The organism is Gilliamella sp. Pas-s95 (assembly GCF_009795795.1).
GTDB lineage: Bacteria > Pseudomonadota > Gammaproteobacteria > Enterobacterales > Orbaceae > Gilliamella > Gilliamella bombicola.
In genome coordinates this window covers 1-57,671 of sequence record NZ_WTFC01000003.1, presented here as the reverse complement: position 1 = coordinate 57,671, position 57,671 = coordinate 1, and the positions used below count along the sequence as shown (strand labels likewise).

The window sequence follows — 57,671 nt, the reverse complement described above, 5'->3', positions numbered from 1 at the left end:
TAGGATTCAAACCAGCAACAACTTTCCAAGAAGCAGGCCGTCACGGTAATGCTGTTACTTCAGAATTTATCTTAAGTGTTAATCCAGAATGGTTATTTGTTTTAGATAGAGATAATGCAATTGGTAATAAAGAGGCACAATCAGCACAGCAAGTATTGAATAATGAGTTAATTAAAAAAACCTCAGCATGGCAGCACAATCATATTGTTTATTTAGATTCAACATCGATCTATATTTCTGGCGGTATTCAAACTTATAGTCATTTAATGGATCAAATAGATGTCGCTTTGCAAACTGAACCAGCCCATTAATGTAAAGCATGATTAAATCTTTTTATTTTATTGCAGGTATTTTCATTTTATTGATCATGACTGCAATAAGTTTGTTTATCGGTGCTGGGAATGTGACGCTATTGGACTTATGGTCTGATAGCAACATGCGCGAAATTTTCTTTGTTAGCCGTGTACCTAGAACGGTTGCTTTATTATTAGCAGGTAGTGCCATGAGTGTTGCTGGGTTAATAATGCAACTGTTAACCCAAAATCGATTTGTTGAACCCTCTTTAGTTGGCACAACACAATCAGCAAGTCTTGGCTTATTAATTATGATGGTGTTAGCTCCTAGCGCAAGTGTCATGACTAAAATGACCGTTGCCAGCTTATTTGCTATGGTCGGTACGATGGTTTTTATGATGATTTCTCGTAAAATCATTTTTAAATCAGCACTTATGGTGCCTCTTGTTGGTATTATGTTTGGAGCCGTTATTAGCGCAGTTACTACATTTTTTGCTATGTATTTTGATTTGCTACAATCACTAGGTGGGTGGGAATCCGGTGATTTTTCTGGTATTTTGCAAGGTCGTTATGAATTATTATGGCTAGTTGGCGGATTAACGATAGTTGCTTGTTGGAGTGCAGATCAATTTACCGTTGTTGGCTTAGGTCGAGATTTTTCGATCAATGTTGGGCTTAATTATCGTCGAGTCATGTTGACTGGGCTTATTGTTATTGCATTAATCGGTGGTATTGTCGTTGTTGTTGTCGGTGTTTTACCCTTTCTTGGACTAATTGTACCAAATATTATTAGCTTATTATTTGGTGACAATGTTCGTAAAACCATTCCATGGATCTGTTTATTTGGTAGTGGGCTGGTTTTAATTTGCGATATCATTGGACGGATAATTCGCTATCCTTTTGAAATCCCTGTGAGTGTTATTCTTGGCGTAGTCGGCGCTATTATTTTTTTAATATTATTGAGTCGAAAACGCCATGTTAATTAATCAAAAACGTTATCTTTCAAGTCAAAAAAGAGTCTTTGGGTTATTTATTATTGCGTTAATTTGTATTACTTGTTTTATGACGATAGGACTTAAAGGTAATATTGGCTACATTTTGATGCATCGAACTTGGATTATGCTGACAATGATTTTAGTAGCTTTTTCGGCAGCAACATCAACATTACTTTTTCAAACTGTCACCAACAACCGAATATTAACTCCCTCTATTATGGGATTCGAATCGCTATTTGTATTAATACAAACTATTGTGATCTTTTTTATTGATACACAAGGTATTCCTTATATTGGTATGATTGGTAGATTCATTTTTGAATCACTTTTATTAGTTTTATTTTCACTATTTTTGTACCGAGGATTATTTACTAAGCTCAAGCAAAATTTACATCTGGTATTATTAATCGGTATCATTTTAGGAACATTATTCCGCAGTTTATCTAATCTATTACAGCGTTTAATGACACCGTCCGAGTTTGCGATATTGCAAAGCCGCATTTTTGCAACCTTTACTCGTGCTGAGCCGATATTAATCGTCTTTTCATTAGTGCTTGTTGTTATCATCGGTTTGTTTTTATGGCGAATGCGATATCAGTTTGATGTTTTGGCTTTAGGGCGTGATAATGCGGTAAATTTAGGTATTGATTACCAAAAAAGTATTACGATTATTTTATTGTTAGTCTCTGTTTTAGTTTCAATATCGACGGCATTAGTTGGGCCTTTTACTTTCTTAGGGCTTTTAATTGCTAATTTAGCTTATAGTGTTAGTGGATCAAGCCAACATCGTTTTTTACTTCCTACTGCTTTTTTATTAGGTGTTATTTTTCTTGTTGGTGGGCAGATGTTTTTAGAGCGGATATTAAATATGGTTGGTGCATTGTCTATTGTGATTGAATTTATTGGCGGTTCATTGTTTATCTTCTTATTATTAAAAAAGGTGCCGATGTGATAGAAATTGATAATATTAGTAAAAACTATCAAACAATACCTGTATTAAAAAACGTCAACGCGACAATCTCAAAAGGCGGTATTACTGCCATCATTGGTCCAAATGGAGCAGGTAAATCGACATTATTATCGATCATAAGTCGACTTTTACTTGCTGATGAAGGACAAGTTAAAATTCAAAATATGGATGTTGTGAACACGCCAAGCGATAAGTTGGCCACCTATTTATCCGTATTAAGGCAAGAAAATCGTTTTACCAGCAGATTGACTGTTTTTGAATTAGTTGGATTTGGGCGTTATCCTTATAGCAAAGGGCACTTAACTGCTGATGATTATGAATATATCCACCGAGCTCTTGAGTTTTTAGAACTTACGCAATATAAAGATCGCTTTTTAGATGAGCTTTCTGGCGGGCAAAGGCAACGTGCTTATGTTGCCATGGTGCTATGCCAAGATACGGAATATGTATTACTTGACGAACCACTTAATAACCTCGATATGAAACATGCTGTCGCAATGATGAAGCAATTGCGCCGTGCTGCCGATGAACTAGGTAAAACAATTGTGATCGTTATTCATGATATCAACTTTGCATCTGTCTATTCAGACCACATTTTAGCCATGAAAAATGGCGAACTGGTATATCAAGGTAACCCACAACAGATTATGGATGCTGCTATTTTACAAGATATATTTGATACACCGGTCAAAATTGAAAATATTTATGATCAAAATATTGCTATTTATTACTAATGATTAATATGTTTATCATTATGGATAAAATTTAGATATTAACTAAATTTAATTTTTTGAGATTAATCATTTTTATCTTTAGGCTTTGTTATAAAACATGAAGTCAAGCTAACTTATTGAGTAAAATTATAATTATTATTTACAAATTATTTTGATTCAGGTTAAATAACTAACTATATTTTAGTTGGGATAGCGCTATGAAATTAGAACAAATCGCACTTTTAGCTGGTGTTTCAAGGACAACTGCAAGTTATGTTGTTAATGGAAAAGCCAAAAAGTACCGCGTTAGTGACAAGACAATCGAAAAAGTGATGGCAGTGGTCAAACAGTATAATTACCGACCTAATGCAGTTGCAGCAGGGCTTAGAGCTGGTAAAACACGAACTATCGGCATCATTATTCCCGATTTAGAAAACAACAGTTACACTCGCATCGCCAATTATTTAGAACAATTAGCCAGAAAAGAGGGATATCAATTATTATTGGCATGTTCAAAAGATAACCCACAAATCGAAAAAGAATGTGTCAAGCATCTTCAACAACGTCGTGTCGACGCATTACTGATTTCATCGTCATTCGTTTCTAATCAAGATTGTCTTTTTTATGATGACTGGCAAAACGAAAAAATCCCTTTATTTGCGCTAGATAGGATATTGTCTACATCGAAATTTAGAAACATTGTTGGTGCAGACAAACAAGACTCAAAATCGCTAGCTCAAGCATTTAATAACTTTGTACAAGATTCTGTCGTATATATCGGGGCATTACCCAATTTATCTGTTAGTCAACTTCGTCTAGATGGTTTTAACGATATTAAACTTAATCATTGCAATAAAGTTGATTTTTTATATGCAAATAATTATAGTCGTCACGATGCTGATTTTGCCTTTAGTCAATGGCTAGAAAGCCATGCAATGCCTAATGGTATTTTTACGACTTCTTTTTCTTTATTACAAGGAACCATTGATGCAATTTTAAGAAAATTTGGACGTTTGCCCGAAACTTTAACAATTGCTACTTTTGGTGATAATGAATTGTTAGATTTTTTGCCATGTAAAGTAATATCACTTTCACAAGATCATAAAGAAGTTGCTAGTGTCACAATAAAACTATTTTTAAATTATTTGCATAATCAAAACTATCAATCTGGTACCACAATAATCCCAAGACGCTTAATTTATCGGGGTAGTTTGGGTCGTGAATAAATTGATAAATAACAATTTTATTATTTATTTTAAAATAGTTTAAATAAAAACAAGATCCAGATCACAAATAAATTATTAATAGATATAATTTATTGGATAATTAATGTTAATCAATTCATTATTGCTGAAACGATTCAATAAGGTTAATTAAAGGATTTGCTTTTGTGTGAATTTTTAAATCGGCCTACATTTAACCCTGAGGTATTTATGATATGTTTCATTTAGTTAAAGAGAATATTCATTTAAATGAACAAGCCACTAATAAAACTGAAGCGATAAAAAAAATTGCTGCAACCTTAACTAGTGCAGGATTTGTTGAACAAGGTTATGTCGACGGAATGCTTGAACGAGAATCGCAAGCTGCTACCTATCTGGGTATAGGCATTGCTATTCCTCATGGCACAACCAAAACTCGCCATTTAGTCAAAAAAACAGGGGTGCAAGTTTTTTGCTTCCCGAATGGTGTTGAATGGGGAGATGAAGGGGAAAAAGCCTATCTTGCAATCGGTATTGCTGCCAGTTCTGATGAACATTTAGAATTGCTTCGACAATTAACCCACATACTTAGTGCAGATGGTGTTGAAGAACGAATTAAAAAGATCAAAACTACCGATGAAGCCATTGCTATTTTAACTGGCAAAGCAAGTGCTCAAGACAGCCAATTTACTATTGACTCGTCAACATTACTACTTGATATCCCCGCGGATAGTTTAGCTATGCTGCAGGCATTGAATGCCTCGCGTTTAAAACAACAAAATGCGGTAAATGCAACTTTTATTGCTGACGTGTTAGACAGCAAGCCAAATTACCTTGGAAGCGGTGTTTGGTTAAATGATAGCAAAAATGGCAATATAAAAAATGCCATTGCCATTAGCCGTACAACTAGCAATCTAAACGAAATTGGAAATCCGGTTAAATTACTTATCACAATGTCTGTTGTTGATGATGCTGTTTCTGACGTTGTCAGTAATATTGCCTCTTTAGTTTACAATCAAAAACTAGACCAACTAGTATCAGCCAATGCTGATAAAATCATTAATTTGTTGCTTTCTGAGCAGCAGGTATCAGCCTCAAATTCTGCACCACAGACAAGCTCAAATAACGACGGGCTCACTTGTGAATTTATTGTTCCTAACGAAAATGGCTTACATACTCGGCCATCGTCGGTTTTAGTTAAACTCGTTAAAGAATTTAACTGCAAAGTGACTGTTGCTAATTTAGACGGTAAAGGTGAACCAGTAAGTGCAACGAGCTTAATGAAAATTGTTGCACTAGGTGCCAAAAAAGGCAGTCGATTACAATTTACCGCCGTTGGCGACGATGCCGAACAAGCGCTTGAAGCAATTGGAAAAGCGATTGAAAGCGGTTTAGGTGAGGGTGTTTAAATGACTTATCGTATTGCAACAATCACATTAAATCCTGCTTATGACCTTTTAGGTTTTTGCCCAAAAGTGGAGCTTGGTGATGTTAATTTAGTTCAAACTAATGCGTTACTTGCTGCTGGTAAAGGCATCAATGTTGCTAAAGTTTTGTCGGATTTAGATGTTCAATTAACCGTTGGTGGTTTTTTAGGTAAAGAAAACCGTGATGGATTTAATTTATTATTTAAATCATTAAATGTGGTTGATAAATTTGAAACAATTGAAGGTCGTACACGTATCAATGTCAAATTGACCGAAGAAAATAGTGAAGTAACAGATCTGAACTTTTCGGGCTTTACTATTAGTGAGCAAAATTGGCAAAACTTTGTAAAAAACTCTCTTGAATGGTTAAAAAACATTGATATGGTTGCTATCAGCGGTAGCTTACCTGCTGGAGTATCACTTGATAAATTTACAAATTGGATGGAACAAGTTAAAGCGATTTGTCCAAAAGTTGTATTCGATAGTAGCCGAGATGCATTGGTCGCAGGATTAAAAGCAAAACCATGGTTAATCAAACCAAATGATAAAGAGCTTGAAATGTGGATTGGTCGCAAATTATCTACATTGGATGAAGTAAAAAAAGCTGCTATGGAATTAGTTAATGGTGGCGTTGACAATGTCATTATTTCGCTTGGAAGTAAAGGTGCATTATGGGTCACTAAAAATGAAGCATGGTTAGCAAAACCGCCTAAATGCCAAGTAGTTAGCACTGTGGGTGCCGGTGATTCAATGGTTGCTGGTTTAATATATGGTTTAATCACAGAGCAATCAATTAAAGACACTTTAGTATTTGCATCTAGTGTTGCGGCTTTATCGGTTGGACAGGCTGGTGTGGGTATCGCTGAACGCCAAGCTATAAATAATATGCTAGAAAAAATTGAAATAATTGCTGCATAAGGAGTATTCATGAATATATATATTATTGAAGGTAGTCATGCAGGTCCAGTTAATGGACGTTTAGCTAAAGCTGAATTAGCTCTAGCGGCAAATGCATTAAATTTAAACGTAGTTGATAGTGCTGGATCAGCAGATGTTATTGTTGCTGTTGGTTCGGGAACCATTAGTGATAAATCAGTGGTAGGTAAAAAAGTTTATGTTGTTGAAGACTTAAATCAGCTTTTTGCTAATCCAAAACAGATTTTAACTGATGCACAAAGTAAAGCTAGTGTTTATGAACAATCTGCTAAGGTAGCACCAACATCAACGCCAAATAATGGTATAAAAAGAATTGTTGCTGTTACTGCTTGTCCAACAGGAGTTGCACATACCTTTATGGCGGCAGAAGCAATTGAAGAAGAAGCTAAAAAACGGGGGTGGTGGTGTAAAGTTGAAACTCGTGGTTCAGTCGGTGTTGGCAATGAATTAACACCAGAAGAAATCGCTTCTGCCGATGTAGTTATCGCAGCTTGCGATATCGATGTCGACTTAAGCAAATTTACAGGTAAAAAACTTTATCGTACCAAAACAGGACCAGCCCTGAAAAAAACAGCACAAGAATTTGATAAAGCATTTGAAGAAGCAACAGTGTATCAAACAAGTGTTAATGCTTCGGTAGCTAAGTCTAATAAAGAAAAAAAAGGGTTTTATCAACACCTTTTAACGGGTATTTCGTACATGTTACCAATGGTTGTAGCTGGCGGTTTGATTATTGCTCTATCATTTGCATTGGGTGAATTTAAAGATGTATTAAAAACGGTGAAAGTCTTAGAAAATGGCGTAGAAGTAGTAAAAGAAGTATTAGTAAACGAACTTGTTGGAGAGCCGCACTTAAAACAAATTGGCGATATAGCTTTTAGTCTTATGATTCCACTATTAGCTGGGTATATTTCTTCTTCTATTGCTGATAGACCTGGACTTGTTCCTGGACTTGTTGGAGGAATGATAGCTGAGTCAACCAAGGCTGGGTTTTTAGGTGGTATTTTTATTGGTTATTTTGCCGGATATTTGGTTTTGCTCATGACGAGATATCTACGGTTACCAAAAAGTATGGAAGCGTTAAAACCGATTTTGGTTATTCCTTTATTAGCAACCCTAATAGCAGGTCTTACGATGGAATATACAGGGATCCCTATTGCGTGGTTAATGAATGCGTTAAATGTTTGGCTAAAATCTATGAATACTGCTAATGCCGTAATTTTAGGTGTGATTTTAGGTGGTATGATGTGTGCTGATATGGGGGGACCAATTAACAAAGCTGCGTACGTCTTTGGTACCTCATTAATTCCAACCCATGTTTATGAACCAATGGCAGCTATTATGGCGGGCGGAATGGTTCCACCTTTAGCAATGGGGATTGCAACACTTATTGCACGCAAAAAATTTGCTAAAACTGAACAAGAAAGTGGTAAAGCTTCATTGGTTTTAGGTTTATGCTTTATATCCGAAGGGGCAATTCCATTTGCCGCTCGTGATCCATTGCGCGTTATTCCATGTTGTATTATTGGTGGTGCTATCACTGGAGGTATGGCGTTAGCCTTTGGTTCTCAGCTCATGACTCCACATGGAGGATTATTTGCCTTAGCGATACCAGGCGTGGTTAAACCAGTAGTCGGCTACCTGTTATCTATTGTTGCTGGTTCTGTTATTGCAGGTGTGGCATATTCATTTATTAAAAAACCAGAATCAGAATCTACAACCGTAGCTTAATATTGATAATATAAATAAAAAACGCCATCAAATGATGGCGTTTTTTATCATCAATGTATTATTTTTTTACCCAACGCTGTAAGTCTTTAGGAATAAAGTGATCTATTTGTTGTAATATCAATTGAGGATCTTCCGAAACGATTAATGTTTTATAAAAACTATCTCGAACAAACCCTTCGTTCACAGCATGTTGTAAAAAATTGAGCATAGGCTGCCAAAATTCAGCCGGATTAAATAAAGCTACCGGCTTTTCGTGATAACCAATTTGCATTCCCGTCCAGACTTCAAAAACTTCTTCTAGCGTACCTGTTCCGCCTGGCATAGCAATAAAACCATCAGCAAGCTCAGAGAGTCTTGCTTTGCGCTGATGCATATTATCCACCACTTCTAAACGAGTGATTCCGTGGTGAGCTGTTTCGGCTTTAACTAAGCGTTCCGGGATAATGCCAATTACTTCGCCTCCATGAGCCAAGACTGCATTAGCAATAATCCCCATTAAGCCTTTATTACCACCACCATAGATTAGACTCCTGTGTTGCTCAGCTAACATTTTACCTAATTGTTCAGCATGAGTACGATATTCTGGACGATTTCCTTCACCAGCACCACAAAAAACACAAATATTTTTTTTCATCAATTTTATTCTACCTTTTGTATTACTTACCTATTATTTTAACACAGTAATCACAGAATTTGCTTACAAGCTGAGCAGTTGATTCTGTTTGGTGTTTTAGAGATTGACATTGTTGTTATAGATAGTTAATATTCTGCCTGTTGAGTGTTCCTCCATAGTTCAGTCGGTAGAACGGCGGACTGTTAATCCGTATGTCACAGGTTCAAGTCCTGTTGGAGGAGCCAATTTTCGAATAATTAGAAACCTGCTTATAAGCAGGTTTTTTTACGTCAATAATATACGTATTGATTCCTTTCATTGCTGCAGTAAATACGCTTAAAACCACATTTTATCAGTTATATATAATTTATATATCATTATTATAAAAATATATTTGGAGAATATCTAAGTTTAGCGGTAGCTTTTTAATATTTTCACATAAAATCAGATTCAAAATATGTGATAAACTCCTAAGGCTCAGATGGTAATTACGCATATTCCGTCAATACAAAAAAACTATGGTGCCAAAATCAAAATTATGGTTGATCTATAACATCTTAAAATTACTGATTGTGATCAGACTCTGTTAACCAACTATTTGATTAATTTATCATTAATACTATAACCGAAAATCTACCTTTTATCGAAATTAAACCAGCGAAGGTAATTTGAAGTTGTGTTAAGCAATAACTTTCCCTATTGAATCCATTAATAAGTGTGAGTTTATTTCTCTGCGGAAAAGGTGTTTTTTCTAAAAGACATTCAATAACATGTTGATTTTATTTGTTTTATTGTTTTTTTACAAAAAAAACAAACGTCTCCAAATCAAAATTTCTACTTTTCCCTAGAAAAATCTCCTATGAAATTTTTATTATTAGCAACTTCTTTAATAAACAGCGATTTTTTTATTTTTAAAATTTTTTCATAAAAAAAACGTGATCTGCCTCAATTTTTGAGTATACTATGCGTCTCATAAAACCCTAGTTTTTTTGAGGATGTTAGTTTGAGTACCGATAAACTTGTAGATTCCTATTCTCCCGCACAAATGACCCAAATTGCCGAAGATATTGGTAATTACAAAGTAAACAAACACCCATGTAGTACAATTTTATCCGCAATGCTTGCGGGTGTTTTTATCTCTATCGCTTTTGTATTTTATATTACCGTAACAACTGGAACCACAACCGTTGCTTTTGGTTTAGCAAAATTAGTCGGCGGTATCTGTTTTTCATTAGGACTTATGCTAGTTGTTTGTTGTGGTTCTGACTTATTTACTTCAACCGTATTAACCATTTTACCTAAAATGACTCACAAAGTGAGTTGGGCGAAAATGATCCGTAATTGGATTTTGGTCTATATCGGTAACTTTATTGGTGCTATACTGTTTGTCACAGTTATTTGGTTTTCTGGTCAGTATATGGTTGCTAATGGTTTGTGGGGATTGAATGTTCTACAAACTGCTGATCATAAATTACATCATACCTTTATTGAAGCTGTGTGTCTTGGTTTTCTCGCTAATTTAATGGTTTGTTTGGCTGCTTGGATGAGTTATGCTGGACGTAGTTTACTCGATAAAATGCTCATTATGGTATTACCTGTCGCTATGTTTGTCGCTAGCGGTTTTGAGCATAGCATTGCAAATATGTTTATGATCCCAATGGGCATTGTCATTAACAATTTTGCTTCTCCTGAATTTTGGCAAGCAGTTGGTGTGTCACCTGATGCATTTAAAGAGCTAACAGTAACACATTTTGTATTTAACAATTTAATCCCAGTGACAATAGGGAATATTTTAGGTGGTTTAGCTGTGGCGCTACCTTATTGGGCTTTATATTTACGTAAGCCGCATTGATTTTATAATATTTACCCTCATATATAAGAGGGTAAATAGATATTTTTGTAAACCTGAGGTGAAAAACTATGAGTAATTTAAACGAAGTACAAGCAGTTGCTTGGAAAGGCTTTAAAGATGGTGATTGGCAAAATAATGTTAATGTCCGCGATTTTATTCAAAAAAACTACACGCCATATGAGGGCGATGAGTCTTTCTTAGCTGGCGCAACTGAAGCGACAACTAAGTTATGGGATAAAGTAATGGAAGGCATTAAAATTGAAAATGCTACCCATGCCCCTGTGGATTTTGATACTAGTGTTATTTCGACAATTACTGCTCATGATGCAGGTTATATTGAAAAAGATTTAGAAAAAATTGTTGGTTTACAAACTGAAAAACCACTAAAACGTGCAATTATTCCGTTTGGTGGTATCAAAATGATCGAGAATTCTTGTAAAGCTTATAACAGAACCCTTGATCCTTTAGTTAAAAAAATCTTTACAGAATATCGTAAAACGCATAACCAAGGTGTATTTGATATCTATACCCCAGATATTCTTCGTTGTCGTAAATCAGGTGTTATCACTGGTCTTCCTGATGCTTATGGTCGTGGTCGTATTATTGGTGATTACCGTCGTGTTGCTCTTTACGGTATTGACTACTTAATGCAAGATAAATTTGCACAATTCAATTCATTACAAGCAGATTTCGAAAACGGTGTTGATTTAGCAATGACTATGCAACGTCGTGAAGAAATCGCAGAACAACATCGTGCGCTTGGTCAAATTAAAGAAATGGCTGCTAAATATGGTTATGATATTTCAGCACCAGCTAAAACAGCACAAGAAGCAGTGCAATGGACTTACTTCGGTTATTTAGCTGCGGTTAAATCACAAAATGGTGCAGCAATGTCATTAGGTCGTACGTCGACTTTCTTTGATATTTACTTCCAACGTGATCTCGAAGCAGGATTAATTACTGAAAAAGATGCACAAGAAATTGTTGACCATTTCGTTATGAAATTACGTATGGTTCGTTTCTTACGTACTCCTGAATACGATGAATTATTCTCTGGCGATCCAATTTGGGCAACTGAATCTATCGCAGGTATGGGAGTTGATGGTCGTACTTTAGTTACTAAGACTTCTTTCCGCTTCTTAAATACTTTATATACAATGGGTCCATCACCAGAACCTAATATGACTATCCTTTGGTCTGAAAAATTACCAAGTGGATTTAAAGAGTTCGCATCTAAAGTATCCATTGATACTTCATCATTACAATATGAAAATGATGATTTAATGCGTCCTGACTTTAACAATGATGACTATGCTATTGCATGTTGTGTAAGCCCAATGATTGTGGGTAAACAAATGCAATTCTTTGGTGCGCGTGCAAACCTTGCTAAAACACTTCTATACGCAATCAACGGCGGTGTGGATGAAAAATTAAAAATGCAAGTTGGTCCTAAAGAAGCTCCAATCACTGATGAATATTTAGATTTTGATACAGTGTTTGCTCGTTTAGACCACTTTATGGATTGGTTAGCAAAACAATACGTAACAGCATTAAACGCTATTCACTATATGCATGATAAATATAGTTATGAAGCATCATTAATGGCATTACATGATCGTGATGTTATTCGTACTATGGCATGTGGTATTGCGGGTCTTTCTGTTGCTGCTGACTCACTTTCTGCGATTAAATATGCGAAAGTAAAAACTATTCGTGATGAAGATGGTTTAGCGACTGACTTTGAAATTGAAGGTGAATATCCTCAATTTGGTAACAATGATCCACGAGTCGATGATATTGCTGTTGATCTAGTTGAACGTTTCATGAAGAAAATTCAAAAACTTAAAACTTATCGTAATGCAATTCCTACTCAGTCAGTATTAACTATTACTTCAAACGTTGTTTATGGTAAGAAAACGGGTAATACTCCTGATGGTCGTCGTGCTGGTGCACCATTTGGACCGGGTGCTAACCCAATGCACGGACGTGACCAAAAAGGTGCGGTGGCTTCATTAACCTCTGTTGCTAAATTACCATTTGCTTATGCTAAAGACGGTATTTCTTATACTTTCTCTATCGTTCCAAATGCATTAGGTAAAGATGATGATGTGCGTAAACGCAATTTAGCTGGCTTAATGGACGGTTATTTCCATCACGAAGCAACAATTGAAGGTGGTCAACATCTAAATGTTAATGTATTAAATCGTGATACATTATTAGATGCAATGGAGCATCCTGAAAAATATCCACAGTTAACCATTCGTGTTTCTGGATATGCGGTACGTTTCAATTCTTTAACTAAAGAGCAGCAAAATGACGTAATTAGTCGTACATTTACGCAAGTAATGTAATTGAGTTAATTGATTATCAAAATAGCGTCCTTAAGGGCGCTATTTTTTTATCAAGATTAAAAGAATATTGGTGTCAACTTTTATTAAATATCAATATGATGATAATAATTGAATACTGTTGGTGTTTATTCGGTATAATTAAACAAAATATAATTAGCGTCGATTAATATAATTGGTGTAAGCCAGATGCTATCGGCGTTAAAATTATTAAAAGCAATATGAGCAATGATTAGAGATTATCTATGGAACAACAAAATATTATTATGACAACCAAATCACCTATTAAAGGCCGCATTCACTCTTTTGAATCCTTTGGTACTGTTGATGGCCCTGGAATCCGATTTATTGTTTTTTTTCAAGGTTGTTTAATGCGTTGCTTGTATTGCCATAATCGTGATACTTGGGATTTAAAAGAGGGAAAAGAAGTCACTGTTGACGAATTGATGAAAGAAATTGTTTCTTACAAGAGTTTTATTATGCCTAATGGTGGTGGCGTGACGGCTTCTGGTGGTGAGGCAACGCTACAAGCTGAATTTGTTACAGAATGGTTTAAAGCTTGTCATCAAGAGGGTATTAGCACTTGTTTAGATACAAATGGTTATGCAAGACAGCTCGATCATGTTGTTGATGAACTTTTAGACGTTACTGATTTAGTTATGCTTGACTTAAAACAAGTCAATGATGAAATTCATCAAAAATTAGTTGGTGTTCCTAATAAGCGGGTTCTTGAGTTTGCCAAATATTTACAAAAAATCAATAAACGAACTTGGATACGTTATGTGGTTGTTCCCGGATGGACCGATGATGATAATTCAGCGCATTTGCTTGGTCAATTTATTCACGGGATGGACAATATTGAGCGTGTAGAATTGCTTGCTTACCATAAAATGGGGGCATATAAATGGGATACACTTGGCGATGAATATAAGTTAGAAGGGGTTGAAGCTCCACCAAGAGAAACGCTTGATAGAATCAAAGGAATCATAGAAAGTTATGGCCATTATGTCACTTTTAGTAAATAATAAATCAGCTGTTTGACACAAGGCACAATGAATTGTGCCTTTTAGTATCCATTAAATTCTTTTGCGTTTTATTGCTCGCATAACAAAAACCCCACCCTCCAAAGCTAGAATGCCAACCGATAGCCAAATAAATCCATATGATACAATGTGCTTTGATGAGACTGTTTCATGTAAAAATACTATTGAAATAATTGTCAGTAGTATGGGTTCTACATATCCCAATAAACCAAATAATCCCATGGGTAGTAAACGACTTGCAACAAAATACATAGCAAAAGCTACAGCAGTGATGATGCCTAACATAGGTATATAAATATGGAAATGAGAAAGATCACTGATTATTTTGTCTAAACGATAGTTTAAAGCACAATATACAAGGCACCCTAGGAAGATAAACAAAAAGTCAGAAAACGTGCCAGAAATGCCATCTATTTGCAATTTTCGCCTTAATATAAAGTATATTGGGTACCCCAGAGCAATAATAGCGGTTTCCCATGAAAATGCACCTGTAATGTAGATTTCAATAGAAACGCCTAATACAGCAAGCCCAACCGCAATTTTTTGTAAAAAACTGAGCTTTTCTTTATAAACGATCTGTCCAGAAATTACCATTGCTAATGGTAATAAAAAATAGCCTAATGAGGCGGATAATCCATGCCCATTAAGTGGTGCCCAGATAAAAATCATCATCTGTATTGTGAGCAAAAACGAAGAAAATAATAACCCCAATAAAAGAAGCGGTTGTTGTTTTATTCGACTAAATAGTGCTGTTATAGCTGACCACTGTTTTCCTGCAATGATTAATACAACTATTGCAGGAAATGAGGTTAGTAATCGCCAACAAAAAATATCAACAACAGATAAGGGATGTAACAAAACTGGATAGTAATAAAGTAACCCAAATAAACATGATGCAAGTATTGAAAGTGCTACACCTTTTATCATTTTTCCACCGTTGTTAATAAAAAAGCGCTAACAAGTAGCGCTATTATATACATTAGAAGGCGCGTTTATTTAATAAACTCAACACCATTCATATAAGGTACTAAAACTGATGGAACTTTAATTGAACCATCTGCTTGTTGATAGTTTTCCATAATTGCAACTAGCGTTCGACCAACAGCTAAACCAGAACCATTCAGTGTATGGACTAAATATGTTTTATTGTCAGCTTTATTGCGATAACGAGCTTGCATACGTCGAGCTTGGAAATCCCACATATTTGAACAAGAAGAGATCTCTCTATAGGTATTTTGAGCTGGTACCCATACTTCAAGATCATAGGTTTTACATGAACCAAAGCCCATATCACCAGTACACAGTACAATTTTTCGATATGGTAGTTCAAGTAATTGTAATACTTTTTCTGCGTGAGCAGTTAGCTCTTCTAGTGCTTTCATAGACTCTTCAGGCTTAACAATTTGAACCAATTCTACTTTATCAAATTGATGCATACGAATTAAGCCACGAGTGTCTTTGCCATAAGATCCTGCCTCAGAACGGAAGCAAGGAGTATGCGCTGTCATTTTTAATGGTAATACACTTTCATCAAGAATTTCATCACGTACAAGGTTAGTGACTGGCACTTCAGCGGTTGGAATTAATGCATAATTGCTACTATCAGCTTCTTCATCTAGTGGTTTCGTATGAAATAAATCACCTGCAAATTTAGGTAATTGTCCTGTACCAAAAAGTGTTGCTTGATTTACAAGATAAGGCACATAAATTTCGGCATAGCCGTGTTGTTCGGTGTGTAAATCTAACATAAATTGGGTGATAGCACGATGTAAGCGTGCTATTTGTGATTTCATAACCACAAAACGAGCACCTGTTAGCTTTACGCCAGCTGCAAAATCAAGCCCACCAAAACGTTCACCTAATGCAACGTGATCTTGAACTGGAAAATCAAACGTTCTTGGTGTACCAAAACGTGATATTTCGACATTATCGTTTTCATCTTTACCATCAGGTACAGAATCATCAGGAATATTCGGGATAGAAGAGGCAATATCTTTAATTTGATTGAGTAACGTATCAAGCTCTATTTTTGCGCTATTAAGTTTTTCACCTAGTTTGTTGACTTCTTCACGTACAGCTGTGATATCTTCACCACGAGCCTTTGCTTGACCTATAGCTTTTGAGCGAGCGTTACGCTCAGCTTGCAAGTTTTCTGTTTCAACTTGTAATACCTTGCGCTTTTCTTCTAGATGACGAATAGCATCAACATCTAATTTAAATCCACGACGCGCTAATTTATTAGCGACAAGATCCAATTCATTTCGGAGTAAATTTGGGTCCAACATACATAATGTCCATTATTAATTAGGGAATATCTTTCTACTTCGTTGTTATTCTAATATAGATAACAGAACATATAAATCAAAAAGTAGATTGATTTATTGATATTAAAATTTGTGAGCTTAGTATACTAGAATTATATCGGGATTCAACCTAAATGGCGCACCCGAAGGGATTCGAACCCCTGACCGCTCGGTTCGAAGCCGAGTGCTCTATCCAGCTGAGCTACGGATGCGTGTAAGTTCGTTAAAAAATGGTGCATCCGAAGGGATTCGAACCCCTGACCGCCCGGTTCGTAGCCGGGTACTCTATCCAGCTGAGCTACGGATGCGTTTTGAATTTATTAAAATGGTGCATCCGAAGGGATTCGAACCCCTGACCGCCCGGTTCGTAGCCGGGTACTCTATCCAGCTGAGCTACGGATGCATATTTTAATTTTTTAAATGGCGGTGAGAGAGGGATTCGAACCCTCGATGCAGCTTTTGACCGCATACTCCCTTAGCAGGGGAGCGCCTTCAGCCTCTCGGCCATCTCACCAAAGCACTATGACTTTGTTCAAACAACAAAATCATAATGTGTGGCGCACATATTACTTTTTACAAAAAATAAGTCAAACATTTTTTTATTTATACGTGCTGGTTGTTTATTTACTGCCCAATATTACCCTCAGGACTTGGGCAATTCATCGTTTATCTCTTGTGGCTGATGAATTCTGTTATATATTTCTTCTCTATGAATAGAAACTTCTTTAGGTGCATTAATACCAACTCTGACTTGATTACCTTTTACGCCCAAGATGGTAATAACTACATCATCACCAATTATTAGTGTTTCACCTACTCTCCTAGTTAAAATTAACATTAGATCTCCTAATATCAGTTAAGTATATATCCAAACAATTTTAAGATATAGCTTCGTTAGCCCCATCTATAAAACAGAAGATGGAAATTTAAAGAAAAACTCTAATATTTAATTATTAAACATTTGAGTATATATGGCTAACTTGCTTGTAATTTGCTACTGATTTCTTTTTTCACCGAAGATAACGCTTCTGGTAACGCTGAGAGATCCGTTCCTCCTGCTTGAGCAAAATCAGGCCGCCCACCACCTTTACCACCTATCTTTAATGCTAATTGAGAAACTAATTCGCCTGCTTTAACTATATTGACTAAATCATCAGTTACACCAGCAGCTAAATTAATTTTACCATCATTAACGGCAGCTAAAATAATTACACCTGTTTTTAATTGATTTTTAAGATCATCAATCATTGTCCGTAATAATTTTGCTTCGACGCTATCTAGTTTAGCAATAAGCAAATTTTTGTTATTGATTGTTTCACATTGATTAATCAATTGTGCACTTTCTTGGCTAGCTTTCTGTGCTTTTAATTGTTCAATCGTTCTTTCAAGCAGTTTAGTTTGATCAAGCAATTGTTCAATGCGTGTTATAACTGTAGATTTGTCACTTTTAACTAATTGTCCAATTTCAGTTAATAAATTGGATTCGTTATGTATCAGATCTATTGCATTTTGTCCAGATGTTGCCTCGATACGGCGTACACCCGATGCAATGCTTGACTCTGTTATTATTTTAAATAAACCAATATCGCCAGTTCTATCTACGTGAGTACCACCACAAAGTTCAATTGAAAAATCGCCCATTGTTAGAACTCTAACAATATCTTCATATTTTTCACCAAATAAAGCCATAGCGCCTTTATTTTTAGCCTTATCAATAGGCATTAGCTCAATATCTACTGGTAAATTACGACGAATTTGTTGATTAACTAAGTTCTCTATTTCAATAATTTGTTCTGGTGTAATAGCTTGATTATGTGAAAAGTCAAAACGCAGATAGGTATCATTAACTAAAGATCCTTTTTGATGAACATGGTTACCTAAAACACGTTGTAAAGCCGCTTGTAATAAATGTGTAGCAGAATGATTACGGCGAATACGTTCGCGTAACTCGATATCAATAGCTGCAGTGATATTATCGCCAATTTTTAAAGAACCTTTAATTAGTTTTCCTAAATGGCCAATACTTTTACCATATTTTTGGCTATCAAAAACGCTAAATTCAAGATTAGCTGCAGTTAATAAACCTTTATCACCAATTTGACCACCTGATTCTCCATAAAATGGTGTTTTGTCTAAAACGACGATAGCTTCATCACCAGCACTAATATTTTCAACCTTCTGGCCATTTTTAAATATAGCAATAACTTTTCCTAAGGATTCTGTTGCCTGATAGCCTAAAAACTCAGTTTTATCATCAAGTTTAATAACATTGCTATAATCGACATTAAATGAGCTTGATTCGCGAGCTCGTTTTCTTTGCTCTTCCATGCAATGATTAAAACCAGCTTCATCAATAGTAATATTTTTTTCGCGACATACATCAGCAGTTAAATCTAGCGGGAAGCCGTAAGTATCATAAAGTTTAAATGCAACATCACCAGGTAATATTTGACTGCTTAGTTTTGCTAGTTCTTGATCAAGTAAAAATAATCCGCGTTCTAATGTTTTTAAAAACTGTTCTTCTTCGATTTTGAGCGCGTCTTCAACTAATTTTCGATTATTTTCTAGTTCAACTGCTGCGCTTCCCATCACATCAATTAATGGTTTAACAAGCTTGTAGAAGAAAATATTTTTTGCACCTAGCATATGCCCATGGCGTACAGCACGTCGAATAATACGTCTTAAAACATAACCTCGACCTTCGTTTGAAGGTAATACTCCATCCGAAATTAAAAAAGCACAAGAACGAATATGGTCAGCAATAACGCGTAGAGATTTACTTTCTAAATCTTTAGTTTGAATAATATGAGCTGCATCATTAATTAATTTTTTGAATAGATCTATTTCATAATTAGAGTTGACATGTTGCAATACTGCTGCAATGCGTTCTAGCCCCATACCTGTATCGACCGATGGTTTAGGTAATGGTTCCATTGTACCGTCAGGATGGCGATTAAATTGCATAAAGACAATGTTCCAAATTTCGATAAATCGGTCACCATCTTCTTCAGCGCTACCTGGAGGTCCCCCCCAAATATGATCTCCATGATCATAGAAAATTTCGGTACAAGGCCCACAAGGCCCTGTATCTCCCATCTGCCAGAAATTATCTGAGGCATACGGGGCACCTTTATTATCACCAATACGAATTATGCGTTCTTTAGGTATACCTATTTCTTTTTCCCAAATTGCATAAGCTTCGTCATCTGTTTCATAAACGGTAACGGTTAATTTATCTTTAGGTAGATTAAACCACTTTTCGCTAGTTAACAATTCCCATGCAAAATGTATTGCATCATGCTTAAAATAGTCGCCGAAACTAAAGTTTCCTAACATTTCAAAAAAAGTATGGTGTCGGGCTGTATAACCAACATTGTCTAAATCATTATGTTTACCACCAGCACGGACGCAACGTTGTGATGTTGTTGCTCTAGTATAAGAACGCTTATCAATACCAAGAAATACATCTTTAAATTGATTCATTCCAGCATTAGTAAATAATAATGTTGGGTCATTGTGTGGAACAAGGGAACTACTTGCGACAACTTCATGTCCTTTGTCACGGAAAAAGTCAAGAAAATTTTGACGAATTTCTGCTGTGCTTTTCATTTATGCTTCCATATAAAACGATAGATGTTTAAATATAGTAATATACCTGTTACAACAAAAGTTGAAAAGTAAATATTCTTATATTGGGGTGGAGCTAATTAGTACTACAAGTAAATAAGGAAAAAGAATTAGTGAGCTTTTATTTGTAATCGGTTTTACTAAATTGTATATATTGTATTCTAGATATTATGACTATTTAAGTCAATAAATTGTACACTGTTTTAATATCATCTTGCGTATAACCTCTTGTCATTAAAAATTGAATACCTTTTTGTTTTTTATTGTTATTTTTAGAATCAATTTGTTTTAGCTTTTTTAGCAATTGTTCATATGCTAGATTAGTCCAGTCGATATTAGCCATTTGCAATAGTTGTTGAGTTAAATCAACTGATAAACCTCGTTGTTTGAGTTCCATTGCAATTTTATATTTTCCATAACCTTTATTTGCACGCATAACAATATATTTTTCAATATATTGCTCATCATTAATCCAATTTTGATTAATACAATGCTCAATTACATCTCGTATTTCTGTTTTTAGTTTGGCTAACAGGTCATGATATTCTTCATCTGTACATCGTTGCTTCTTTGCAAAAAAAAATGTTATTTTTTGGCTTAGCTCATACGAAGAGTGATCGCGCTGTGCAAGTAACTGCACAGCTTTATTTAGGATTAATTTATTGAGTTTTTTCTCATTATTCAATGCTTTCATCCTCAGATGAAATATTTTCGTCATCAGCCGTAAAAACAGCTGGACTATTTAGTAATAAATCACGTAGTTTGATTTCTAGTTCTTTAGCAATTTCGGGATGTTCTTGTAAGAACTTAATTGAGTTAGCTTTACCTTGACCCACTTTTTCGCCATTGTAGCTATACCATGCGCCAGCTTTATCGACCAATTTGTGTTTGACACCTAAGTCAATTAGTTCACCTTCTTTTGAAATCCCACAACCATACAAAATCTGGAATTCAGTTTGCCTAAATGGTGCGGCAACTTTGTTTTTAACCACTTTTACTCTAGTATCACTACCAATAATATCTTCGCCTTCTTTTACTGAACCAATACGACGGATATCAAGACGAACAGAGGCATAGAATTTAAGTGCGTTACCACCGGTTGTTGTTTCAGGATTACCAAACATTACACCAATTTTCATACGAATTTGGTTGATAAATACAACTAAGCAATTGGCGTTTTTTATGTTTGCAGTAAGCTTACGCAAAGCTTGTGACATTAAACGAGCTTGTAATCCCATATGAGAATCGCCCATTTCTCCTTCAATTTCAGCCTTTGGTGTTAAAGCGGCAACGGAGTCAACAATAATCACATCAACGGCACCAGAACGAACCAAAGCATCACAAATTTCAAGTGCTTGTTCACCAGTATCAGGTTGAGAAACTAATAGATCATCAACTTTTACACCTAATTTTGCAGCATAAATTGGATCGAGAGCATGTTCAGCATCAATAAATGCACAAGTTTTACCTTCTTTTTGAGCTTGTGCTATAACAGATAAGGTGAGTGTTGTTTTACCCGATGATTCTGGTCCAAAAATTTCAACGATTCGGCCCATTGGTAAGCCGCCAATACCTAATGCAATATCTAGACCTAAAGAACCAGTAGATACCGCGTCCACATCTAACGTTTGGGTATCTCCTAAACGCATAATTGAACCTTTACCAAATTGTTTCTCGATTTGACTTAATGCAGCGGAAAGTGCGCGTTGTTTATTTTCGTTCATATTATAAAATTCCAATGAGTTAGGATATGGATATATTACACTGTATTATTATACAGTATCAAGTTTTTTTATACACAAACAGTCAATTAGTTATGGGAGCTTGTTCACAGTTTTTTTACCAAAAGTCCATTTGGTGTAATAGTTGAAACTAACAGATGGTGATGAAATATTAATATTCAAGATTAAATTTATTGGATTATTATATTCATTTTATGATTATAATACTCAAACAATTTTAAACAAATAACGATTGTTTAAATATAAATAAGAAAAGCGGTGTATTTTATAAAAATTGTTATATATAAAATCTAATAATAATCAAAGTTTACTAGTTTAATTCAGTAATATTTACAAAAAAATCAATTTGACACAATGAGATTTGATGTGTTTTTAACATAATTTTATTTGTTTAAGTATTTATACTTAAGTGTAATATTTATTTGAAATATTTTTACAGGTTAAAATGTACATCAAACAAAGGAAAATAATGATTATTGATAGACAACATTATGTTTTATGCTCACACTGTGATTTGGTCATTGGATTATCGGATATAACGATAGGGCATAAAGCTGTGTGCCCGCGTTGTAACGCTACATTAGCTAAAAATAATAATAATAATATGAAGTTTAGCGCAGCTATGTATGCAATATGTTCATTAATTATGATTATTGTAGCTTGTGGTTTTATCTTTATCGATATCCGTATTGTGGGTAATTTCATCGGTGTTAGCGTATTAGATATTCCTAAAACTCTTTTTTCTGATAATTATAGCTATATTTCAGCACTTTTTATTTTGTTTGTTTTACTTTTTCCTATATTTAATTTATCGATTATTGTTTTGCTCTGTTCCAAACTACAATTAACAAAGTATCGTAAACGAGATTTGCTTGTTGTTTATGAAAAGTGTCAACATTGGTGTATGCCTGAAATATTTCTTACTGGTATTTTGGTTAGTTTTGTTAAATTAATGAGTTATGGCAGTATTGGTGTGACAGGCACATTTTGGGCATTCTGCTTATTTGTCTTTTTTTATATAAAGTCTTTAGTGATTTTTTCGCCAGAAACAATTTGGCACGAAATTCATCGTAGTAATTTTGCTACCAATACACCAAAAGTTGGTGAAACAGGCATTTGTCAAAATTTAAAATTATGCAAATGCTGTAAGGCTATATTGCCAGTGCATTATGTAAAATGTCCAAGGTGTAAACAAAAAAGTAAAATTCGAGATCGTGATAAAATACAATGGACTCTAGCCTTATTGGTTACTTCATTAATTCTTTACATTCCCGCTAATTTATTTGGAATTATGATAACCGTTGTATTTGGGTCATCCTCAACTTCCACTATTATGGATGGTGTCATTTATATGTGGCAAGCCGGTGATATACCTGTTGCACTTGTCATTTTTATTGCTAGTGTTGTTATTCCAATTTTAAAAATTATTTCACTTAGTTGGCTTTGTTATTTTGCACTAGCAGTAAAACAAAAAAATAAACAAAATTGCTTAAGAATGAAAAGATTGTACACTGCTGTTGAGTTTATTGGTAAATGGTCAATGATTGATATATTTGTGGTCGCTGTTATTTGTTCTTTAGTTAGAAATCAGCAAATGATGGGCGTTTACCCAGATATTGGTGTTACATTTTTTGCAACTGTCGTTATTATCACGATGATTGCATCACAAAAATTTGATCCTCGTTTAATTTGGGATCGTCCTCAAAATAGAAAATAAATCAATAGGAACGATATGGCTACGTCAAGTAAATTAGCAAAAATAATTAAAATTAGAGCTATTTCAGCAATATGGATTATTCCCATTGTTACTGCAATTGTGGGTATTTGGATAATTTATGCCCATTTTGCCGATAGAGGAATTTCGTTTACATTGCTTGCAAAAGACGCAAATGGCATTATTGCCGGAAAAACGGTAATTAAAAACCGTAGTGTTGATGTTGGTATAGTTGATGAAGTGACTTTATCTGATGACTACAAGCAAGTAGTAATAAAAGGTCGTATTTATAATGACATGGCTCCGCTACTTAAAAATGATTCAATTTTTTGGGTTGTTAAGCCTGAAATTGGTCGTGATGGAGTGACTGGATTAGGCACTATTTTATCGGGCGTTTATATAGAATTAGTTGCGGGAAATGATACGCATAGTTTTCAACATAAACCTTTCGTGCTATCGGATAATCCACCATTGTCCGAACCAAGCATTCAAGGCCTTCGTCTAAATTTAGAAAGTGAGCAAAATGGTGTGATTCCTCGAGGTGCTTCTATTATGTTTCACGGTTATCGCGTAGGTAATGTTGAGACCTCCGAATTTGATATTGAATCACGCAAGATGAAATATCAAATTTTTATTACTAAGCCTTACGATGTGCTAGTAACACAAAATGTTCGCTTTTGGAAAGAGGGAGGAATCAACTTAACACTTTCATCTCAAGGCGCAAACTTAGATGTGCCTTCTTTAGATGTATTAATGTCTGGTGGAATTAGCTTTGATTTACCTGAAGGTTCCAAATTAGGTGCGCCAGCTGAGCAAAATGCAGTTTATAAATTATATGAAGATAAAAAAGCTATCCAAGACTCACAATATACTGAATATAAAGAGTTTCTTATTATGATTTCTGATTCCATATCAGGATTAACCGAAGGTGTACCGGTGGAATATCATGGTATTAGGCTAGGTACGGTATCTAAAGTACCATTTTATACTGCAGAAATGTTAGAAAAATCATCAATTTTAAATAAAAGAGTACCAATATTAATTCGAATTGAACCAGATCGCTTATCTGAATTAGTTGATGAAAAAATTGATATTGCCGCATTGATTATGAAAGAACAAGAGAATGGATTAAGGGCTTCGTTAAAAACATCAAACATGTTCACAGGTGCGATGTATATAGACCTTGATTTTTATCCTGATTTAAAAAATAAATATGATTCAAAAATGGCAAAACAGTTTGGTTACGATACTATTGAGGCGACTTCAACTGGAATTGCGCAAATTCAATCAAAAGTTATGCAATTATTAGATAATTTTAATAATTTACCTATTAATAATACGGTATCACAGCTTAATCAATCGCTTGCTTCAAGCCAACACTTAATGGATTCATTAAATCGAGTCATGGCAAGTAAAGAGATGCAGAATATGCCAAAAGATCTACAAAAAACATTGCGCTCATTAAATGAAACAATGAAAGAATTACAACCAGGTTCTGAGCTCAACAATCAAATGAAGGAGAGTTTACAAAAAGTGCAACAGATGATGGATGAACTCACTCCATTACTCAACACGCTTAATGATAAGAGTAATGCACTAATTTTTTCTGCTCCATCAAAGAAAGATCAAGAACCTCAAGCAAAAGGTAAAAAATAATGAACAGAATATATAAAAAGTTACTTATAGCTATATTTATACCATTATTTGCCATATTAATAGGTTGCTCAGCTAGTAACCCAAGTAAAAGTTATTTTCAACTCACTAGTAATTTACAGATTCCTATATCGCAAAATATGAAAACCACGAATCAATTTATTTGGATTGAGTCTATTGATGTGGCGAGTTTTTTAAATAAACCTGGAATTGTATTACAAACCGATAATATCAAATATGAAACAGCAACGAACCATTTATGGATATCGACGTTATCTCAGCAATTACAAGACCGATTAACGCAGGATTTAACTGCTATGTTACCCAATTATTTAGTGTCCAGTAAATCAATTACAACACCAACAATAACGGTAAAATTATTTATAGATGGTTTTTATGGTAGTTATACGGGAGATGCGGTGATTAAGGGGCGATGGGTTGTTACTGACAATAAAAATAATATTGAAACAAAACCATTTGAACGCCATGTTCCTTTATCAACCAATGGCTATGACGCTCTAGTTAAAGCGCTATCGAAAGGGTGGCAAGATGAAGAGCTAGACTTTGCAAACTCAATAAAATATTAGTGTGACACTGACCTTCCGTCAGCGTGCTGACGGAAGGTCTAAACTTAAATGGCAATAGATTTTAGCGACAATTTGAATTGATTAAAAACTTTATCATCAATGTTTACCCATTTACGAACACTATTGATAAAAGAGATTTTTTCGGCATGTACCAGATCATTTTTTAAAATCGTTTTTTCTAACAATTGATTGTGATCCACATAAAATTGTCGCATGGTTCCAGCTAATAATCCCGATTCTTTTTTAGGTGTAACCCATTGATCATTAATCAATAGTGCAAGATTACCATTAACAAACTCAGTTATCTCATTGTGTTGATTAAAATTAATATATTCTTTCCCTACAGTTAAATCTGGAAAGTGCTTACGATTTGATGTTTTATGATACAAATAGACATTTTGGTTATCAACGCACAGTGGTGCAAGTTGGATTTCATTAATGTCTATCGGCGTATTAATGATATCTTTGCTAATAGTGTAATGCCCATCTTTTTGCTGTAAGATTCTCACTTTATAATGGTTGTTAGGCACTGAATTTGCTAACTTAATAAGTTGTAACTTAATTACATTAATATCACAGTTAAAATCAAAATAATCAGCTGATTGAGCAAGTCTGCTTAAATGTTCATCTAATAATAAAAATTGCCCTTTTTCAAGCAACAATGATTCAATAATATATTTGGGGGTAGAAATAGTGCGATTCAAAATGGCTGTTTTCGCTAAGATCTCACTATATTCGTCTTGAGATGTTGAATCCCAAGTGATCCCACCACCAACACCATAGCACATCTGTTGATTGTGTATGGTTAATGTACGAATTGGGATATTAAATATAGCTTTATTCATATAAGGTTCAATATAACCAATTGTTCCACAGTAAACTCCCCGTGGTGAGTTTTCAATATCTGCGATAATTTGCATGGTACTGGTTTTTGGGGCTCCGGTAATTGAGCCACAAGGGAATAGGGCTTGAAAAATTTGATATAAACTGACATCTTCCTTCATTTCAGCTTGAATCGTTGACGTCAATTGCCAAACGGTTGGATATTTTTCCGCTGAAAATAATTTAGGCACTGTCACCGTTCCTGGTTTTGCAATGCGACTTAAATCATTACGCAACAAATCAACAATCATCATGTTTTCAGCTTGATTTTTTTCAGAAAATAACAACTCTAATTGTCGTTTATCTTGTTGATTATTTAAGCCGCGTGCGGTTGTTCCTTTCATTGGTTTTGTCGTAATAATGTTATTGTCTAACTTAAAGAATAATTCCGGTGAAATCGATAAAATATGATAATCGTCAAACTCAAGATAAGCACAATAATCTGCCTGATTGTTTTTTTGTAGAAAGTGGTAATAATCAATAGCGCTTTCATTAAATGGTGCGGTAAATTGAATAGTATAGTTGGTTTGATAAGTATTGCCTGATTCAATTTGTGATCGAATAAAGTCAATTTTTTGATTATATTCATCTCTTGATGTATCGCTTTTTAAATCAAAGCTTGGCGGTGTATAATCATTGAGTTCTACTTGTTCAACGATAGAAAAATGATCAAAAATACCAAATAACAATAGTGGCAAACTTTGATGGACCTCATCATTATGTTTTGTTTTATTTTCACTATTTAACCCCGTTGCACTTTCATAAGCGAGATACCCAACCGCATAAAAACCTTGTTGGATGAATTTTTCGATTAATTCGAATTGTTGTTGAATTGTCGAGTAATCATTCGCTCTTAAAATGGCGATAGGATTGCAAAAATATTTATGCTGACCTTCAAAATCTATATAAATTTTCATATTAAGATTGCTCATGGACAAAATTATTAATCATTTGTAAACCTGATTCGGTTTTTATCGCTTCAGGGTGGAATTGAACTGACTCAATGGGTAATGTTTTATGACGCAATCCCATAATCAATCCTTGATTGTTTCGAGCAGTTACAATTAGGTGAGAATTTTTTTGTGAAAAATTATCACATGCAATCAATGAGTGATAGCGAACCACTGAAAGCGGTTTTTTGACTCCCTTAAATAACCCTTGACCATCATGCGTTATTGCATCGACTTTACCGTGCATCGGTATTGGTGCTTTGGCAATGCGGTAGCCATAATATTGTGCAATGGCTTGATGTCCTAAACAAATTCCCAATATCGGGCAAATATGAGCAAATTCAGCAATCACAGCAAGTGATATTCCTGCATTAATTGGTGCTCCTGGGCCAGGGGAAATGATAATTTTAGAAAAGGCGAGTTCCTTTACTTGTTCAATTGTCAGTTCGTCGTTTTTGATGACTTTAACTTTTGCGCCAACTTGGCATAAATAATCGTTAATATTAAATGTAAAAGAATCATAATTATCTATTAATAATATCAAAGTATAGTCCATTAATTACAAAGCACATTAATTTAAACACAGGTAACTGTAACAGTTAAAATCCAGTCGTAACTGGTTTTATTATACCGTTAATACACTGAAAAGAAGAAATCATTGCGGTTTTACCCTCTTTTTATCTCTCTTTTATACTTAAACACTGTATTTTATGAAACTTTTTTACAAAAAAACAGTTTTTCTGTGATTGATTTCACAAAAGTATACAACTCTACTTGTATGGTAGTATTTATGTTGTTATTTTAATAACGTCTAAATTTACACAAGAGGTATTGAATGAAAATTATAAAAGCAGATGTTTTTGTATGCAGTCCAGGAAGAAATTTTGTCACATTAAAAATCACCACAGACGAAGGAGTTTATGGTGTTGGTGATGCAACGCTTAATGGACGTGAATTAGCCGTAGCTTCTTATCTTAAAGATCATCTGTGCCCTCAACTCATTGGGCGCGATCCGCATCAAATAGAAGACATCTTCCAATATTTCTATAAAGGCGCTTATTGGCGTCGTGGTCCTGTGACTATGTCAGCTATTTCGGCCATTGATATGGCTCTGTGGGATATTAAAGGCAAATTAGCCAACATGCCTCTTTACCAGCTATTAGGTGGCGCATCTCGCACAGGCGTTATGGTTTACTGTCATACCACTGGTGCAAGCATTGACGAAGCATTAGATGACTATGCTAAACATAAGGAAATGGGGTTTAAAGCAATTCGAGTGCAATGTGGTATACCAGGAATGAAGACCACCTATGGTCAAAGTAAAGGGAAAAATCTAGCTTACGAACCAGCCACGCGTGGAAATTACCCAGAAGAACAATGTTGGGCAACAGAGAAATACCTCGATTTTATGCCTAAATTGTTTGATGCCGTACGAAATAAATTTGGTTTTAATGAGCATTTACTACATGACATGCATCACCGTTTAACACCAATCGAAGCGGCTCGTTTTGGGAAAAGTATAGAAGATTACAGGCTGTTTTGGATGGAAGATCCAACGCCTGCTGAAAATCAAGAATGTTTCCGATTAATACGTCAACACACAGTTACTCCAATTGCAGTTGGTGAAGTATTTAATAGCATATGGGATTGCAAACAACTTATTCAAGAGCAATTGATAGATTACATTCGAACTACAATTACCCATGCAGGCGGCATTACCCATATGCGCCGTATTGCTGATTTTGCTGCACTTTATCAAGTAAGAACAGGATCGCACGGACCATCTGATTTATCCCCAATTTGCCATGCAGCCGCACTGCATTTTGATATGTGGGTACCTAATTTTGGTGTGCAAGAATTTATGGGTTATTCAGAGCAAATGCTGGAAGTCTTTTCACCAAACTGGACTTTTAATGATGGCTATATGCACCCAAGCGATAAACCAGGTCTTGGTATCAATTTCGATGAAAAACTTGCCGAAAAATATCCATACAAACCAGCTTACTTACCGATTGCTCGTTTAGAAGATGGCACGTTGTGGAATTGGTAAATTATAGGAGGTTATATGAAAAGTATTGTAATCAAACAACCTAATGAATTGGTAATTGAGGAACGAGAAGTTCCTCAGCCTGCAAATGGAGAAGTAAGAGTAAAAGTAAAATTAGCAGGTATTTGTGGTTCAGATAGCCATATATACCGCGGACATAACCCATTTGTTAAATATCCACGAGTTATTGGTCATGAATTTTTTGGTGTGATTGATGAAGTTGGTGAAGGGGTTGATAAATCTAGAATTGGAGAAAGAGTATCTGTCGATCCAGTTATTAGTTGTGGGCACTGCTATTCTTGCTTAGTTGGTCGTCCTAATGTTTGTACATCTCTCACTGTATTGGGTGTTCATCGAGATGGTGGATTTAGTCAGTACGCAGTAGTTCCAAGTAAAAATGCTTATGTTATCCCAGATGAAATTAGTGATGAGTTTGCAGTGATGATTGAACCATTTACTATCGCAGCAAATGCAACCAGCCATTTAAAACCAACTGAAAATGATATTGTACTAATTTATGGTGCCGGCCCAATGGGACTAACTTCAGTACAAGCATTAAAAGGTGTTTATAACGTTAAAGAGGTCATTGTTGTTGACCGAATTGAAGAGCGTTTAAATATGGCAAAAATTAGTGGTGCTGACAGAGTAATAAACAATACCTCTTTATCTTTAAAAGATGAACTGGATAAGCTCAGTATTAAACCGACGGTTATTATAGATGCAGCCTGTCATCCATCTATTTTGCAAGAGGCAATTAGTATTGCATCACCAGCAGCAAGAATCTTGATTATGGGATTCTCAAGTGATGCCTGTCAGATCACTCAGCAAGGTATTACAAGTAAAGAATTATCTATTTTTTCATCTCGATTAAATGCTAATAAATTTCCAGTTGTAATTGATTGGCTTAAGAAAAAATTAATTGACCCGCAAAAGTTAATCACACATCAATTCGATTATATGCAAGTCATTCAAGCGATAGAAACTTTTGAAAAAGATCAAAAACAGTGTTGCAAGGTGTTACTAACTATTAGTTAGAAATTTTTAAACACATTTTTATTGATGATCTTTTTATATATAAAATTATAAGGCGAGTAAAATATGAATAACATAGGAAAGATTAAATGTGAAAGAAATGCTTCAGATTTAGTTAAAGCGGCTGTTTCTGGATGGCTTGGCACCGCATTAGAATTTATGGACTTTCAGTTATATTCTTTAGGCGCTGCACTAGTATTTCGTGAAATATTTTTTCCCGAACAATCGGCAATTATGGCACTAATCTTAGCTATGGGAACCTATGGGGCAGGATACATTGCTCGAATTGTTGGTGCTTTTATCTTTGGACGAATGGGCGATGCAATTGGTAGAAAGAAAGTATTATTTATTACAATTACTATGATGGGTATTTGTACAACACTAATTGGTGTATTACCAACTTATGCTCAAGTAGGTATTTTAGCTCCTTTAATGTTGGTCCTCTTACGAATAGTTCAAGGTTTGGGTGCTGGTGCTGAAATTTCAGGGGCGGGCACTATGCTTGCAGAATATGCTCCTATAGGAAAAAGAGGAATTATTTCTTCATTAGTTGCAATGGGCACTAATTGCGGTACATTGAGCGCTACTGCAATTTGGGCAGTTATGTTTTTTTTGTTAGATAAAGAACAGCTAATTGCATGGGGATGGAGAGTACCTTTCCTTGTAAGTGCGATTGTTATGATTTTTGCGATATGGCTTAGAATGAACTTAAAAGAAAGCCCTGTATTTGATGGTGTTAATGATGTAAATACCCAATCAATTAATGACAAACAACCAATCAAACACATTTCATTAGTTGAAATGATAAAAAGTAAATCATTTTGGCTAGCAACTGGTTTGCGTTTTGGGCAGGCAGGAAATTCAGGGTTAATTCAAACTTTTTTAGCAGGTTACTTGGTGCAGGCTTTATTATTCGAAAAAGGTATACCTACAGATGCTTTAATGATTAGTTCTATTGTAGGATTTGTTACTATTCCTTTTTTAGGGTGGTTATCTGACAAAATTGGTCGACGAATTCCATATATTGTTTTGACTGTTTCTTCAATTATTCTTGCTTATCCAATGCTATCTATTGTTGTTGATAAAAGTTATTCAGTTAGCACTATAATGTTATGCTTAATTATTATTCATAACATTGCAGTACTAGGGTTATTTGCGCTAGAAAATATTACTATGGCGGAAATGTTTGGTGCTCGTAATCGTTTTACTCAAATGGCAATATCTAAAGAAGCCGGAGGTCTTATTGCAGTCGGATTTGGTCCTTTATTAGCCGGAATTTTCTGTAATATTGTTAACGATTGGTGGCCAATTGTTGCTATGATCATTGTTTATTCTTGTATTGGTTTGATATCAGCGATTTTTATGCCAGAAATTAAAGATCGTGATTTATCTGATTTAAATAATGCTGCATTATAATTTAAGGTTTTGAAGGAAAAATAATGAAACTATCAAATCTAACTTTATCACAACTACCTGAAAAGGTAGTTGTACCGAACTATGATAGAAATAAGCTTAAAACTAAAATAGTTCATCTTGGTTTTGGTGCTTTTCATCGTGCTCATCAAGCTGTTTTTACTGACATTTTGGCAACAAAATATGGAAGTGATTGGGGATATTGTGAAGTTAATTTAATCGGCGGTGAAAAACAAATTGAAGATTTAAAACAGCAAGATTACCTATTTAGTGTGTGTGAAATGGCTTATGATAATTGGAATTCGCGCGTTGTCGGAGTTGCCAAAGAGGCATTACATGCTGATATTGATGGTATTGCAAAAATATTAGAAGTTATGACACGCCCTGAAATCGCTATCATTTCAATAACTGTTACTGAAAAGGGATATTGTTATTTACCGTCAACGGCATCAATTGATCTAAATAACCCGCTGATTAAACACGATATTGAAAATGCAGCTAAACCGAAAACTGTTCCGGGTCTGATCGTTGAGGCATTACGTTTACGTAAAGAAAAAGGTTTAAAACCGTTTACGGTAATGTCCTGTGATAATATGCCAGAAAATGGTCATGTGACACGTAATGTTGTTTTGGCGTTAGCCAAACAACGTGATCCAAGTTTGGCTAGTTGGATCGACCAAAATGTGACATTCCCATCAACAATGGTTGACCGAATTGTACCTGCCGTGACACCTGAAACCATGGAAAAAATCCAAAAACAACTGGGTGGTATTGAAGATCCAGCGGGCGTTGCCGGCGAGCCATTTAAGCAATGGGTTATTGAAGATAACTTTGTTGCTGGCAGACCAGAGTGGCAAAAAGCCGGTGCTGAACTTGTTAGTGATGTCTTGCCTTATGAAGAGATGAAGCTACGTATGTTAAATGGTAGTCACTCGTTTTTAGCTTATTTAGGCTATTTAGCAGGTTATTTACATATTGATGAATGCATGCAAGATCCTCATTATGTGAAAGCTGCAAGACATTTGATGATAAATGAACAAGCAAGCACATTACGAGTAAAAGGAGTTGATTTACAGGCTTATGCCGATTCGTTGCTTGATCGTTATCGCAATACAGGTTTAAAACATCGTACTTGGCAAATAGCCATGGATGGTACTTTAAAATTACCCCAACGTATGCTCGATTCAGTCCGTTTTCATTTAGCGAATAACACACCTTTTGATTGCCTAGCTTTAGGTATTGCAGCTTGGATGAGATATGTAAGTGGGACTGATGATGCAGGTAAGATGATTGAGATAAGTGATCCAATTGCTGATAAGTTGAAAGAACTAGTAGCAAACAGCCAAGATAATCAAGAACGGGTAAAATCGCTATTGTCATTATCACATGTATTTGGTGATGATCTACCTAACAATAAATGTTTTGTTGAACAGGTAACTAAAGCTTATTTAGCTTTGCGGGATACTGGCGCTAAAAAGTCAGTTGAACAATTAGCAGAAAGTTTTTAAAGTTTTTTTTTAACATTACTAACACAACTAACATAATTAATAAAAACAAAGTGTAATTGCCTGCAAGGGCGTTACACTTTTCACTTGTACTCCAATTTAGTACAAATAACCTTTCTATATTTATTTCATTGAAATAGCAACACATTTCAAACAAAAAATTAAGGGGTAAGTGTTTTTTAAATTCAACGGAAGGCAAGTAGCCTAACGAAGAATGTAATCGTTTATGATTGTACCAATAGGCATAAGCCGAAAAAGCGCGTTGTAACTCAGCCGTTGAGTTTAAGCGATTAAGTCTTATTCTTTTTGTTGATGTGACAACCCCCTATTATACAAATAAGTCAAATCCTATTAATAATACATTTTCAACAATCGCGCAAAATGATATTCACACACAAATTAATTCATTAGTAGCATCAAATTAAGATAAAACAAAGATTCTCCTTGACGCTCAAAATTTACTTGATTGTGCGCATGAAGTTTGTGAAAAACACCTTTACCATAATTATATAAAACAAGATTTTATTGATGATATTAATAATTTTGCCACGCACATTGTAAATCAAGTCGAAAGCGGAGCGATGAGTTATGAACAAGGCTCAGAAGCGATAAAATCTGAAGAAAAGAGTTTATTGGATCAAAGCATTCACTGGGCTAGTAGGGGACTAAGTGTTTTAGGTGGTGCAGGCTTGATGGTGACGGGGATTGCAATGTGCACAACTGGTATGGGTTGTATACTTGGCTCATATGTAGCAGCGCATGGAGTTAATAGTATTCAAGAAGGGATAACCGATGAGGATGGTTTTTTAAAATCAGTGTATCAAGATGCGGCGGTAGGATTAGGAATGTCTAAAGAGGCAGGTTCTTTGGCTTATGATTTAGTTGATATCGGTATATCCGTACATGGTAAACTTAAATTAGTTCCTAAAATTGATAATAGTTTTGCAATTAATCAATTTAATCGCGCTAATTCAGCAAAATTCAAATTATTTCATTATGGTAGAGAGGATTTGACACGAGTATATAGACAGATGAATAAATGGTTGTTAAGTTATGAACTATTTAGTGATGGTATTATGAAATTTATCAAGAGGCTGAAAATATATTAGTTAAAGATAATGAAAGTAGTGAGACAAATCTATATATTTCAAACCCAGAAAAGATTGATAATATAGAGAAAATTGTAGATAGTTGTACAATAGTAATACGTATTACAGGTAGTGAATCTGATGTAGATGACCAACCTAATTACTCGTTGTGTACGCGCTTGGATGGTACTACATATCGGCAATATTTTGATGGCCATATTGAAGAAGGTTCTATTGAATAACAGGAATAACACAGATGATTATATTGATTTACATTGCGTATTACTTTTTCTCTATTTTGCCTATTATTATTACTTATCGCTTTAGAAAATATACAATAAGTGATTATCAATATAATAAAAAGTTGAAATGGCAAAGGTGCATTATGTTGGTTTTTAATTATGTTGCTGCAGCTGTTCAAATTATAATTGCATGTGAACTCGAACGTATCGTTCGTTCTAATCAAGATTATGGTCCTCTTTTATTATCAGCATGTATATTTTTAATTATTTATAATTTTTTTACAATATCCTGGTTAGAAAGCCCAAAAGAGTATTTAAAAAAGAAAAAGAAAAAATGGAAATAATAATGAATTTAGTGAAGTTAGCTTTCCACCATTAACAACTAGAGAAATAACACAGATGATTATATTGATATACATTGCGTATTACTTTTTTTCAATTATGCCTATTATGATTTCTTATCGTTTTAGAAAATATACAATAAGTGATTATCAATATAATAAAAAGTTGAAATGGCAAAGGTGCATTATGTTGGTTTTTAATTATGTTGCTGCAGCTGTTCAAATTATAATTGGATATGAACTTAAACGTATCGCTCGTTCTAATGAAGATTATGGTCCTCTTGCATTATCAGCATATATATTTTTAATTATTTATAACTTTTTTTCAATATCCTGGTTAGAAAGCCCAAAAGAGTATTTAAAAAAGAAAAAGAAAAAATGGAAATAATAATGAATTTAGTGAAGTTAGCTTTCCACCATTAACAACTAGAGAAATAACATAGATGATTATATTGATATACATTGCGTATTACTTTTTCTCTATTTTGCCTATTATTATTACCTATCGCTTTAGAAAATATACAATAAGTGATTATCAATATAATAAAAAGTTGAAATGGCAAAGGCGCATCATGTTGTTTTTAAATTATATCGTTGCTTTTTTCGAGGCGTTTATTGCCGGACATAGAAAAACAATCCATAACTATAGTTCTGACTATGAGCTTTTACTTTTCTCATCAGGAATATTTATTTGTATTTACATTTTTAGCATAGGGTGGTTAGAAAGCCCAAAAGAGTATTTAAAAAAGAAAAAATGGAAATAATAATGAATTTAGTGAAGTTAGCTTTCCACCATTAACAACTAGAGAAATAACACAGATGATTATATTGATTTACATTGCGTATTACTTTTTTTCAATTATGCCTATTATGATTTCTTATCGTTTTAGAAAATATACAATAAGTGATTATCAATATAATAAAAAGTTGAAATGGCAAAGGCGCATCATGTTGGTTTTCAATTATGTTGCTGCAGCTGTTCAAATTATAATTGCATGTGAACTCAAACGTATCGTTCGTTCTAATCAAGATTATGGCCCTCTTTTATTATCAGCATGTATATTTCTAATTATTTATCCTTTTCCAATATCCTGGTTAGAAAGCCCAAAAGAGTATTTAAAAAAGAAAAAGAAAAAATGGAAATAATAATGAATTTAGTGAAGTTAGCTTTCCACTATTAACAACTGTCGCATTACCTTTCAAACAAATTGTAGAAATTCCTCGCGTTGTTTACAGTAATTTGAGAAACGACTGTAATGAATATACATAAAAAACAAAATTAACGCCTTATCACAGACAAGAAATATGGCGCTTATATCATAAAGAAAAAATAACGGTCACCAATTTGGCTAAACGCTATAACAAAACCTATCCGGGTGAAATGCTACACGTTGATACTAAAGGGTTATCTTTACTTAAAAATGAAACAAAACAGCAAACTAGAGAATATTTACCCATTAATATCTATTTTATTTTTATTGTTTTTATACATAAACGTAGTGCAATCCTGAAACTTTTTAACAAAAATTCTACTGTCTTTGTTTGTTAGATAAATGTTTGTTTAGATAAACTGCGTGATAACCAGCGTATCAATCAAAAATCTACAAAAATCACCTGCAACGACAATTTGATGTAGGTGATAAAGAACAAATTGTTGTTGCGGATTTAACCTAATGACAAAGGGTAGCGGAAGCGACATTTAAAACAATTAAGACGAAATTTGTAAAAAAAGCCAACGTTTTAACTCAATGGCTGAGTTAAAACTCGCTTTTTCGGCTTATTCCTATTGGTATAATCATAAACGATTACATTCTTCGTTAGGCTATTTGCCTCCTGTTAAATTTAAAAAACACTTATCCCTTAATTTTTTGTTTGAAAATGTGTTGCCATTCTAATCAAAAAAACTTTTCTTATACCTAAAAATATCCTACTATTCTTCCTTATTTTGTTCCTTACCATAAGAATGATATATGTTTAAATCTGCTGTCTTAAATATTTCAGAACCCGTTAATCAACAAATTTACCGTAAATTAAGAAAAGCGATTATTACTTGTCAAGTATTGCCTGGTGTTTTACTGTCAGAAAAAGAGATTTCTAGTCAATTTAGTGTTTCAAGGCAACCGGTTAGAGAAGCGTTCATTAAATTAGCTGAAGCGGGACTTGTGAAAATTCTTCCTCAACGAGGAACATTTGTCACAAAAATATCGATTAAAAAAGTGATGGATGGGCAATTTATTCGCGATGCAGTTGAATGTGCAATTATAAAACAAGCTGCGATAAAAATTAAAGATTCTGATATTTTACTATTACAAAAAAATCTTAATGAACAAAAAGAAGCGAATAAACAAAAGAATATTCATTATTTTCTTGAAAAAGATGATGAATTTCATCAAATTTTAATGAATGTGATAGACTGCCAAATGGCTTGGGAAAGTGTCGAGAACATTAAAGCAATGATGGATAGAGTCAGATTTCTTTCATTAGAACAGATTTCTCCGCCAGAGGATCTTGTTAAACAACACGAAAAAATTCTGATAGCTTTAAAAAATCATGATCCTGAGCTTGCTGCTATAGCTCAACATGAACATTTATCGGCTATTTTAGAGACAATAAAAATAGTGTCTAAGCAGAAAAATGAATGGTTTGTTGATTAATATTTATTAAAGCTATGGATTGTTCTTTTTGTTGTAAATAAATATGTCATTTATTTTTTTATAACTTGATTTATTCGAACGATTATTTATTTTTACGCAAATAACCTAAAGCGCCAGCAATCTCTATTGTCCATATTCCATTTTTAAAAATTAAAGGAAACGTTGCTCGACTGCTTGCATTAGGTCCTGGGTTTTGTTGCACTATTTCGATTTCGGTATCAGTTACTTTACTGATAATAGCTACATGTCCATAGCTAGACCAATTAAGGACAACAATATCATCCACCTGCGGTTTAGTAGGTGAGCCATTGTGGAATTGTAATAAATTGCGTTGTCGATTAATTTTGCCATCAGCAACTAATGGATCAAAGAAATCTTTTGCATGCCCATAGCTATTAGGCATTTTGTGATTAAAGCGTTGATAATAATAGCGTTTAATAAATTCAACACATTGATATTTCAAACCTAAGTTATAGCCGTCTTTAGCAATATTTCTTCCACTTACATTATTGATGCTACCGTTATAATAGACTTTCACACCATTAAATTCGTCAACGACTTTACCAATTTGGGGGTTATTAATTTCAACATTGGCAAAAGCACACGAATAAAGTATATAGTAGCTTAATATTGATAATAGCAAAAATAAGAACAGACTTTTTTTATAGTTTAATAGCATTTTTTATTTCCATTGTTTTTATAATCTATTATTAATTCTAATTGTTATTTTATTAAAAAAACAAAATAAAAAAAATCTAAATAATAACAACTTAATAGTAATATTATTACGTTATTTTATATTAAACGTACTAGTGTAGTAATTATGAGTACAATAACATCTATTTTTGTATAAGTTAGTGACTTATGATCATGAATGATTATTTTCTGCTGACAATTTGTATAATCCTATTCATCATTACGATAACTATGTTTGAGTTAATAATAGCGGAGGGATTGTAGGATGATTAAGAAAGTTAAAATAAATGTGAAAGGACGAGTGCAAGGTGTTGGATTTCGTTTTTTTACATATCAGCAAGCGCAACAGCTTGGTTTGGTTGGATATGTCCGGAACTTAGATAACGGCGAGGTTGAAATTATTGCTCAAGGTAATAGTTTACAAATAGCAAAATTAACACAATGAATTGAAAATGGCGGACCTGCTTCGTCACGTATTTCGCATGTAAAAATTTATGAATTATTGCCACAAAACGATTTAACTTCTTTTAATGTTCGATATTAATTTAACGAAAAATAAAGTAAAATATATAAAATTTTGAACATTCGAAATAATAATTTCTTATTAACGTGATTAACGTATGTTATGAATAAAAAAAATCTGATCTGCCTTTTACTTCTTATTGCTGTTATCGGTGTTTATTACAATTATCAAAAAGGAGATGGGGTTGCAAGCCAATCTACCCAAGATATATCAGATAAACCGATTTATCAAAGTGATGAGATGTTGACAGATATTTACGACTTATCAGGTGAACTTGTGTATAAAATTGAGTCGAGTCATGTTCGGCATTATGATGATTCAGATAATACTGAATTTGATTTGCCTAATTTTACCATTTATGATCAACAGAATGTAGCTACATGGCATATTAAAGCAAAGAAAGCGACGTTAACGAGTAATAAATTTTTGTACCTTTATCATGATGTACAGTTAGATAATTTGACACAAGAAGCTCAATTAAAACAAGTAAAAACAGATAATGCAGTAGTAGATTTAACTTCACAGTTAGTTACATCAAAAGATCCAGTCATCATTAATGGGGTGGGGTTTTATTCAACCGGTATTGGTTTAGCAGGGGATTTGCGTGCCAAAACGGCTAACATACTTGAAAATGTAAAAACATATTATAACACTGAGGCAAAATAAAACATGAGTTCGCTAAAACAAGTTGTTTGTTCATTCATTTTATTGCTACCTATCTCTTTAAGTAGTTTTGCAAATGAACCGATTACGCAATCAGAAAATCCTAAGATATTTGCCGATAATAAACCCATTGCAATTGATGCTGATAATCAACAAATTGATATTGAAAATAATACTATTACGTTTATTGGCAATGTGGTCATTGTTCAAGAAGGATTAACCATAAAAGCGGATAAAGTGGTTATCACTGAAATGCAAGATACAGAAAAACAAAAAATTACAGCTTATGGTAATCCAGTGAATTACAAACAAATTTTGCCAAAGAACAATAAGGTTGTCACAGGACACTCTTCACAAGTGATTTACAATGTCAAACAAAATAATATTGTTTTACAAGGTAATGCAGAATTATTTCAGCAAGATAATCATATTATTAGTGATCAGATTACTTACGACGTCAAAAAACAGCAAATATTTGCACAGCCGGGTAAAAATGGGCGAGTAAAAAGCACTATCATCCCAAACCAAGTTAAAGAGATGAGCAAATAAAATGTCAATTTTAAAAGCGGAAAATCTAGCTAAAGTATACAAAAAACGACGTGTTGTTGAAGATGTCAGTTTAACGGTTAATTCAGGCGAAATCGTTGGATTATTGGGGCCTAATGGTGCAGGTAAAACCACCACTTTTTATATGGTGGTTGGTATTGTGACCTTAAATGCGGGTAAAATTTACCTTGATGATCATGATATTAGCATTTTACCTTTACACGAGCGAGCACAAAAAGGCATCGGCTACTTACCGCAAGAGGCTTCTATTTTCAGAAAATTGTCTGTAATTGATAACATTATGGCAATTTTAGAAACGCGCAAAGATATTGATAAGAATGAAAAAATTGACCGTGCCGAAGAATTACTTGAAGAGTTCCATATTACGCATATTCGTGACAGTATAGGGCAATCTTTATCGGGTGGTGAAAGACGACGAGTTGAAATTGCTCGCGCATTAGCGGCTAATCCTAAATTTATTTTGCTTGATGAGCCTTTTGCTGGTGTCGATCCGATTTCGGTCATTGATATCAAAGGTATCATTAAACATCTACGTGATCGGGGCTTAGGTGTATTAATAACAGATCATAATGTGCGTGAAACGTTAGATGTTTGTGAGCGTGCTTATATTGTTAATAAAGGTCATTTAATTGCTGAAGGTTCGCCTAATGATATTTTAAGTAACGAATATGTAAAACGCGTTTACTTAGGAAACGAGTTCAGGCTATGATAAAACCTAGTTTACAACTGAAAGTATCTCAACAATTATCTATGACGCCACAATTACAATTGGCGATTCGATTACTACAGTTGTCAACTTTAGAGCTCCAACAAGAGATTCAAACTGCTTTAGAAAATAATCCATTGCTTGAGGTTGCTGATCAATATGACGAAATTAACGTTGACCAAAGCGATGAAATTGAACATATTGATACGCGTGAAGCTTTAGATAGCCGAGAGATCCCCGACGATATCCCATTAGATGCATCGTTAGATGATATCTATACCGCAGGAACCCCATCAGGAACGAATTCAGATTACCGTCATGATGAGTTACCTATTTACCAAGGTGAAACTCACGAGACACTACATGATTATTTAGAATGGCAGCTTGAACTCACTCCATTTAGTGATACTGATAGGGCAATAGCCATTTCGATTATTGAAGCTATTGATGATCGGGGCTACTTAACGGTTACCACAGAAGAAATACTCGAAGGGCTGGGTAATGATGAAATTGAACTGGCCGAAGTTGAAACTGTATTAAAACGCATTTTAAATTTTGATCCAATTGGTGTTGGGGCAAGAACCTTGCAAGAGTGTTTGTCTATTCAAGTTCAACATTTAACGCCACCGTTATTTGTTAATCAATTAATTGATCAATACATCGATTTATTGGCTAGTCATGATTATAGAACACTAAAAAAAATATTAGGTGCTAGCGATGAGCAGTTAAAAGAAGCCGTCAATTTTATTCAACATCTGCAGCCATACCCAGGTGATTCAGTCAATACTATACCGCCAGATTATGTGATCCCTGATGTTTTAGTAAAAAAATTGAATGGAAACTGGATTGTTGATTTGAATAATGACAATATGCCACGCTTACGTATTAATCAGCAATATGCCGCAATGGAAAAGATAGCAAATGAAAGTGATAGCCAGTATATTCGATCACATTTGCAAAATGCGAATTGGTTTATTAAAAGTATTGAAAATCGTAATGAAACATTACTTAAAGTAAGTCAATTTATTGTTGAGCATCAGCAAGCATTTTTTGAACACGGCACTGAATACATGAAACCAATGATTTTGTCTGATGTTGCAATGGCAATAGATATGCACGAATCAACGATTTCACGTGTGACAACACAGAAATATTTACAATGTCCTACAGGAATATTTGAGTTAAAATTCTTTTTTTCTAGCCATGTAAACACAGAATCAGGTGGCGAAGCCTCGTCGACGGCTATTCGTGCTTTAATTAAAAAATATATATTAGCAGAAGATAGCAAAAAACCGTTAAGTGATAGTAAATTGGCCGCAATGCTTGAAGAGCAAGGTATAATTATTGCCCGTCGAACCGTAGCGAAGTACCGTGAAGCCTTATCAATTCCACCATCAAGTCAACGAAAACAGCTTTAAAGATAAAGCTGTTTATAAAAACTGATTATTTTAAATGACTTTTTCAGCTTCAATAATCATCATATCTGTAGTAAAAGAACCATCTGCTTGAAGATCAAAATAATTTTTTGTATCGTCAGCTGCCGTTTCTTGGTAAATTCGTATTGCCTCAATTAACTGTTCAGGGGTACGCATTCGTTTAACCCATGTATCAAAAGAGAGCGTTAAACGGTGGCGGGCTATATTGTTAATGACGAAACCTGCTTCAGTTAAAAAGGTTAACCACTCACCGGGGGTATAGTCGCGAACGTGTGATGTGTCACGCAAGGCTTCAACAGTTTGTAGCCAAATATCTAATACAGGATGACCAGGTGAAACAACATCCATAATAATTAATTTACCACCAGATTTAGTTATGCGATGGAGCTGTCGAATACTTTTGCCCACATCATGCCAGTGATGTGCTGAATAACGACTGACAACAATATCAAATTGATTATCAGCAAAAGGTGGATATTCAGCATAACCTTGCTTAACGGTTATATTTTGTAAACCGCGCTCTTTCGCTGTTTGCGCTACAACCGATAACATTTCATTTGAAAGATCATAGGCTGTAACATGTTTAACATATTTTGCTGCAATAAAACTGACATGACCTGCGCCACATCCCATATCAAGTAGACTTGCTTCGGAATGCGGTATAAGTAGGTTAGCTAAATATTCAAGATCAGGACCTTGGGCATGTACTTTACTGGTTAAATAAGCATTGGCTTGTTCGCCAAACTGCTGTTTAACATTGTCATGATGTGTTGCCATTGTTAATTCTCATTATTGGGCACAAATAAGCGCCCAAAAGTTAAAGTTAAGCTAAAAATGAAGGGATTTTCTGTTCAAAGTCGCTAATTGCTTCTTCATGTTGTAAGGTTAAGCCAATATTATCTAACCCATTTAACAAGCAATGACGTTTAAAAGCATCGATTTTAAATGTATATTGCTTGTCGCCAGCAATAACAACTTCATTGACTAAATCAATGGTAAACTCAATGCCTTCATTGGCTTCAACAATTTTAAATAGCTCATCGACATCTTCTTCGGATAAATTAACCAATAATAACTGATTGTTAAATGAGTTATTATAAAAGATATCGGCAAAGCTTGAACCAATAATAGTCTTAAAGCCATAATCAGCTAATGCCCAAGGGGCATGTTCACGAGAAGAACCGCATCCAAAATTTTCACGTGCTAATAAAATGCTGGCACCTTTATAGCGGTGTTTATTCAAGACAAATTCAGGATTAGGCTGCTCGCCAGCATCATCTAAAAAGCGCCATTCATGAAAGGCATGTTTACCAAATCCAGTACGTGTTACTTTCTGTAAAAACTGTTTTGGAATGATTGCATCTGTATCAACATTAGCCGCATCCAAAGGAACAACTAATCCGGTATGTTTTGTAAATTTAGCCATGACAAGTCTCCTTAAAACGGTTTGCGAATATCAGTAAAATGACCAGTAATAGCCGCTGCAGCTGCCATAGCAGGGCTGACTAAATGGGTTCTGGCATCCCGCCCTTGGCGGCCTTCAAAATTACGATTACTGGTTGATGCGCAGCGATCCCCAGGTGCTAATTTATCGTCATTCATTGCAAGGCACATTGAACAGCCCGGTAACCGCCATTCAAAACCAGCGTCGATAAAAATTTTATCTAACCCTTCGGCTTCGGCTTGTTCTTTGACAGGACCTGAGCCTGGCACGACTAATGCTTGTACACCTTCTGCCACTTTACGACCTTTAGCCATTTGCGCCGCTGCGCGTAAATCTTCAATTCGCGAATTTGTACATGAGCCAATAAACACTTTATTGATCTTAATATCTGTCATTTTGATGCCAGCGGTTAATCCCATATAAGTTAATGCGCGTTCGGCAGAATGTTTCTCGATAGGATCTGTAAAATCATCGGGATTGGGTACTGTTGCATCAATCGAAGTAACTTGCCCCGGATTTGTTCCCCAAGTGACTTGAGGTGCAATATCTTTACCTTCAAGTGTGACCACGGTATCAAACTGCGCACCGTCATCGGTTTTTAGGGTTTTCCAATAGGCAACAGCTTTTTCAAAATCTTCCCCCTTTGGAGAAAATTGACGACCTTTTAAGTACTCAAAAGTCACTTCATCTGGCGCAATAATACCAGCTTTAGCCCCCATCTCGATTGCCATATTGCATAATGTCATACGTCCTTCCATTGATAATGACTTAATGGCATCACCACAAAATTCAACCACATGCCCAGTACCACCAGCACTAGTGGTTTTACCAATAATCGCTAATATAATATCTTTGGCAGTGATTCCTTTAGCTACTTGACCTTTGACCTCGATTTTCATGGTTTTAGCTCGACCTTGTTTTAAGGTTTGAGTAGCTAGTACATGCTCAACTTCAGAGGTGCCAATCCCAAATGCGAGTGCGCCAAATGCGCCATGTGTTGCGGTATGTGAATCACCACACACAATAGTCATACCGGGTAAAGTCATACCTTGTTCAGGACCGACCACATGGACAATACCACGTAATGGGCTTTGTAAATCATATAACGAAACACCAAACTCCTTGGCGTTTTTTGCCAGTTCAGTTAATTGAATGCGAGCCATTTCGCTGCAAGCATTTAAATCATTACTTTTGGTTGAAGTATTATGATCCATGGTCGCAAAAGTTTTATGAGGCTGACGCACCTTACGATTCATTGCACGCAAACCATCAAATGCTTGTGGAGAGGTAACTTCATGCACTAAATGACGATCAATATATAAAATAGGTGTTTCGTTTGGTGCTTCATAAACGACATGTGCATCATATAATTTTTGATACAGTGTTTTTGACATTGCATATTCCTTATTATTTTTACAACAAGTACTAATGACTTGGTTTATCGCATTATTTTATTTACGGTTGTAATCAAACCATGCGGTTAAATCAACTTACAAATAATATCACCCATTTCATCAGTCGATACAGGCTGTTCTTTTTGGGCTAGATCAATAGTACGATAGCCTTGCTCTAATGCTTTATTTACGGCTGTTTCAATAGCTGAGGCAATATCATCTCTTTTTAAGCTATAACGTACTAGCAATGCTAAAGATAGAATTTGTGCTGCTGGATTGGCAATGTTTTTACCAGCAATATCTGGCGCACTACCGCCTGCAGGTTCGTATAATCCAAAACCTTGTTCGTTAAGGCTGGCAGAAGGTAACATACCCATAGAGCCCGTTATCATCGCGCATTCATCAGACAAGATATCACCAAATAAATTTGAACATAAAATTACGTCAAACTGTGAAGGATCTTTAACTAATTGCATAGTAGCATTATCGATATACATATGTTCAAGAGCAACATCTGGATAGTTTTTAGCAACTTCACTCACCACTTCACGCCATAAAATTGAGGTTTGTAATACATTAGCTTTATCAATTGATGTCACTTTCTTACGGCGTAAACGTGCGGCTTCAAAGCCCATTTTTGCGATGCGTTCGATTTCAAAACGGTGATACACCTCAGTATCAAAAGCCTTTTCTTGCGCACCACTTCCTTCTCGTCCTTTTGGTAGACCAAAATAGATACCGCCAGTTAATTCGCGCATACATAAAATATCAAAACCACGCTCAGCAATATCGGCACGTAATGGGCAAAGATCTTCTAATCCTTGATATAAGCGGGCAGGGCGCATATTAGCAAACAGTTTGAAATGTTTGCGTAGTGGCAATAACGCACCGCGTTCAGGTTGTTGGTCGGGTGGTAAGTTAGTCCATTTTGGTCCGCCCACTGAACCAAATAAAATGGCATCCGCTTTTTCACAACCCTCAAGGGTTTCATTAGGTAATGGACAACCGTGAATATCAATTGCTGCACCACCGACATCATATTCGCTAGTAGTAATAGAAAGTTGATATTTTTGGCGGATAACATCCAATACTTTATAGGCTTGTTTCATCACTTCAGGGCCAATGCCATCGCCGGGCAGTACTGCAATATGGTAGTTTTGTGACATTTTTTATTCCTTTATAATCTCATTTAATCTTCTTATTTTGCTGTTAAACGAGCAAAACAAATAATTTTTTAATCTTGGTGTAATTTTTGTTTTTCTTGGGCAACTTGATTTGCTCTATACACATTATTTAATACATTAATTAAAGCTAACGCCGATGAGTGAACAATATCGGTTGCAAGCCCAACACCATGGAACTTACGCCCCTTATATTCGGCAACAATATCCACTTGCCCTAACGCGTTTTCACCTTGTCCTTTAGAAGCTAATTGGTATTTGACAATCGAAATCGGTTCGCCAGTAATCCGATTTATGGCTTGGTAAACCGCATCGACCGGACCATTACCTGTTGCTGCATCGGAATACTTTTTATCGCCAATTAATAAACTGACTGAAGCAGTTGAAACCACTGTTGAACCTGACTGAACATTAAAATAATCCAAAACATAATGTTCTTTTTCGTCTTTCAATTGGTTGATGAAGATTAATGCTTCTAAATCATAATCAAACACTTGACCTTTTTTATCAGCTAGTTCTAAAAACGCCTCATAGACTTGATCTAAGTTATAATCTTTATCGTGATACCCTAGCTCTTCTAAACGATGTTTTACCGCGGCGCGTCCAGAGCGAGAGGTTAAATTTAATTGAATTTGATTTAAGCCGATTGATTCTGGGGTCATAATCTCGTAAGTTTCACGATTTTTTAAAACCCCATCTTGATGAATTCCTGACGAGTGAGCAAAAGCATTACTACCAATAATTGCTTTATTGCCCGGAATTGGCATGTTAGTAATTTGGCTGACAATTTGGCTGGTACGATAAATCTCTTGATGATTGATATTGGTATGAACATTTAAAATATTTTGGCGAACTTTGATTGCCATAATCACTTCTTCAAGAGCGGTATTACCTGCACGTTCGCCTAAACCATTCATCGCCCCTTCAATTTGCCGAGCGCCTTCTTGAACCGCGCTAATCGAGTTAGCCACCGACATGCCCAAGTCATCATGGCAATGCACAGAGATAACCGCTTGATCAATGTTCGGGACACGTTCAAATAAGGTATGAATAATGCCACCAAATTGATAAGGGACAGTATAACCGACAGTATCCGGAATATTGATCGTTCTTGCCCCGGCTTTAATTGCTGCTTCAACGATCCGACATAAGTTATCAATTGGGGTACGACCTGCATCTTCACAAGAAAACTCCACATCATTAGTATAATTACGTGCACGTTTGATACAGTGCACAGCCCGTTCAATGACATCATCAAATGTCATTTTTAATTTATCTTTAACATGTAAGGTTGATGTTGCCATAAAAGTATGAATTCGAAATTGATCGGCAACTTTTAATGCCTCGGCTGCAACATCAATATCTTTATCAACACAACGAGATAAGGCACAAACACGGCTATCTTTAATGGTTTTAGCAATCGTTTGTACCGATTCAAAATCACCGGGTGATGATACAGGAAAGCCAACTTCCATCACATCGACTCGCATTCGCTCAAGTGCAAGCGCTATTTGTAACTTTTCTTTAACACTTAAACTTGCTTGCAATGCCTGTTCGCCATCACGTAACGTTGTATCAAAAATAATAACTTGATCACTCATTGTTTTTCCTTTTTATATATTTTAGCGCTATCACGGTATTTCAAGTTAAGAAAACAAAAAACCCGCACTTTAGCGCGGGTTCTTGTAATTTGTTGAGTCTTTATTTAACTACTTCTTTTACTCCACACACAAGCTATCCGCGCAAGTTGATGCGAGGAGGAGGCTGAGGTCGAGTGATAAATAGTTAACAAACATAAAAATCTCTATTTTGATTGTAATTAATACAGACTAAAACTGATGATATTTTTACCAAATGATATTAGTGGTGTCAATGATTATTTGCAGCCAATCTTAATATATTCTATTTTTATTAAAACAACGTACTCAATACTAATAAGTATTGCTTCACTATTTGACAAATCTATTAAAATAATAAGTTGAGACATAATGAAACCGAATTATAATAATGAAAAGAATAACTCACGAGGGTCTAACAATGAACATAGTTGATATTTCTCAAAAACGCTATACCACCAAACATTATGATCCAACCAAAAAAATTCCTGCTGACAAAATTGAACAATTATTAACTGTTTTAAGAAACAGCCCATCATCAGTTAACTCACAACCATGGCATTTTTATGTTATTGATAATGATGCGTCAAAAAATAAAATTTTACCCGCTATACTTGAATTTAATCAACCAAGAGTGACTGGCGCTTCGCACACCATTGTCTTTTGTATTAAAACACCATTAGACGAAGCCCATTTAGTCAACTTGCTTAATCAAGAAGAGAAAGACGGTCGATACCCTTCAGCCGATCTTAAACAAGCACAAGATCAAGGTCGTCGGCACTTTGTAAAGCTTAATAGCACAACCATTGAATCGCAACAATGTTGGGAAAGTAAACAAGCTTACCTCGCATTAGGGCAACTGCTTTTTGCAGCAGCGGCAATAGGTATTGATTCAACGGCTATTGAAGGATATGACGCCCAAAAAATGGACGAGATTTTAGAGCTCAAAAGCAAAGGGCTTAAAAGTGTTATTGTAGCCACATTAGGCTATCGAGCCGAAAATGACGGCAACGCTCATCGACCAAAATCACGCTTATCGAAAGAGCAACTTTTTACGTTTTTATAAACAAAAATAACGTTTCCAAATTATCCCACCTAGTAAAAGGTGGGATACCTTAAAATGGCTTTACATCATTTTTGATAATAATTTTGATATTGCTTGAGTTTATCTTCTAGTACTTGTTGTTGTTCTGGAGTAAAGTCTTCGTTAAAACAGAGATAACAAGCATATTTTTGAATATAGAACAAATAGCCTTTGTTGAATTTTTCAATTTTATAAAATTGAAAATATCTAAAGAACCAAGATATGCATAGTAAATCTAATTTAAGGTATTGTTGATTATATATGCACATGGGGTGAATTTGAACGGTTTTATATAAATCTACCGTTAACACCATTTAACCAAATTACTCACATTATTACAAATAACCCTAGACCCAATCTCCAGAATCGCTACAATATACGCCATTAGTCATATAGCAAATGCCTTTTGCTATTTTTAACCCAATAAACGGATGATGTTTTATGGCGCAATATGTTTATACCATGAATCGCGTTGGGAAGATTGTTCCTCCTAAACGCTATATTTTAAAAGATATCTCTTTAAGCTTCTTTCCGGGTGCCAAAATTGGTGTACTCGGTTTAAATGGGGCGGGTAAATCCACCTTACTGCGAATTATGGCAGGGGTCGATACCGAAATTGAAGGTGAGGCACGTCCACAGCCAGGCATTAAAATTGGTTATTTACCACAAGAACCGAAATTAGATCCTAAACAAACCGTACGCGAAGCCGTTGAACAAGCGGTTGGTGATGCTAAAAAGGCGTTAGCACGATTAGACGAAGTGTACGCTGCTTATGCTGATCCTGATGCTGATTTTGACAAATTAGCCAAAGAACAAGCGGAACTAGAAGCCATAATTCAAGCGCAAGATGCGCATAATTTAGATAACCAATTAGAACGAGCTGCTGATGCACTGCGTTTACCTGATTGGGATGCGAAAATTGAAAACTTATCAGGTGGTGAACGCCGCCGTGTAGCTATTTGTCAGTTATTGTTGGAAAAACCTGATATGTTACTCATTGACGAACCAACCAACCACTTAGATGCCGAATCGGTTGCATGGTTAGAACGATTTTTACATGATTACGAAGGTACCGTTGTTGCGGTAACCCACGATCGCTACTTTTTAGATAACGTAGCTGGTTGGATTTTAGAACTTGACCGTGGTGAAGGCATTCCTTGGGAAGGGAACTACTCATCTTGGCTTGAACAAAAAGATCAGCGTTTAGCGCAAGAAGCTTCGACCGAATCAGCACGTCGTAAATCGATCGAAAAAGAACTTGAGTGGGTACGGCAAAATCCAAAAGGGCGCCAAGCAAAAAGCAAAGCCCGTTTAGCCCGTTTTGAAGAACTAAACAGCAACGATTATCAAAAACGTAACGAAACTAACGAACTATTTATTCCACCTGGGCAACGTTTGGGTGATAAAGTGATTGAGGTCAATAACCTAACTAAATCGTATGGCGATCGTGTGTTGATTGATAACCTCTCTTTTAGCATTCCCAAAGGGGCAATTGTTGGCATTATTGGTCCAAATGGGGCAGGTAAATCCACGCTATTTAGAATGCTATCGGGCAAAGAGCAACCCGATTCAGGTACCATTACTTTAGGTGAAACTGTGCAGTTAGCTTCGGTTGATCAGTTCCGCGATAACATGGATGATAAAAAAACCGTTTGGGATGAGATCTCAAATGGTCAAGATATTATGCGTATTGGTAATTTTGAAATTCCAAGCCGTGCTTATGTTGGTCGTTTTAACTTTAAAGGTGTTGATCAGCAAAAACGTGTAGGTGAACTTTCAGGTGGTGAACGTGGACGCGTGCATTTAGCCAAATTATTGCAAGTAGGCGGTAATGTTCTGTTACTTGACGAACCGACCAATGACTTAGATGTCGAAACGCTACGTGCGCTGGAAAATGCATTATTAGAGTTTCCGGGCTGTGCCTTAGTGATTTCACATGACCGTTGGTTTTTAGATCGCATTGCCACCCATATTTTGGATTATCAAGATGAAGGCCATGTTGAATTTTTTGAAGGTAACTTTACCGAGTACGAAGAGTGGAAAAAACGCACACTAGGTGCTGAGGCATTAGAGCCAAAACGCGCTAAATATAAACGAATCACCAAATAGATTTAACCTACATTCCATTCCGCTGAAATGATGCCAGCGGAATGGTTTATCTTCTTGATATCAATCTTAAACTATTTTTTACACGGTAGTGACTTAAACTAGCGCCTTAGATACTTTAATAATTTTGGCAAAGGTATCAGTTAGTAAACGCGGTATAGCGTTTATACCACGTGATTTTGCATCATCACAAATGGCAATCGCAAGATCAGGTTTTGAACTTTTATGAATCGCTTTTTGAATAATTTGATGTACAGGCAGATCAATATGCTGTGTTGTATTATAAGCGGCAAGTTTATAAACATGACTAAAACCATGTTTAAATAAGAAGTTTTCAATATCTCGGGCTGGTAAAACGGTTAAGTAATCATCGGGATTTTTATCATCACCACATAGCGATTTTACGGTATCGGCATATTTCTTACCAGCCATATCTCCATCGGTTATCACATACCAATGAATGCCCATTTTATTAGCATATTTAATCAACGGTTTTAAACCACATTGCGCAAACTCAATTAACTGAACGCCTTCAGAACTTAAATGGTAACCGCTCTGTTCAGCCAATTCACGCAGTAGCCAAACTTCGGTTTCTCCTTCGACTAACAGCCAACAACGGGCAAACAGTGCACTAGCACGGCGGTAAAAAATATGGAACAAAATGCGCCGGCTATCATCAATCCCAAAAGATTGGGGCGTGATATATTTGGGTACAATTTTATCGGGTAGACGAATCAATCGGTACAGACACTCTAATGGAAATAACGAAACCAAATCACTTGAATTAGACGTAATGATTTTTTGTGTTGGCAGATGCTTCAACAATCGAAAGCCAACCGACAAAATAATCGGATGTAACTGACTTTCTGGCTCTTCTAAAATCAAAATAGGCACAGCGTATTGTGAAAGCGTATTATGGCCTTTGGCATTAATGATCGACCCCAAAATCCCTAATAGTGCGGTTCGCAAATAGTCGTTATCAAGATCATCTAACACATTATTAATTCGCTCAAGCGAATTCCAATCTTCACTACGTGGCGAGCCTTTTTGGGCGACATGCTTATAATGGTAACGGTGCTCTTGATCGGCAAAATAATACTCTAAAAGCGCTCTAGCAGCTTGCAAACCTCGGTGTAACTCATCTTGTGTCAATTGTGTCGAATACGCTTTTAATTGCTCACAAAGTTGCAAAGTATAGTATTCTGATAATGGCTGATTGGTAATGGGTAAATTCTGCAGACTAATCGAGCTTTTTAGTGCCATAACAGGGTTAAGCATAATTAAATGGGCAATTAATGCCTTGTTATCAGCAAAAGCGAAAGTTCTTTGTTGCAAATCTACCAAAGAGTGTTGGGTTATAATTTTATCGGCTTGTTTATTGGCGGTAATAAGGTAAGTTATTCGGCGCAGTTTATCTTGATCAACAGTATAAGCAACGGGCAATAGTTGTTGATAGATGGGATTGTTAAGTTCATTAAAATAGGACTCACAATAGGTTATTTTAATCACAATCTTATTGCTATAGACATCGTATTTATCGTGATAAAAATCAGAATCCACAAATTGATAAAACTGATTATCAAGTGACAGCAATTGCAAAGCACTAATCAAACTCGACCGACCCCAACGGTTTTCGCCCATTAGCACGCTAGCGTTTGGATTTAAGGTTAAAGATAGCGATTTGATACCTTTAAATCCTGAAATATCCATTTGCTCAATAAACATGGTACCTCCTTATGCTTTAAAGATGATACTTTTCTGTCCTTTTACGAATTCGTTCAACTTTTTGATGCGTACTAGCCATTAACTTAGCTTCATTACGCAAAATCGTTTTTAAAGGTTGATTAAAATACACTTTCAAAAATCGCAAAATATCGCGATTGGTTAGCCCAATATTCATGGCTGAAAAATAAAGCCCAATTAAATCCTTATCACGCCAACGCACAGGAACCGTTTTACGAACCTGAGCACGGTGTAAATCAATCACCGATAATTTTATTTGCTGATGATTTTCAAAAAGTGGAATATCAAGCAAAAAGTGACACAAATAACAATCACGATGATTAACCCCAGCGGCGTGCATTTGGGCGACCATTTTTGCCAAATAAATAACTAAACAACGCTTTATATGATAGCTAGGTGGGTTAGTTAACCATGGCTTGGTTAAATCTTCTAAACTCACAGTCGGGTTAAGATCTCTTGTCACAATAAACGAATGGCGAGTCAGTGGATTTAATCCCTTACGACCAAATGCACGCCCATCCATCGTATTAACGCCAACTTGCTCCAAACGCTCAATCGCATCCCACTCTTGCTTAGCATCTAAAACAGGTAAACGTAGCGAAATAAGATTCTTCACAATCTCTTTTATTGTTGAACCGCGGTGAATTTTAATAAAATAAGATTCGCCATCGAGCTCAAAATTCAACGTCTTACGTTGCTTAACCGCGCGATAAACTTTACCCGAGATTAACTCAACTTCCGCAAACGGATCTTTATCTTTCCACAAAGCATCAAAAGGGGATTTTAACTTCAACTCATTCATAATGATCACAACCTAAAATAATATCTGCGGCACGCTGAGCTAAATGATATAAATCAGCCGTCTGGCCATAGTGTACCGCATTGTTATGCCATGTTAATAATTGATCGTGATTGGTTATGGCATTTTGCACCGCGTGATTGAGATCTGCTTGTACAAAAGGCTCGGCAAGGATCACCCCAGCGTTGGCATCGTGTATATGATAAGCATACCCTGCAATGCCCGATACAATAACCGGCACACTAGCGGCCAATCCTTCAACCAAAACCATACCGGCAGCTTCTTGCCTTGCAGGGTGTAATAGCAAATTTGCTGCAAATAAAAAGTCAGGGATATCATTACGTCCTGCAAAAAAACGAACTTGATGCCCAATGCCCAGTTTTGCAGCTAGTTTTTGGTAAGCATCGGGTTTGTCTTGCCCTACCACTAAAAAAGTGACTTTTTGCTTTAATGCATCAGGTAATGCGGCAATGGCCGTTAACGAACGATCAACCCCTTTACGTTTAAAATCCGATCCAATTTGCACAACCACAAAATGATCTTCATCAATTTGATTGGCTTGCCTAAATTGCTTACCTTTAGCCAGCGACTCATGATTGTATTGGCGATCTTGCGCAATACCGGGTGGCAAAAGGTAAAATCGAGACGGATCAGTATGGTAATAGTGCTCAAAATCACTAATCTGCTGTTTAGTTAACACCATAATCTTGGTTTGGCTATGTTGATTAAATACCGCATCTTCAAAAGCCAAATAATGCTTACAGCGTTTAGACAATTTATAAAAAAAGCCCTTATGCGATACTTTTTCAGCAAAGCAGGTATCCCCTGCAAAATAGACATCCAAATCAGGCATTTTATTAAAGCCAATGACACAATCAACTGGATTTGCTTGCAAATGCGCCTTAACCCAATGGTAATAAGATAGATTACGGCTATGGTTCGACCAACCCTTTCTAGGCACTAAAATAATATCAAACCCAGCAGGTTTATCGCCTTGCCATGCCATTACATAAATCCGTACATGGTGACCACGAGCTTGACAAGCCTTAGCAATTTGCAAAAAATCGCGTTGCAAACCACCAAAAGGGAAATACTTATAAATACAAAACGCCAGTTGCATGCAGATTGCCTCAAGTTAGAAAGGGCTATTATATACTTGTTGATAAGCAAGGTGCAAAAATAGCGACAACGGTTACAATATGCACAAAAAGCGGTCAGGAAAGGTATTGATTTTATTTAAGTTTTTTTAATGAGCAAAAAGTGCAATCTAACAAATCTAGCTTGAAGTCAGCCCACTAACTCCGTAAAATACCCAAAACGCTTATTCTGGTCTATTATGCAACTTCATCTTGTGGTTAACACCTTTGGCTCTGATCTCCAACGTCGATACGGCGAAAAGATCTACAAACTCACCCTACACGGAGGGTTTAGCTGTCCTAATCGCGATGGCACTATCGGCTTGGGGGGATGCACTTTTTGTAATGTGGCATCGATTATTGATGAATCAATACAAGTTAAATCGATTGCTGATCAACTTGTATCGCAAGCTCATCAAATGAAAAAATCCAAACGCTATCTTGCATACTTTCAAGCCTACACCAGTACTTATGCTGAAGTTGCAATCCTAAAAAATATGTACGAACAGGCGTTAAATAGTGCCGATATTGTCGGACTTTGTGTGGGGACTCGCCCTGATTGCGTTCCGAATGAAGCGCTTGATTTACTGGCAGATTATCAATCTCAAGGTTTTGAAGTATGGTTAGAACTGGGCTTACAAACGGCTCACGATAAAACTTTGCACGACATAAATCGTGGACATACTTTTAACGATTATCATCAAACCGTACAAAAAGCTCGTAATCTTGGTATAAAAGTGTGCACGCACTTAATTATTGGCTTACCCAAAGAAACCAAACAAGATAATTTAATCACGCTTGAACGTGTATTAAATAGTGGCGTTGACGGCTTAAAGTTGCATCCATTACATATTGTTGATGGCAGTATTATGGCAAAAGCATGGCGAGCTGGTCGTATCAATATTTTATCATTGGATGAATATGTTGATATTGCAGGCGACATCATCAGACAAACCCCTGCAAACATCGTTTATCACCGCATATCCGCCAACGCCAGAAAGCCAACCTTGTTAGCGCCAGATTGGTGCGAAAACCACTGGCAATCAATGAACGCAGTCGATCACAATTTGCGCCAATTTGGTGTTCAAGGAAGTGCCATTGGGGATGAGTATTGTTTTAAGGAGTAGCAGGAATGTTTTTGTGGAAAAAAACAATGCAATTACATCCAAAAAGCGGTCAGAAAAGGTATTGATTTTATTGAAGTTTTTATTTTACTGTTTTTAAGCTAAATCAATCACTTACACAATCCAAGCAAGGCGCCGGCAACTAACAAATCAACAAAACCACGAATAGCGCCCCAATAACAGCAATTTAACCGCTCCAAACCTTTTTTTAACGACAATTTAAAATCAAAATATTAAAAAATGGTTTTCAAAGATGAAATTGTTGTTTATTACACCAAGTACAAACGTTACTCTACCGTCTATATTGCCAACTGATAGCCTTGGTATTGGTTGTGAGCCAGTGCTACTTAATTCAATGTCTTTTAACTTATATGGATACGGTAAATATTTTTTACCTTGTTATTTTATTGATAGTAAATTCTCAGCGGTAAATGACGTCCACCCGTCAGGCGAAATATTATAAGCATGAAATCTCAGCACTTCATCAAACCCCAATTTTGTGCCATTCACTTCTATTAGTTGTATAAGCTGGTTACCCTCAATGGCTTGTAAATCTTGTGTTATTGGCATAATTTTCTCCAGACATAAAAAAGCTCACATTTGCGAGCTTTAGGTTTAAATTTACTTATATTTTATCTTGACTAAATTTAAATAAGCCCTTTCGGGCTTTATTTTATTAGTGATGAGAATGCTTATTTTATTCGGGTACAAATCACTTCTGTTTTGGTTCTAAGATCAATAATATTATTATTATTGTTACTATTAATTTTATTTATTTCAGCCAAAATTGTGAAATTAAAGGTGTCGCTATTAACAATTTTTGTTGTTGTTTTTGTGTTAATCTTGGCGTTTTCTGTAACTTCACTTTTATTAGTGTCCATTTTATTTGGGTCAATCAAGATTTTTGTTCCATCCTCATTTATTTGATAAAGTTCATTATCTAACATTTTAAATGTCATTGTTTTTTCTGACGACGACACTGAATCATCAAAATCTTCATTAGCGTCACTGTTTTCCTTTTCATACTCATTACCGACACAATGCCAATTACCTAAAAGATACTCTTTTGTAATTTTATCTTCTCCACAGCCGAATAAAGCAAGACTAACTAAACTTACTATAAATATTCTTTTCATACTATCTCCTTAATTTTTGATAATAGTATGAAATTTGTTGGCCAAGTGCAATAAAAAAAACCGCCAGAAAGATGTTTAATTTAAATAAAATCAATTTTATAATTATAAAAACATAATATCTTCCAAAAAAGATGGTTATGTTGTTTGTCTTGTTCCGGCGTCAGAATGTGCCGACAACAGAGCGAGGTTAGCACGCCAAACAAGGATGTTTGGCGAGTTTGTGGTGCGCTTGGAGCGCGTCCACAAACGGTGCGTTAAGACCGAGCGGCGGCGTCGGGCAGCCGCAGGCCACATTCTGCAGCCAAGCGTGGGATTGCAAAGGGAATTCGTGAACTGCCCCCCAAAAGTTGGATTGTTTAAATCTACTTTTGGGAACAAAATTATGGCAAAAAAATATACATTCGATTTTAAAAA

Annotated in this window: 53 protein-coding genes, 5 tRNA genes and 1 pseudogene (1 of these 59 running past the window's edge); 33 read left to right on the top strand and 26 right to left on the bottom strand. The window is 35.4% G+C overall.

Features of this window, described 5'->3' with window-relative positions; translation table 11 throughout:
* The 8 genes from GQ598_RS01490 to GQ598_RS01455 form a co-directional block, all read left to right on the top strand.
* Positions 1–311: the end of a siderophore ABC transporter substrate-binding protein gene (locus tag GQ598_RS01490; RefSeq protein WP_370516512.1), read on the top strand. Its footprint begins 631 nt before the window's first position; the window shows 311 of its 942 coding nt (coding positions 632–942); the start codon falls outside the window, past its left edge; the stop codon is at positions 309–311.
* 11 nt (positions 312–322) lie between these two features.
* A complete protein-coding gene (locus tag GQ598_RS01485; protein WP_160402062.1) occupies positions 323–1,279 on the top strand; it encodes an ABC transporter permease in 957 nt (318 codons plus the stop codon).
* Complete coding sequence (locus tag GQ598_RS01480; RefSeq protein WP_160402030.1) at positions 1,269–2,240, top strand: iron chelate uptake ABC transporter family permease subunit; 972 nt, start codon at positions 1,269–1,271, stop codon at positions 2,238–2,240. The genes GQ598_RS01485 and GQ598_RS01480 overlap by 11 nt, the downstream gene beginning before the upstream one ends.
* Positions 2,237–2,992 carry an ATP-binding cassette domain-containing protein gene (locus GQ598_RS01475; RefSeq protein WP_160402029.1) on the top strand — a complete coding sequence of 252 codons (756 nt, stop codon included), beginning with the start codon at positions 2,237–2,239 and terminating at the stop codon, positions 2,990–2,992. Before GQ598_RS01480 ends, GQ598_RS01475 begins: the two co-directional genes overlap by 4 nt.
* A gap of 197 nt (positions 2,993–3,189) precedes the next feature.
* A complete protein-coding gene (cra, locus tag GQ598_RS01470; RefSeq protein ID WP_160402028.1) occupies positions 3,190–4,197 on the top strand; it encodes a catabolite repressor/activator in 1,008 nt (335 codons plus the stop codon).
* A gap of 212 nt (positions 4,198–4,409) precedes the next feature.
* Positions 4,410–5,582: a fused PTS fructose transporter subunit IIA/HPr protein gene (fruB, locus tag GQ598_RS01465; RefSeq protein ID WP_160402027.1), complete on the top strand. Its 1,173-nt coding sequence runs from the start codon at positions 4,410–4,412 to the stop codon at positions 5,580–5,582.
* Entirely contained in the window at positions 5,583–6,518 is a 936-nt protein-coding gene (gene fruK / locus GQ598_RS01460; RefSeq protein ID WP_160402026.1) for a 1-phosphofructokinase, read from the top strand.
* Between the two features lie 9 nt (positions 6,519–6,527).
* The gene (locus GQ598_RS01455) at positions 6,528–8,267 is read left to right on the top strand and encodes a fructose-specific PTS transporter subunit EIIC (protein WP_160402025.1); all 1,740 of its coding nucleotides are present in this window, start codon (positions 6,528–6,530) and stop codon (positions 8,265–8,267) included.
* 58 nt (positions 8,268–8,325) lie between these two features.
* Here the strand turns inward: GQ598_RS01455 and GQ598_RS01450 are convergent, their stop codons facing one another.
* On the bottom strand, positions 8,326–8,901 hold the full coding sequence (locus GQ598_RS01450; RefSeq protein ID WP_160402024.1) for a TIGR00730 family Rossman fold protein: 576 nt from the start codon (positions 8,899–8,901) through the stop codon (positions 8,326–8,328).
* A 148-nt stretch (positions 8,902–9,049) separates the two neighbouring features.
* On the opposite strand from GQ598_RS01450, the gene GQ598_RS01445 reads away from it, so the two are divergent.
* From GQ598_RS01445 to pflA, 4 genes are all read left to right on the top strand, one after another.
* A tRNA-Asn gene (locus GQ598_RS01445) sits at positions 9,050–9,125 on the top strand.
* Positions 9,126–9,883: 758 nt separating this feature from the next.
* On the top strand, positions 9,884–10,732 hold the full coding sequence (focA, locus tag GQ598_RS01440) for a formate transporter FocA (protein ID WP_237410290.1): 849 nt from the start codon (positions 9,884–9,886) through the stop codon (positions 10,730–10,732).
* A 68-nt stretch (positions 10,733–10,800) separates the two neighbouring features.
* Positions 10,801–13,083: a formate C-acetyltransferase gene (gene pflB, locus GQ598_RS01435; RefSeq protein WP_160402023.1), complete on the top strand. Its 2,283-nt coding sequence runs from the start codon at positions 10,801–10,803 to the stop codon at positions 13,081–13,083.
* A gap of 242 nt (positions 13,084–13,325) precedes the next feature.
* Positions 13,326–14,105 carry a pyruvate formate lyase 1-activating protein gene (pflA, locus tag GQ598_RS01430; RefSeq protein ID WP_237410289.1) on the top strand — a complete coding sequence of 260 codons (780 nt, stop codon included), beginning with the start codon at positions 13,326–13,328 and terminating at the stop codon, positions 14,103–14,105.
* Positions 14,106–14,156: 51 nt separating this feature from the next.
* Here pflA and rarD read toward each other — a convergent pair whose 3' ends face one another.
* The 10 genes from rarD to recA all read right to left on the bottom strand — a co-directional run bounded on the left by rarD (position 14,157) and on the right by recA (position 21,777).
* Positions 14,157–15,050: an EamA family transporter RarD gene (rarD, locus tag GQ598_RS01425; RefSeq protein ID WP_160402022.1), complete on the bottom strand. Its 894-nt coding sequence runs from the start codon at positions 15,048–15,050 to the stop codon at positions 14,157–14,159.
* 65 nt (positions 15,051–15,115) lie between these two features.
* On the bottom strand, positions 15,116–16,408 hold the full coding sequence (serS, locus tag GQ598_RS01420) for a serine--tRNA ligase (protein WP_091349045.1): 1,293 nt from the start codon (positions 16,406–16,408) through the stop codon (positions 15,116–15,118).
* Between the two features lie 153 nt (positions 16,409–16,561).
* Positions 16,562–16,638, bottom strand: a tRNA-Arg gene (locus GQ598_RS01415).
* A 19-nt stretch (positions 16,639–16,657) separates the two neighbouring features.
* Positions 16,658–16,734 (bottom strand) — tRNA-Arg (locus GQ598_RS01410).
* An 18-nt stretch (positions 16,735–16,752) separates the two neighbouring features.
* Positions 16,753–16,829: transfer RNA gene (locus GQ598_RS01405), tRNA-Arg, on the bottom strand.
* Positions 16,830–16,847: 18 nt separating this feature from the next.
* Positions 16,848–16,940, bottom strand: a tRNA-Ser gene (locus tag GQ598_RS01400).
* 129 nt (positions 16,941–17,069) lie between these two features.
* The gene (gene csrA / locus GQ598_RS01395) at positions 17,070–17,264 is read right to left on the bottom strand and encodes a carbon storage regulator CsrA (protein WP_091349048.1); all 195 of its coding nucleotides are present in this window, start codon (positions 17,262–17,264) and stop codon (positions 17,070–17,072) included.
* A gap of 137 nt (positions 17,265–17,401) precedes the next feature.
* A complete protein-coding gene (gene alaS, locus GQ598_RS01390) occupies positions 17,402–20,035 on the bottom strand; it encodes an alanine--tRNA ligase (RefSeq protein WP_160402021.1) in 2,634 nt (877 codons plus the stop codon).
* A 196-nt stretch (positions 20,036–20,231) separates the two neighbouring features.
* Positions 20,232–20,738: a regulatory protein RecX gene (locus GQ598_RS01385; protein ID WP_160402020.1), complete on the bottom strand. Its 507-nt coding sequence runs from the start codon at positions 20,736–20,738 to the stop codon at positions 20,232–20,234.
* The gene (gene recA, locus GQ598_RS01380; RefSeq protein ID WP_091349058.1) at positions 20,731–21,777 is read right to left on the bottom strand and encodes a recombinase RecA; all 1,047 of its coding nucleotides are present in this window, start codon (positions 21,775–21,777) and stop codon (positions 20,731–20,733) included. Before recA ends, GQ598_RS01385 begins: the two co-directional genes overlap by 8 nt.
* A 487-nt stretch (positions 21,778–22,264) precedes the next feature.
* Here recA and GQ598_RS01375 point away from each other — a divergent pair, with 487 nt between their 5' ends.
* From GQ598_RS01375 to GQ598_RS01365, 3 genes are read left to right on the top strand one after another with little or no spacing between them, the layout of a single operon-like run.
* Positions 22,265–23,512, top strand: coding sequence for a PqiA/YebS family transporter subunit (locus GQ598_RS01375; RefSeq protein WP_160402019.1), 1,248 nt, complete (start codon positions 22,265–22,267; stop codon positions 23,510–23,512).
* Between the two features lie 15 nt (positions 23,513–23,527).
* Positions 23,528–25,165, top strand: a complete 1,638-nt coding sequence (gene pqiB / locus GQ598_RS01370; RefSeq protein WP_160402018.1) for an intermembrane transport protein PqiB — start codon at positions 23,528–23,530, stop codon at positions 25,163–25,165.
* The gene (locus GQ598_RS01365) at positions 25,165–25,749 is read left to right on the top strand and encodes a membrane integrity-associated transporter subunit PqiC (RefSeq protein ID WP_160402017.1); all 585 of its coding nucleotides are present in this window, start codon (positions 25,165–25,167) and stop codon (positions 25,747–25,749) included. Before pqiB ends, GQ598_RS01365 begins: the two co-directional genes overlap by 1 nt.
* A 44-nt stretch (positions 25,750–25,793) precedes the next feature.
* On the opposite strand, the gene pabB is transcribed toward GQ598_RS01365, so the two are convergent.
* Together pabB and GQ598_RS01355 are read right to left on the bottom strand one after the other, a co-directional pair.
* Entirely contained in the window at positions 25,794–27,548 is a 1,755-nt protein-coding gene (pabB, locus tag GQ598_RS01360) for an aminodeoxychorismate synthase component I (RefSeq protein WP_160402016.1), read from the bottom strand.
* A gap of 1 nt (position 27,549) precedes the next feature.
* On the bottom strand, positions 27,550–28,125 hold the full coding sequence (locus GQ598_RS01355) for an aminodeoxychorismate/anthranilate synthase component II (protein ID WP_160402015.1): 576 nt from the start codon (positions 28,123–28,125) through the stop codon (positions 27,550–27,552).
* Positions 28,126–28,416: 291 nt separating this feature from the next.
* Here GQ598_RS01355 and manD point away from each other — a divergent pair, with 291 nt between their 5' ends.
* From manD to GQ598_RS01335, 4 genes are all read left to right on the top strand, one after another.
* A complete protein-coding gene (gene manD, locus GQ598_RS01350) occupies positions 28,417–29,631 on the top strand; it encodes a D-mannonate dehydratase ManD (RefSeq protein ID WP_160402014.1) in 1,215 nt (404 codons plus the stop codon).
* Between the two features lie 15 nt (positions 29,632–29,646).
* The gene (locus tag GQ598_RS01345; protein WP_160402013.1) at positions 29,647–30,663 is read left to right on the top strand and encodes a Zn-dependent oxidoreductase; all 1,017 of its coding nucleotides are present in this window, start codon (positions 29,647–29,649) and stop codon (positions 30,661–30,663) included.
* Positions 30,664–30,726: 63 nt separating this feature from the next.
* Entirely contained in the window at positions 30,727–32,076 is a 1,350-nt protein-coding gene (locus GQ598_RS01340) for an MFS transporter (RefSeq protein ID WP_202112629.1), read from the top strand.
* 23 nt (positions 32,077–32,099) lie between these two features.
* Complete coding sequence (locus GQ598_RS01335) at positions 32,100–33,581, top strand: mannitol dehydrogenase family protein (RefSeq protein WP_160402012.1); 1,482 nt, start codon at positions 32,100–32,102, stop codon at positions 33,579–33,581.
* On the opposite strand, the gene GQ598_RS11300 is transcribed toward GQ598_RS01335, so the two are convergent.
* Complete coding sequence (locus GQ598_RS11300) at positions 33,544–33,879, bottom strand: IS3 family transposase (RefSeq protein WP_160402059.1); 336 nt, start codon at positions 33,877–33,879, stop codon at positions 33,544–33,546. The genes GQ598_RS01335 and GQ598_RS11300 overlap by 38 nt on opposite strands.
* A 280-nt stretch (positions 33,880–34,159) precedes the next feature.
* Here GQ598_RS11300 and GQ598_RS01325 point away from each other — a divergent pair, with 280 nt between their 5' ends.
* The 6 genes from GQ598_RS01325 (at position 34,160) to GQ598_RS01300 (ending at position 37,903) form a co-directional block, all read left to right on the top strand.
* Complete coding sequence (locus GQ598_RS01325; RefSeq protein ID WP_160402011.1) at positions 34,160–34,687, top strand: DUF4225 domain-containing protein; 528 nt, start codon at positions 34,160–34,162, stop codon at positions 34,685–34,687.
* 235 nt (positions 34,688–34,922) lie between these two features.
* Positions 34,923–35,252 (top strand): hypothetical protein, encoded by a 330-nt coding sequence (locus GQ598_RS01320; protein ID WP_160402010.1) that lies wholly within the window; start codon positions 34,923–34,925, stop codon positions 35,250–35,252.
* A gap of 184 nt (positions 35,253–35,436) precedes the next feature.
* The gene (locus GQ598_RS01315) at positions 35,437–35,637 is read left to right on the top strand and encodes a hypothetical protein (RefSeq protein ID WP_160402009.1); all 201 of its coding nucleotides are present in this window, start codon (positions 35,437–35,439) and stop codon (positions 35,635–35,637) included.
* A 482-nt stretch (positions 35,638–36,119) separates the two neighbouring features.
* On the top strand, positions 36,120–36,395 hold the full coding sequence (locus GQ598_RS01310) for a hypothetical protein (protein WP_160402008.1): 276 nt from the start codon (positions 36,120–36,122) through the stop codon (positions 36,393–36,395).
* 572 nt (positions 36,396–36,967) lie between these two features.
* Positions 36,968–37,144, top strand: coding sequence for an IS3 family transposase (locus GQ598_RS11295; RefSeq protein ID WP_370516511.1), 177 nt, complete (start codon positions 36,968–36,970; stop codon positions 37,142–37,144).
* Between the two features lie 75 nt (positions 37,145–37,219).
* Positions 37,220–37,903, top strand: a complete 684-nt coding sequence (locus tag GQ598_RS01300) for a GntR family transcriptional regulator (RefSeq protein ID WP_160402006.1) — start codon at positions 37,220–37,222, stop codon at positions 37,901–37,903.
* 82 nt (positions 37,904–37,985) lie between these two features.
* Here the strand turns inward: GQ598_RS01300 and GQ598_RS01295 are convergent, their stop codons facing one another.
* Positions 37,986–38,582, bottom strand: coding sequence for a CHAP domain-containing protein (locus GQ598_RS01295; RefSeq protein ID WP_160402005.1), 597 nt, complete (start codon positions 38,580–38,582; stop codon positions 37,986–37,988).
* 282 nt (positions 38,583–38,864) lie between these two features.
* On the opposite strand from GQ598_RS01295, the gene GQ598_RS01290 reads away from it, so the two are divergent.
* The 5 genes from GQ598_RS01290 to GQ598_RS01270 all read left to right on the top strand — a co-directional run bounded on the left by GQ598_RS01290 (position 38,865) and on the right by GQ598_RS01270 (position 42,476).
* On the top strand, positions 38,865–39,044 hold the full coding sequence (locus GQ598_RS01290; protein WP_160402004.1) for an acylphosphatase: 180 nt from the start codon (positions 38,865–38,867) through the stop codon (positions 39,042–39,044).
* A gap of 180 nt (positions 39,045–39,224) precedes the next feature.
* Positions 39,225–39,788 (top strand): LPS export ABC transporter periplasmic protein LptC, encoded by a 564-nt coding sequence (lptC, locus tag GQ598_RS01285; protein WP_091349112.1) that lies wholly within the window; start codon positions 39,225–39,227, stop codon positions 39,786–39,788.
* A 3-nt stretch (positions 39,789–39,791) separates the two neighbouring features.
* Positions 39,792–40,334 carry a lipopolysaccharide transport periplasmic protein LptA gene (gene lptA / locus GQ598_RS01280; protein ID WP_160402003.1) on the top strand — a complete coding sequence of 181 codons (543 nt, stop codon included), beginning with the start codon at positions 39,792–39,794 and terminating at the stop codon, positions 40,332–40,334.
* 1 nt (position 40,335) lies between these two features.
* Complete coding sequence (gene lptB / locus GQ598_RS01275; protein WP_091349119.1) at positions 40,336–41,061, top strand: LPS export ABC transporter ATP-binding protein; 726 nt, start codon at positions 40,336–40,338, stop codon at positions 41,059–41,061.
* Positions 41,061–42,476, top strand: coding sequence for an RNA polymerase factor sigma-54 (locus tag GQ598_RS01270; RefSeq protein ID WP_160402058.1), 1,416 nt, complete (start codon positions 41,061–41,063; stop codon positions 42,474–42,476). The genes lptB and GQ598_RS01270 overlap by 1 nt, the downstream gene beginning before the upstream one ends.
* Before the next feature lie 30 nt (positions 42,477–42,506).
* On the opposite strand, the gene GQ598_RS01265 is transcribed toward GQ598_RS01270, so the two are convergent.
* The 5 genes from GQ598_RS01265 to leuA all read right to left on the bottom strand — a co-directional run bounded on the left by GQ598_RS01265 (position 42,507) and on the right by leuA (position 48,114).
* The gene (locus GQ598_RS01265; protein ID WP_160402002.1) at positions 42,507–43,271 is read right to left on the bottom strand and encodes a class I SAM-dependent methyltransferase; all 765 of its coding nucleotides are present in this window, start codon (positions 43,269–43,271) and stop codon (positions 42,507–42,509) included.
* Positions 43,272–43,317: 46 nt separating this feature from the next.
* Positions 43,318–43,920 carry a 3-isopropylmalate dehydratase small subunit gene (gene leuD, locus GQ598_RS01260; RefSeq protein ID WP_160402001.1) on the bottom strand — a complete coding sequence of 201 codons (603 nt, stop codon included), beginning with the start codon at positions 43,918–43,920 and terminating at the stop codon, positions 43,318–43,320.
* 11 nt (positions 43,921–43,931) lie between these two features.
* Positions 43,932–45,332 carry a 3-isopropylmalate dehydratase large subunit gene (leuC, locus tag GQ598_RS01255; protein WP_160402000.1) on the bottom strand — a complete coding sequence of 467 codons (1,401 nt, stop codon included), beginning with the start codon at positions 45,330–45,332 and terminating at the stop codon, positions 43,932–43,934.
* 86 nt (positions 45,333–45,418) lie between these two features.
* Positions 45,419–46,498: a 3-isopropylmalate dehydrogenase gene (gene leuB / locus GQ598_RS01250; RefSeq protein WP_091349129.1), complete on the bottom strand. Its 1,080-nt coding sequence runs from the start codon at positions 46,496–46,498 to the stop codon at positions 45,419–45,421.
* 68 nt (positions 46,499–46,566) lie between these two features.
* A complete protein-coding gene (leuA, locus tag GQ598_RS01245; RefSeq protein ID WP_091349132.1) occupies positions 46,567–48,114 on the bottom strand; it encodes a 2-isopropylmalate synthase in 1,548 nt (515 codons plus the stop codon).
* Positions 48,115–48,550: 436 nt separating this feature from the next.
* Between leuA and nfsB the strand changes: the two genes are divergently transcribed.
* Both nfsB and ettA read left to right on the top strand, forming a co-directional pair.
* Positions 48,551–49,195: an oxygen-insensitive NAD(P)H nitroreductase gene (gene nfsB, locus GQ598_RS01240; RefSeq protein ID WP_160401999.1), complete on the top strand. Its 645-nt coding sequence runs from the start codon at positions 48,551–48,553 to the stop codon at positions 49,193–49,195.
* A gap of 459 nt (positions 49,196–49,654) precedes the next feature.
* A complete protein-coding gene (gene ettA / locus GQ598_RS01235) occupies positions 49,655–51,322 on the top strand; it encodes an energy-dependent translational throttle protein EttA (protein WP_160401998.1) in 1,668 nt (555 codons plus the stop codon).
* Positions 51,323–51,415: 93 nt separating this feature from the next.
* Here the strand turns inward: ettA and GQ598_RS01230 are convergent, their stop codons facing one another.
* From GQ598_RS01230 to GQ598_RS01220, 3 genes are read right to left on the bottom strand one after another with little or no spacing between them, the layout of a single operon-like run.
* Positions 51,416–53,044, bottom strand: a complete 1,629-nt coding sequence (locus tag GQ598_RS01230) for a DUF2813 domain-containing protein (protein WP_160401997.1) — start codon at positions 53,042–53,044, stop codon at positions 51,416–51,418.
* A gap of 16 nt (positions 53,045–53,060) precedes the next feature.
* Positions 53,061–53,864 (bottom strand): lipopolysaccharide core heptose(I) kinase RfaP, encoded by an 804-nt coding sequence (rfaP, locus tag GQ598_RS01225; RefSeq protein WP_160401996.1) that lies wholly within the window; start codon positions 53,862–53,864, stop codon positions 53,061–53,063.
* The gene (locus GQ598_RS01220) at positions 53,857–54,981 is read right to left on the bottom strand and encodes a glycosyltransferase family 4 protein (protein ID WP_160401995.1); all 1,125 of its coding nucleotides are present in this window, start codon (positions 54,979–54,981) and stop codon (positions 53,857–53,859) included. Before GQ598_RS01220 ends, rfaP begins: the two co-directional genes overlap by 8 nt.
* Positions 54,982–55,197: 216 nt before the next feature.
* On the opposite strand from GQ598_RS01220, the gene GQ598_RS01215 reads away from it, so the two are divergent.
* The gene (locus tag GQ598_RS01215; protein WP_160401994.1) at positions 55,198–56,124 is read left to right on the top strand and encodes a TIGR01212 family radical SAM protein; all 927 of its coding nucleotides are present in this window, start codon (positions 55,198–55,200) and stop codon (positions 56,122–56,124) included.
* A 222-nt stretch (positions 56,125–56,346) separates the two neighbouring features.
* On the opposite strand, the pseudogene GQ598_RS11290 reads toward GQ598_RS01215, so the two are convergent.
* The 3 genes and pseudogenes from GQ598_RS11290 to GQ598_RS01200 form a co-directional block, all read right to left on the bottom strand.
* Positions 56,347–56,508, bottom strand: a pseudogene (locus tag GQ598_RS11290) (hypothetical protein); the annotation flags it as partial.
* Between the two features lie 12 nt (positions 56,509–56,520).
* A complete protein-coding gene (locus tag GQ598_RS01205) occupies positions 56,521–56,691 on the bottom strand; it encodes a hypothetical protein (protein WP_160401993.1) in 171 nt (56 codons plus the stop codon).
* 122 nt (positions 56,692–56,813) lie between these two features.
* Positions 56,814–57,257 carry a hypothetical protein gene (locus GQ598_RS01200; RefSeq protein WP_160401992.1) on the bottom strand — a complete coding sequence of 148 codons (444 nt, stop codon included), beginning with the start codon at positions 57,255–57,257 and terminating at the stop codon, positions 56,814–56,816.
* Positions 57,258–57,671: the final 414 nt, after the last annotated feature.

Excerpts from the sequence above, each read along its gene's own strand:
- GQ598_RS01480 (WP_160402030.1), top strand. The coding sequence starts at position 1,269 with ATGTTAATTAATCAAAAACGTTATCTTTCAAGTCAAAAAAGAGTCTTT.
- cra (WP_160402028.1), top strand. The coding sequence starts at position 3,190 with ATGAAATTAGAACAAATCGCACTTTTAGCTGGTGTTTCAAGGACAACT.
- fruB (WP_160402027.1), top strand. The coding sequence starts at position 4,410 with ATGTTTCATTTAGTTAAAGAGAATATTCATTTAAATGAACAAGCCACT.
- fruK (WP_160402026.1), top strand. The coding sequence starts at position 5,583 with ATGACTTATCGTATTGCAACAATCACATTAAATCCTGCTTATGACCTT.
- GQ598_RS01455 (WP_160402025.1), top strand. The coding sequence starts at position 6,528 with ATGAATATATATATTATTGAAGGTAGTCATGCAGGTCCAGTTAATGGA.
- GQ598_RS01450 (WP_160402024.1), bottom strand. The coding sequence starts at position 8,901 with ATGAAAAAAAATATTTGTGTTTTTTGTGGTGCTGGTGAAGGAAATCGT.
- pflB (WP_160402023.1), top strand. The coding sequence starts at position 10,801 with ATGAGTAATTTAAACGAAGTACAAGCAGTTGCTTGGAAAGGCTTTAAA.
- pflA (WP_237410289.1), top strand. The coding sequence starts at position 13,326 with ATGGAACAACAAAATATTATTATGACAACCAAATCACCTATTAAAGGC.
- rarD (WP_160402022.1), bottom strand. The coding sequence starts at position 15,050 with ATGATAAAAGGTGTAGCACTTTCAATACTTGCATCATGTTTATTTGGG.
- serS (WP_091349045.1), bottom strand. The coding sequence starts at position 16,408 with ATGTTGGACCCAAATTTACTCCGAAATGAATTGGATCTTGTCGCTAAT.
- csrA (WP_091349048.1), bottom strand. The coding sequence starts at position 17,264 with ATGTTAATTTTAACTAGGAGAGTAGGTGAAACACTAATAATTGGTGAT.
- alaS (WP_160402021.1), bottom strand. The coding sequence starts at position 20,035 with ATGAAAAGCACAGCAGAAATTCGTCAAAATTTTCTTGACTTTTTCCGT.
- recA (WP_091349058.1), bottom strand. The coding sequence starts at position 21,777 with ATGAACGAAAATAAACAACGCGCACTTTCCGCTGCATTAAGTCAAATC.
- GQ598_RS01375 (WP_160402019.1), top strand. The coding sequence starts at position 22,265 with ATGATTATTGATAGACAACATTATGTTTTATGCTCACACTGTGATTTG.
- pqiB (WP_160402018.1), top strand. The coding sequence starts at position 23,528 with ATGGCTACGTCAAGTAAATTAGCAAAAATAATTAAAATTAGAGCTATT.
- GQ598_RS01365 (WP_160402017.1), top strand. The coding sequence starts at position 25,165 with ATGAACAGAATATATAAAAAGTTACTTATAGCTATATTTATACCATTA.
- pabB (WP_160402016.1), bottom strand. The coding sequence starts at position 27,548 with ATGAAAATTTATATAGATTTTGAAGGTCAGCATAAATATTTTTGCAAT.
- manD (WP_160402014.1), top strand. The coding sequence starts at position 28,417 with ATGAAAATTATAAAAGCAGATGTTTTTGTATGCAGTCCAGGAAGAAAT.
- GQ598_RS01345 (WP_160402013.1), top strand. The coding sequence starts at position 29,647 with ATGAAAAGTATTGTAATCAAACAACCTAATGAATTGGTAATTGAGGAA.
- GQ598_RS01340 (WP_202112629.1), top strand. The coding sequence starts at position 30,727 with ATGAATAACATAGGAAAGATTAAATGTGAAAGAAATGCTTCAGATTTA.
- GQ598_RS01335 (WP_160402012.1), top strand. The coding sequence starts at position 32,100 with ATGAAACTATCAAATCTAACTTTATCACAACTACCTGAAAAGGTAGTT.
- GQ598_RS01325 (WP_160402011.1), top strand. The coding sequence starts at position 34,160 with ATGAGTTATGAACAAGGCTCAGAAGCGATAAAATCTGAAGAAAAGAGT.
- GQ598_RS01320 (WP_160402010.1), top strand. The coding sequence starts at position 34,923 with ATGATTATATTGATTTACATTGCGTATTACTTTTTCTCTATTTTGCCT.
- GQ598_RS01315 (WP_160402009.1), top strand. The coding sequence starts at position 35,437 with ATGTTGGTTTTTAATTATGTTGCTGCAGCTGTTCAAATTATAATTGGA.
- GQ598_RS01310 (WP_160402008.1), top strand. The coding sequence starts at position 36,120 with ATGATTTCTTATCGTTTTAGAAAATATACAATAAGTGATTATCAATAT.
- GQ598_RS01300 (WP_160402006.1), top strand. The coding sequence starts at position 37,220 with ATGTTTAAATCTGCTGTCTTAAATATTTCAGAACCCGTTAATCAACAA.
- GQ598_RS01295 (WP_160402005.1), bottom strand. The coding sequence starts at position 38,582 with ATGCTATTAAACTATAAAAAAAGTCTGTTCTTATTTTTGCTATTATCA.
- GQ598_RS01290 (WP_160402004.1), top strand. The coding sequence starts at position 38,865 with ATGATTAAGAAAGTTAAAATAAATGTGAAAGGACGAGTGCAAGGTGTT.
- lptC (WP_091349112.1), top strand. The coding sequence starts at position 39,225 with ATGAATAAAAAAAATCTGATCTGCCTTTTACTTCTTATTGCTGTTATC.
- lptA (WP_160402003.1), top strand. The coding sequence starts at position 39,792 with ATGAGTTCGCTAAAACAAGTTGTTTGTTCATTCATTTTATTGCTACCT.
- lptB (WP_091349119.1), top strand. The coding sequence starts at position 40,336 with ATGTCAATTTTAAAAGCGGAAAATCTAGCTAAAGTATACAAAAAACGA.
- GQ598_RS01265 (WP_160402002.1), bottom strand. The coding sequence starts at position 43,271 with ATGGCAACACATCATGACAATGTTAAACAGCAGTTTGGCGAACAAGCC.
- leuD (WP_160402001.1), bottom strand. The coding sequence starts at position 43,920 with ATGGCTAAATTTACAAAACATACCGGATTAGTTGTTCCTTTGGATGCG.
- leuC (WP_160402000.1), bottom strand. The coding sequence starts at position 45,332 with ATGTCAAAAACACTGTATCAAAAATTATATGATGCACATGTCGTTTAT.
- leuB (WP_091349129.1), bottom strand. The coding sequence starts at position 46,498 with ATGTCACAAAACTACCATATTGCAGTACTGCCCGGCGATGGCATTGGC.
- leuA (WP_091349132.1), bottom strand. The coding sequence starts at position 48,114 with ATGAGTGATCAAGTTATTATTTTTGATACAACGTTACGTGATGGCGAA.
- nfsB (WP_160401999.1), top strand. The coding sequence starts at position 48,551 with ATGAACATAGTTGATATTTCTCAAAAACGCTATACCACCAAACATTAT.
- ettA (WP_160401998.1), top strand. The coding sequence starts at position 49,655 with ATGGCGCAATATGTTTATACCATGAATCGCGTTGGGAAGATTGTTCCT.
- GQ598_RS01230 (WP_160401997.1), bottom strand. The coding sequence starts at position 53,044 with ATGTTTATTGAGCAAATGGATATTTCAGGATTTAAAGGTATCAAATCG.
- rfaP (WP_160401996.1), bottom strand. The coding sequence starts at position 53,864 with ATGAATGAGTTGAAGTTAAAATCCCCTTTTGATGCTTTGTGGAAAGAT.
- GQ598_RS01220 (WP_160401995.1), bottom strand. The coding sequence starts at position 54,981 with ATGCAACTGGCGTTTTGTATTTATAAGTATTTCCCTTTTGGTGGTTTG.
- GQ598_RS01215 (WP_160401994.1), top strand. The coding sequence starts at position 55,198 with ATGCAACTTCATCTTGTGGTTAACACCTTTGGCTCTGATCTCCAACGT.
- GQ598_RS01205 (WP_160401993.1), bottom strand. The coding sequence starts at position 56,691 with ATGCCAATAACACAAGATTTACAAGCCATTGAGGGTAACCAGCTTATA.
- GQ598_RS01200 (WP_160401992.1), bottom strand. The coding sequence starts at position 57,257 with ATGAAAAGAATATTTATAGTAAGTTTAGTTAGTCTTGCTTTATTCGGC.